Here is a 45933-nt window from a genome sequence, read left to right on the forward strand (position 1 = left end):
TGCGCTTTAACGAAGTAGAAGAAAACGATCGTTTAGAATGGTTAATCCGTAAAGACGGTTGTATGCACTGTCAAGAACCAGGCTGTTTAAAAGCTTGTCCGGCACCGGGTGCAATCATTCAATATAAAAACGGCATTGTGGATTTCCAATCCGACAAATGTATCGGTTGCGGTTACTGTATCGCTGGTTGTCCGTTCAACATTCCACGTATGAACCCTGAAGACAACCGTGTATACAAATGTACCCTTTGTGTGGATCGTGTTTCTGTTGGTCAAGAACCGGCTTGCGTAAAAACCTGTCCAACGGGTGCAATTCGTTTTGGCTCTAAAGAAGAAATGAAAATCTACGCAGAAAAACGCGTGGCTGACTTAAAATCACGTGGTTACAAGAATGCTGGTATCTATGACCCAGAAGGCGTAGGCGGTACACACGTAATGTATGTATTACACCATGCAGATAAACCAGAACTTTACAACGGACTTCCGAAAGACCCGCAAATTGATATTAGCGTGACATTATGGAAAGACGTTCTCAAACCGGTTGCTGCGGTTGCCATGGGCGGTTTGGCATTAGCCGAAATCGGCCATTACTTAACCGTCGGCCCGAACGTGGAAGAAGATGTGGAAGATCATCACCACGAATTTGAAGACGAAGATAAACATGCCAAAAAGGGAGAACAACATGAGTAAAATTGAAATTAGCAACGATACTCGCGTTATTCGTCACAGAACGCCTGCGCGTATCAGCCACTGGTTGTTGGTGATCTGCTTCTTTATGACAATGTTCACCGGCGTGGCGTTTTTCTTCCCTGATTTTGCGTGGTTGACGGAAATTCTAGGTACGCCGCAATTGGCTCGGGCAATTCACCCGTTCACCGGAATTTTAATGTTCTTCGCCTTTATTTACCTTGCGTTATTGTATTGGGATCATAACATTCCGGAAAAAAACGATATTCGTTGGGCAAAAGGCATGCTTGAAGTATTAAAAGGCAACGAGCACGCGGTCGCGGATAACGGCAAATATAACCTCGGTCAAAAAATGCTCTTTTGGACATTAAACTTGGCCATGCTGACATTACTTGTCACCGGTATCATTATGTGGCGTCAATACTTCTCGCACTACTTCTCCATTCCGGTGCTCAGAATCGCGATTCTGCTTCACTCAGCCAGTGCATTTATGCTATTCACCGGTATTTTGGTGCATATGTACATGGCGTTCTGGGTGAAAGGTTCCATTCGCGGCATTGTAGAAGGTTGGGTTACTGTTCGTTGGGCGAAAAAACACCACCCGAAATGGTACCGTGAAGAAGTGCTCGAAGAATTGGAACAAGACCTGATCAACGAACAGGAAGGGAAAAATCTCAAGACCAAAGTTCTATTTAAAGGTTTTGGAAAATAGCCCTTTATAATGCAATAAAAGTGCGGTTAATTGACCGCACTTTTTATTATGTAACCCGAAAACGGACTTACCGAACCGTGATTAAAGAGAACATTATGAGTATCAAAATCCTCTCCGAAGCGGAGATTAAAGAACAGAAAAAAAATTCTTACGAAACCCCGGCGGTACTATTCGCCAACCCGAAAAATCTGTATCAACGTCGCGCCAAACGCTTAAGAGAATTAGCGAAAGATCATCCTCTTGCCGACTATCTTTTATTTGTAGCGGATGTGGTTGAAAGCCAACTCACAACCCTTGAAAAAAATCCTCTGCCTAAACAAAATTTAGCACATTTAAGCGGCACCGAACCGCTCAATGCCAAAAACTTCAAACGCGATACCATTTGGCGCGAATATTTAACGGAAATTCTAAGTGAAGTAAAAACAAAGGCAAACGAACAAGTTGTCGCCACAATCGACTCGTTGGAAAAAGCTTCAAGCGGCGAATTGGAAGAAATGGCAAACCATTTGCTCACACAAGAACTCAATTTAGTTGGCAGCGACAAAGCCGTGTTTATTTGGGCAGCGTTATCGCTTTATTGGCTCCAACTGGCGCAGCAAATTCCTCACCATAGCCGTCTGGAAAACACCGATAACCTGCATTATTGCCCGGTTTGCGGCTGTGCACCGGTTGCCAGTATGATTCATATCGGCTCATCACAAGGCCTGCGCTATTTGCATTGCTCCCTTTGTGAAAGTGAATGGAATTTGGTACGCGCCCAGTGCACCAACTGCAACGGCCACGATAAGCTGGAATTATGGTCGTTGAACGAAGAACTGGCGCTGATTCGCGCGGAAACTTGCGGCAGCTGCGAAAGTTATTTAAAAATGCTGTTCCAAGAAAAAGATCCGAATGTCGAAGCCGTCGCCGATGACTTGGCGTCAATTTTCTTAGATGTGGAAATGGAAGAAAAAGGCTTCGCCCGCAGCGGCTTAAATCCATTTATTTTCCCTGCACAAGAAAGTTAAAACGAAGTATCAAAATAGCACCGCATTGAAACCTAGAGCGACAAGGGAAAGCTTGCGCTGCAAGGCTTCAATGCGGTGCTATTTTAGATCTTCAGCTAATGGAAACCGTCCGAATTAGGCATGCGCCGTTCTCTTCAACTCACAAATAACACGCCATGACAACCGCGTTCTCGCGCCCGCCATCGGGTTTCGGATAGTAATTTTTGCGTATATCCACTTCGTTGAAGCCTTGTTTTTCATACAGTCGGCGAGCAATGGTATTAGATTCGCGCACTTCCAGCCAAAGGGTTTGAATGCCCTTTTTGCGCAATTCTTCCATCAATTTATTGAGTAATATTTTGCCGAAGCCTTTACCTTGACTAGCCGGTTCGACAGCAAGATTAAATAAAGTCGCTTCGTCTAATACCGTTTGGCAAACGGCAAAACCGACAATGCGGCGTGCGTCCACCAATTTTAAATTCAAATAACGTTCGCCTTGATTATTTTTAAGCATAGCGAGCGACCAAGGCACAAGATGCGCTTGCCGTTCGATTTCGTAAAGGCAGTCGAAATCGTCCGCCTCGACAGGGAAAATTTGTGGCATATTATTGAGTTTGTTGAATTTGTCGCCAAAGTTCACGTTTGGCTGCGGGAGAAGATTGAAACTGCGCAAAATCCGGTGAACGATAAATCTGCTCGGCCTTTAAACAGTAGGCTTCAATGCGGTGCTGTTTGACCTCCTCGGCGAGCAGCCAATAACGCGCGGAATGATTTAATTCGAGATGCTGAACTTGCTCGTCATTCACGCAAAGACAATCTTCTTCTTGCAATGCAAGAGCGCGCAAAATATCGGCAAACAGCGCGCTTTGACTGAAGTCTTCCTCGGCAACTACGATTAATCGAATGTGTGGCGCGACGACAACAGTCACCACACCCCGAAGCACTTCCGGGCGATGCAATTGCCATTGGCTGATGCCCATTTCGTTTAAAAGGAGATGGCGTCGGTCCATATGATTAACGCGCGATAGCATCGAACGGATAGTCGATTAAGCCTTTTACAATGGCTTTTTCTTCCGACACCGTCGGTTTCTGTTGATAAGCTTTTAAGCTACGGAACGACAAAATATTTTTATCTTTATACACCACCGCGATAAAGCGTTGAAAGTCTTTACCATCACAGGCGTAATAAGGCGTAGCGCCGTCGTTTAAAGACTGCAAGAGGCAAGCGCTTTTATTTGAATTTAAGTATTTTTCAGTTAATGCTGCTTCATGGGACATATCCTGCAAATAAAAGGTTTCGCTTAACAATGACTTGCGATTAGTGCGATCCTGACTCACCGCCAAACTAATAAAACGCGGATCTTCACCTCTCACTGCTTGAGTTTGTTTGTAATATTTTTCGCCATTGAACAGAATTTCTCCGCCATTTTTTTTCACGCGTTCATATTGCGCGTCTAATTTTGCCTGTTCAGCTGTCACTTCGCCGGCGGACGGCGTTTGCCACTTACCTTGCAATTGTTCGATTAATTGGCAACCGGAAAGCAAGCTTGCCAGCGCCACAGCTAAGAAAATTTTTTGCATAAAAACGTCCTCTCAAGAAAAGTAGCAAAAGCCATGAAATCATTTTTTATCATCGCTATCTTTGCTAAAATAGCGATAATTTTAACCAATAAGCTACAGGAATTCAAAGCGTGATTTCTCTCGAAAGCGAAGTTTTACAACGCCACCTTCCCCTTTTTCGCGGTAAATCCGTTTTGTTTGCCGGCGGAATTAACGACCAATTTCCTTCTCAAATAGCACCGCATTGCACCGCCGTCAGTATTTGGAGCTGCTATTTCGACTATGCGCGCCACGCCGATGCCGTCGATTTCGGCGTCGAATTTGAAGGTGAGGCGGATCTCATCATTTATTACTGGACAAAAAACAAGCAAGAAGTACAGTTCCAACTGATGCAACTGCTGGCTCGGGCAAAAGAGGCGCAAGAAATGTTAATCGTCGGTGAAAATCGCAGCGGCGTGCGTTCGGTGGAAAAAATGCTCGCACCTTTCGGCAACACAGCAAAAATTGATTCGGCGCGCCGTTGTGGGCTTTATTATTTTTCCTTGCAAAAACGCCCGCAGTTTGCCCTCGCCGATTATTGGAAAAGCTATCGGCATCCGCAGTTGGATGGATTAATTGTACACAGTTTACCCGGCGTATTTAGCGCCCACGAATTGGACGTTGGCACTGCATTGTTGCTTTCAACTTTGCAGAATCGCATCAGCGGCAAAATATTGGATCTTGGATGCGGTGCCGGTGTAATCGGTGCAATGATTAAAAAACGCAATCCCGACGCGCAAATTACGATGACCGACATTCACGCCATGGCCTTGGCATCAGCGCGCAAAACCCTTGCGGAAAACCAATTGGAAGGCGATGTTTTAGCCAGCGATGTGTTCTCAAATGTTGAAGGTAAATTCGATCTGATCATTTCCAATCCGCCTTTCCATGATGGCATCAACACCGCCTATCGCACCGTACAGGAACTTATCGGTCAGGCCAAAAAGCATTTGAATCAAGGTGGTGAATTACGCATTGTGGCCAATGCATTCTTGCCTTATGCCGATTTATTGCAACACCATTTCGACGTATTCGACGTTCTGGCGCAAACGTCGAAATTTAAAGTTTATTCAGCCAAAAATTAGCAATGGCCTTTTTAATAAAGGCGTAATAAGATACGCCGTTTTTGTGACTTTTCCGTACTTCGCCAATTACTCTTAACAAACGAAATTATGCTTCCTGAACTCGGTTTTTTCTTTCTCTTACTGGCAACCTCCGGCGCTTTCTTCCTCGCTTTGCTACCGCAACTCGGCTTGTATAAAAAAAGCCCAACGCTCATCCATTCGGCCTGGTGGTTAAGTTATCTGATCGCCTTATCCGGCACCGCATCCGTTGCGCTACTCGCCTACGCTTTCGCAACGGACGATTTTACCCTTGAATACGTTGCAGCCCATTCAAATTCTCAACTTCCGCTGTTCTTCAAAGTGGCGGCGACTTGGGGTGGACATGAAGGTTCAATGTTATTTTGGTTGTTTTCCTTAGGCCTTTGGCTTGCTGCGTTTGCGTTCTTTAACCGTAAACATGACCGCACGTTTTCCGCGCAAACCTTATCTTTGCTGGGGCTAATCTGTTTCGGCTTCGCGCTATTTATCCTGTTTTACTCCAATCCGTTCGGGCGTATTTTTCCACCACCGCAAGAAGGACGTGATCTTAATCCAATGCTGCAAGACATCGGATTAATTTTCCACCCTCCGCTGCTTTACATCGGCTATGTCGGCTTTGCAGTAAATTTCGCTATGAGTTTAGCGGCATTAATTTACCCTCGTTCTGCCCGCCAAATCGCTCGTTCAATGCGGTGCTGGGTGCTGAGTGCGTGGTTATTTTTAACTCTCGGTATCGTGCTCGGCGCTTGGTGGGCTTACTACGAACTCGGTTGGGGCGGCTGGTGGTTTTGGGATCCGGTGGAAAACGCCTCGCTCATGCCGTGGTTGCTCGGATTGGCGTTATTACACAGCTTAACGGTGACGGAAAAACAAGGCGCCTTTAATTATTGGACAACCCTCTTTTCCTTGCTTGCTTTCGCCTTCAGCATACTCGGTACGTTTATCGTACGTTCGGGCGCGCTTAGTTCCGTGCATGCCTTTGCATTGGATAATACGCGCGGTTATGTGTTACTGCTAATTTTCTTCCTGCTCACCGTCAGCGCATTCGGCTTATTTGCTTTGCGGGCGGGAAGCGATAATGAAAATACCGTTGAATTTCGACTCATTTCCAAATCGGGTGGCATTTTATTGCTGAATATTTTGCTCACCGTCGCCACTGTTTCCACCTTCCTAGGCACCTTCTATCCGATGTTGTTTCAAGCCATGAATTGGGGCTCGATTTCGGTGGGAAGTCCGTACTTTAATAGTATTTTCCTGCCGATTATCGCGTTCATGTTAATCGCTATGACGGCGTCGCTTGCGTTGCATCGGGCAGGCTTTAATCGCGCAATATTTTTACGTCGTTTATGGTTACTTATTCCGGCGTTTATCATTTCAGCGCTAATGATTTGGCAACAGCTGCGCCATAACGAGGCCTTAACTTTCCGACCGTTTGCATTTGCCCTTTTAACCCTTGCCATTTGGCTTTTAGTGGCGACCTTATGGCAAAATTGGCAGCGCATTCGCTTGCCGCAGCTCGGCATGATTTTAGCCCACAGCGGCGTAACAATTGCCGCCATGGGTGCGGTAATGAGCGGATATTTCGGCAGCGAAATCGGTGTCCGTTTAGCACCGCATCAAAGCCAGACTTTAGGGCAATACGAATTTCATTATCGCGAATTTTCTAACGAGATCGGCCCAAACTTTACCGCCGAAGTCGCCTTTTTTGAGGTCACCGAAAACGGCCGGCCTTATGCTCGAATCATTCCCGAACGTCGTTATTACGATGTGCGCGCCATGACCATGAGCGAAGTCGGCATAGACGCCGGCTTTTGGGGCGACCTTTATATCGTGATGGGCGACAGCCTGGGCAACGGCAAATTCACCTTCCGCTTGCACTACAAACCGTTGATTCGATGGCTTTGGGCGGGCGGCATTTTAATGGCGTTAGGCGCGCTTTGCAGCGTTTTGGCATTACGTCGAAAACAGGAAAAATAATGCAGAAAAAACTCCTCTTTTTTATTCCACTTTTTTTATTGTTGAGCCTGTGTTTGCTTTTGATGGCGGGTTTGAATCAAGATCCGAAGAAAATTGCCTCCGCGCTCATCGATAAACCGGTACCGGAATTCTACCAAGCCAATTTATTGGCTCCATCACAAACTTTAAGTCCGAAAGATTTTCCTAAGCGTCCATTTTTGCTTAACGTTTGGGGCAGTTGGTGTGGCTATTGCAAAGAAGAACACCCGCTTTTAATGGAGATTGCCGAAACCATCCCGATTATCGGCATTGATTATCGCGACAATCCGAAAAACGGCATTGAAATGCTTAAACGGATGGGCAATCCGTTTATCCTCACGATTAACGATAGTCACGGTGAACTCGCATTAAAACTGGGCGTGGACGGAGCGCCGGAAACCTATTTGGTGGATGAACACGGCGTGATTCGTTACCGTCATTCGGGTTTGCTTGAGCGTGAAACCTGGCAAACGGTATTTTTGCCGAAAATTAAAGAATTAATGAAACAATGAAGCAGATTCTCACCCTACTTTTCTTTGTATTCGCCCTCTTCGCAAAAGCGGAAATGGTAGATACTTATCAATTTAAAAATCAAACCGATCGCATACGTGCGGTGGAATTGGCGAAATCCTTGCGCTGTCCGCAGTGTCAGAACCAAAACTTGGTGGAATCCAATTCGCCGATTGCTTACGACTTACGCATTGAAGTTTATAAGCTGGTGGACGAAGGCAAAACCGACCAACAAATCATTGATACGATGACCGCGCGATTCGGCGATTTTGTCAATTACAAACCGCCGTTTCAATGGAATACCGCACTGTTGTGGTTATTACCGGTAGGATTGCTAATATTGGCTTTCGGGCTAATTTATCAGTCTCGCAGAAAAAATACTTTTCCTCCCCGACTTCAGGGAGAAACAGTCTATCGGGCAGAAAGGGAAAACATCGCTTCCCTTGGAACTACGTCTGGTGCCACCCACAAGCAGAATAAACCAAGTCTTTCGTGGAAAAAAAATAGTCAGAAAGTGAGTCTTATCCTCTTCCTACTGGTACTTGCCATGCCTCTCGCCTATTACTTTTCGCTTGATCGTTTCGAGCGCATGCAACAGGGCGAGCAAACGATGCAGGAATGGCATAATCAGCAAATTGAAATGACGGATGCGCATAAAACGGAAGATATTATCGGCAAAATTCAAGATAAATTACGCACTAATCCGAACGACGAAGAAGCCTGGACTCAGTTAGGCGAAGCCTATGTACAAAATAATGAATTTGAGTATGCGCTCATTGCCTACAATAACGCGGAAAAATTGGCAGGCGACAAACCGAGCATTTTGGGTTTAAAAGCGACAGCGCTTTATTACCTTGCCGACAAACGTATGACGCCGGAAATTCAAAACTTAATAACGCGCGCATTGCAACAAGATAAAAAAGAAATCGCCAGTCTTTCTTTGCTCTCCGCCGTTGCTTTGGAAGCGGGGCGTTATGACGAGGCGAAAGATTATTTGCAGCAATTATTGGATTCGGCTAACAACGCGGTGGATCGCCGCATGGTGATTCAACGCATGAAAATGTTGGAATTTCTACAACGCGGAGAAACGCCTTGAATTACAGCGAAACAATCATTATCGGCGCCGGTGCGGCCGGTTTATTTTGTGCCGCGCAATTAGGCAAACTCGGGCGTCAAGTTACAGTGTTGGATAACGGCAAAAAGATCGGCCGCAAAATTTTAATGTCCGGCGGCGGCTTTTGTAATTTCACTAATTTGGATATCACGCCGGCTCATTACCTTTCGCAAAATCCGCATTTTGTAAAATCTGCCCTCGCCCGTTATACCAACCAGGATTTTATTTCCTTGGTGGAGGAATACGACATCGCTTACCACGAAAAAGAACTCGGACAATTATTTTGTGATGAAAGCGCAGAGAACATCGTCGATATGTTACAAGCGGAATGTCATCGATACGGCGTACAAATTTGCTTGCGTAGTGAAGTGTCAAAACTGCACCGCATTGAAGGCACTGAAATAGGCGCTTTCCACTTGCAGGCCGGCGGTGCACATTGGCAATGCAAAAACCTCGTCATCGCCACCGGCGGACTTTCCATGCCGCGACTGGGCGCCACTCCGTTTGGCTATCAAGTGGCGGAACAATTTGGTATTCCGATCGTACCGCCGCGCGCCGGCTTGGTGCCTTTTACTTATCGCGAAACTGATAAATTTTTAAGCGTGCTAGCAGGCATCAGCTTACCGATAAAGGTCACGGCGCAATGTGGCCAATCTTTTCATAATCAACTTTTATTTACTCATCGTAGCATTTCAGGTCCGGCGCCGTTGCAAATTTCTAATTATTGGCAACCGAATGAATCCGTAATCATTGATTTATTGCCGACACACCATTTAGAAGAAGAAATCAAACAAGCCAAGCAAAACTCTCCTAAGCAAATGCTGAAAAGCGTTCTAACGCGTTTACTGCCGAAAAAACTGGTCGAGCTGTGGCTGGAACAAGGCATGTTCAAAGATGAAGCGCTCGCCAACTTAAGCAAAGCGCAATTAAAAAATGCGCTCGATTTAGTCCATCATTGGCAATTTACCCCGAATGGAACCGAAGGTTATCGTACTGCGGAAGTAACGATGGGCGGCGTGAATACCAACCATATTTCCTCCAAAACCATGGAAAGCCAAACGGTGAAAGGCTTATATTTTATCGGTGAAGTCCTAGACGTTACGGGTTGGTTGGGCGGCTATAATTTTCAATGGGCGTGGAGTTCGGCTTATGCCTGCGCAACGGGCATTCACGCCGCAGATTTATGAATAAATTTCACCATTTTCAACAAAAAACCTCATTTTAATTCATTCTTTGTTTTCGTTAGAATAAGTCCTTAACTCAAACAAAGGAAAATACTATGACAACTGCTACCCTTCCTTTCCACGCCGATACCGTGGGATCTTATTTAAGAACGCAACCGTTAAAAGAGGCTCGTGCAAAATTCGCTGCCGCTGAAATTAGCCGTGAACAGCTTACCGAAATTGAAGATCAAGAAATTGCCAAATTGGTGCAAGCCCAATTAAACGCGGGCATCAAAGTGATTACCGACGGTGAATTTCGTCGTGCATTTTGGCATATTGATTTCTTAGAAAATTTAAACGGCATTGAAGGTTATCAACCGGAACACGGTTACAAATTCAACGGTGTGGAAACCAAACCTTATAACACCCGTTGTTGCGGTAAAGCCTCTTGGAATCCGAATCATCCGTTTATTGAGCATTTCAAAAAATTAAAAGACATCGTGGGCGAACGTGGCATAGTGAAATACACCATTCCAAGCCCGAACCAATTAATGTACCCAATTCAATGGGATACCGGCGTTTACGCCAGCCGCGCAGAATTTGCCAAAGACGTACAACAGGCTTACAAAGATGCAATTCAAGCCTTTTACGATGCGGGCTGCCGTTATTTGCAATTTGATGACGTGTACTGGGGTTCGCTCTGTAACAATCATTTAAAGCCAGAATTTGAAGCCGACAAAGCCCAAGCCTTAGAAAATATTCAAGCGGTGCTCGCCGATAAGCCGGCAGATATGTTGATTACTACCCATGTTTGTCGCGGGAACTTCCGTTCCACTTACTTATTAAGCGGCGCTTACGACCCAATTGCCGATGCACTGTTTGCGAAAACCAACTACGACGGCTATTTCTTAGAATACGATGACGAACGTTCCGGCGGTTTCGAACCATTAAAATACTTCGCCGAAAATCCGCATAAAGGCAAAGTAGTATTAGGCTTAATTAGTTCCAAATTTCCGCAATTAGAAAGTAAAGATTCGATCAAGGCCCGTATTGCCGAAGCAGCCAAATATGTGCCGTTAGAACAGCTCTGCCTAAGCCCGCAATGCGGTTTCGCTTCAACGGAAGAAGGCAACATTATGAGCGAAGCGCAACAATGGATGAAAGTGCGTTATGTGGAGGAAATCGCCAAGGAAGTTTGGGGAGAAAAATAATTCTTGGTTAAAACTTACGCTACGCTCGTTATTGTCTAAGGCGGTTCGTAAACCCATCTAAGCCATTTGCCGAACCCGCTGTCGGAAGCCAAAAATAGCACCGCATTGGAGAAGGTTCCAATGCGGTGCTGTTTTACTATGTCGGAATAAAGTATTCAAAACAAAAGCCAAGGCATCAAAACCTTGGCTTTGTTAAGAAAAATCAACGTGCTTTATTCGTCCATATAACCCAAACTTCGTAATGCACGTTCGTCGTCGGCCCAACCTGATTTTACTTTCACCCAAAGTTCTAAATGAACTTTATTATCGAATAAACGTTCCATATCGGCACGAGCTTCCATACCAACGGTTTTGATTTTCTGACCGCCGGCTCCGATAACCATTTTCTTTTGGCCTTCGCGTTCGACTAGAATCAAGCCGTTGATTTCGTAAGTCCCACGTTCGTTCACTTTAAACTGTTCGATTTCAACGGTAACGGAATAGGGTAATTCTTCGCCGGTGAAACGCATCAATTTCTCGCGGATTATTTCCGAAGCCATAAAACGTTGCGAACGGTCCGTCACATAATCTTCAGGGAAGTGATGCACGCCTTCGCGTAAAGATTGGCGCACGATTTTTTCCAACTCATGTACATTATTACCGCGCTGCGCCGAAATCGGCACAATGTGGGCAAAGTTAAATTTGCTACTGATTTCCGTAATAAATGGCAGTAAATCGTCTTTATTTTTGATGTTGTCCACTTTGTTGATGGCTAACACCACCGGCGCACGAGCGGAACGGAGTTTGTTTAATACCATTTCGTCATCGGCGTTCCAATGGGTGCCGTCCACTACAAAAATAATCAAATCTACATCACCAATGGCACTGCTGGCGGCACGGTTCATTAAACGGTTAATGGCACGTTTTTCTTCGATGTGAAGCCCCGGCGTGTCTACATAGATTTCTTGATAGACTCCTTCGGTTTTAATTCCCACAATACGATGACGGGTGGTTTGCGCTTTGCGCGAAGTGATGGAAATTTTTTGCCCTAAAATTTTATTTAAGAGCGTCGATTTGCCCACATTTGGGCGACCTACGATGGCGATAAAGCCGCAGTAGGTCTGAGTATGTTGTTCGGTCATTTGATGTCCAGTTCTTTTAAAATTTGTTCCGCTGCTGCTTGTTCGGCTCTACGCCGACTTGATCCTTTTGCCACAAAAATACGGTCGATTTTATCCGCATTTTTCACCTTACATTCCACAATAAAGGTTTGGCAATGGGCTTCTCCTTGAATATTCACCACTTCATAAGTTGGCAACGGTAAATGTCTGCTTTGTAAATATTCCTGCAAACGGGTTTTCGCATCTTTTTGATTGTCGCCGGGTTTGATTTCAGCCAATAACCTGCCATACCAATTCCGGACCACTTGCGTTGCCGTCTCCAGCCCCTGATCGAGCGACATTGCACCGATAATCGCTTCTACGCAATCGGCAAGAATCGACTCGCGACGAAAACCACCGCTTTTCAATTCCCCGGAACCCAACGACATATAGTCGCCCAATGCAAATCGACGGGCGAGAGTCGCCAAAGTCGGTTCACGCACCAACGTCGCGCGCATACGACTTAATTCGCCTTCATTACTGCGAGGAAATTGATGATAAAGCGCCTCGGCAATCGTGAAATTAAGAATGGAATCGCCTAAAAATTCCAGACGTTCGTTATGTTGAGCGGCCGCGCTACGGTGTGTCAGCGCTAATTTTAGAAGTGATCTATCGTTAAATTGGTAGCCGATTTTATGCTCTAATCTATCTAACTGATTCATATTATTTAATTGTCGTAAAGAAACGTTCAAAACGGAAGCCGGTTGGCCATTCGTTTGGCTCTTTGTTCAAACTCATCCAAATATAAACGGCTTTGCCGACAATATTTTTTTCCGGAACGAATCCCCAAAAACGACTGTCGTCACTGTGATCGCGATTATCACCCATCACGAAATATTGTCCTTCCGGCACGACCCATTCTGCTGTCGGATTACTGTCTTGCGGAAAAAATTCTGGGCCGGAATAACGACGATACGGGCTAATTAAAATATTGTGTGTAACATCACCTTGTTCGGTAAATTCCAATTCATTTGGGAATGCAGGATTCGTCGAATTTTGCGTATATTCGAATACACGGATTTCGCAATTTAAATCGCAAGGTTTACCGTCTTTAGCGTAAACGATTTGTAAAGTTTTCTTATCCATATCGAAAATCACACGATCACCACCCTGCCCGACAATGCGTTTAATGTAATCGACGCCGGACATATTGTCTTTTGAGGTCAATGCCAGATTTTCCGCATAAGCCGCCCGACTTGCGCCGAGACCGGTACGCATAAGCGCTTGATGCGGTGCTTTAAACACAATCACATCACCACGTTGCGGTTTATCGCCTGCGATAATAGTATTTTGGAAAATCGGATCTTTCACGCCGTAAGCATATTTATTAACCACAAGAAAATCGCCCACTCGCAAGGTGGATTCCATTGAACCGGACGGAATTTGAAAAGGTTCAAACAGAAAAGAACGCACCAAAAACACCACGGCAAGTACAGGGAACAACGATGATAAAAACTCGGAACCTTCAGAAATCGGTTCAATTTTGGCCTTTTCTTCATCACTTAGTGCTTGGCCTGTGCGTTGCTCGACACGCGCAATTTGACGGTTGCGCTTCGGCACCGCTACAAAGCGGTGATAGCACCATAACACGCCGGAAAGTACGGTCAAAATCAGTAACAAAATGCTGAAAGTGTTTGGCAATTGGAGGAAATCCAACCCTTTCCAAATGCCAAAACCGACCGCTAATAAAATCACAAAAAATAAATTCGACATAATTTCCTTCTGAGTTTTCTTTATTTATCTTTTCCGACATGAAGAATCGCTAAAAACGCTTCCTGCGGCACTTCCACGTTGCCGAGAGACTTCATACGTTTTTTACCTTCTTTTTGTTTTTGTAATAATTTTTTCTTACGGCTCACGTCGCCACCATAACATTTCGCCAATACGTTTTTACGCAATTGTTTGACGGTGGAACGAGCGATGATGTGGTTGCCGATTGCCGCCTGAATGGCGATGTCAAATTGTTGTCGCGGAATCAGTTCACGCATTTTTTCCACCAATTCACGACCACGATAAGGTGCGTTGTCTTTGTGTACGATTAACGCAAGAGCATCCACGCGTTCGCCATTGATCATAATATCTACGCGCACCATGTCCGCCGCTTGGAAGCGTTTAAAACCGTAATCCAAGGATGCATAACCGCGAGATGTAGATTTCAGGCGGTCAAAGAAGTCCAGCACAACTTCGCCCATCGGGATTTCATAAGTGAGCGCCACTTGATTGCCGTGATACACCATGTGGGTTTGTACGCCGCGTTTCTCTACGCACAACGTAATCACGTTACCCAAATAAGCTTGTGGCAACAGCATATTACATTCCGCAATCGGCTCACGAATTTCTGCGATATTGTTCAATGGCGGCAATTTTGACGGGCTATCTACATAAACAACCTCGCCGTTGGTCAGTTCGACTTCATAGACTACCGTCGGTGCGGTGGTGATGAGATCTAAATCATATTCACGCTCCAAACGTTCCTGAATAATTTCCATGTGCAACAACCCAAGGAAACCACAACGGAAACCGAAACCGAGTGCGGTGGAATTTTCCGGCTCATAGAACAGAGACGCATCATTCAGGCTTAATTTGCCGAGCGCGTCGCGGAAGGCTTCATAATCATCGGAGCTAATCGGGAATAAGCCGGCGTAAACCTGCGGTTTAACTTTCTTAAAGCCCGGTAAAACGGAACTCGCCGGATTATTGTGTAGTGTTAAGGTATCTCCCACCGGTGCGCCTAAAATATCTTTAATGGCACAAACGACCCAACCAACTTCACCGCAATTTAATACAGTGGTATCCACTTGTTTCGGTGTAAAAATCCCCAAACGATCGACGTTATATGATTGACCGGTGGACATGACTTTGATTTTGTCGCCTTTACGCAAGGTACCGTTTTTAATCCGCACCAAAGAGACTACGCCTAAATAATTGTCAAACCAAGAATCAATAATTAATGCCTGTAATGGCGCATTCGGATCCCCTTCCGGCGCCGGAATTTTCGCCACGATTTCTTCCAATACATCTTCAATGCCCACGCCGGTTTTGGCGGAACAACGCACCGCGTCAATGGCATCAATGCCTACGATGTCTTCGATTTCTTCTGCGACACGTTCCGGTTCAGCGGCAGGCAGGTCGATTTTGTTTAAAATCGGCACAACTTCCAAATTCATTTCAATGGCGGTGTAGCAGTTTGCCAAGGTTTGCGCTTCCACGCCTTGCCCGGCATCCACCACCAATAACGCCCCTTCACAAGCAGCAAGAGAACGGGACACTTCGTAAGAAAAGTCAACGTGTCCGGGGGTATCGATAAAATTCAGTTGATAGGTTTCGCCGTCTTTGGCTTTATAGTTCAACGTCACACTTTGCGCTTTAATAGTAATCCCGCGCTCGCGTTCCAGATCCATAGAATCCAACACCTGCTCCGCCATTTCGCGGTCGGACAAGCCGCCGCAAGTTTGGATTAGACGATCCGATAAAGTCGATTTACCGTGGTCAATATGGGCAATAATAGAAAAGTTGCGAATATTCTTCATAAATAGATAGGTTTTCTCAATTCAAAAGTCATCAAATTTAGCTGGCGGATTGTACTCGAAAAGCAAAGAGAGCGCTAGAAAAGAAAAGCGCTTGCGCATCAATGAACATTGATTTGAGCACCGCATTGAAAACGCACCACACAAGGATTAGGCGTTTTCGATAGAGAAAGAAATGACCTCTTTGATGGTCTCAACGCCCAGAGCAATCATTACGAGGCGATCCACGCCTAACGCGACGCCGGCAGTATTCGGCATTCCCGCTTGTAATGCACCAAGAAAACGTTCATCAATCGCACGCAACGGTAGGCCCGCTTTTTGGCGTTGACGGTTATCCTGCTCAAAACGACGCCGTTGTTCGTCCGCATCGGTAAGTTCATGAAAACCGTTGGCGAGTTCCACGCCTTTGTAATAGAACTCAAAACGCTCCGCCACACGTTGATCTTCCGGGCTTAATTGCGCTAAAGCAGCTTGCGAAGAAGGAAAATGATAAATCACCACCGGCGCATTTAAGCCGATTTTCGGTTCCACCATTTCACTGAATAGAAATTGCAATAACGTGTCACGATCTTCGTCCTCTTCTGCTATAAAATTCTGTTGACGCGCTGCCTCCATTAATTCTTTACGCGTTGCCGAAAGCGGATCTAACCCAACGTATTCTTGAAAAGCAAATTGATAGCTCATGCTTTCAGCCGGCAAGCAATCTAAAATTTGTTGCAGTAAATCGTCCACTTCGTTAATTAATCGATACATATCAAAATGCGGCCGATACCATTCAAGCATAGTAAATTCGGGATTATGACGATTACCGGCCTCTTCATTGCGAAAAACTTTGCTGATTTGGAAGATCGGCCCACTCCCGGCAGCAAGCAAACGTTTCATGTGATATTCTGGGCTGGTACCAAGCCATAAGGTTTTTGAAAGCGCATCAAAAGGCGCAATAAATTCCGTACTGAAGGTAGAAAGATGAAGATCGGTTACGCCGAATTCACTCAATACCGGCGTTTCTACTTCCAATAAACCGCGATCGGTAAAGAAACGGCGGATTTCGGCGATAATTTTGGCGCGTTTTAAAAGATTTTCAATGTTGGCAGAAGGCTGCCAAGCCTTTTTTTCGGACGTAAGCACGGTCACTTTCCCTCGACTTTTTTAGGTGAACGATGTGAAGTCGCCCATTGTAAATGACTGGATTCGGCAACTCAACTTATCCTCCGTTTCGCTTGTTTATTAGCCCAAATAACAATCCTTCTCATTTGATTTGCTTAGATAAATTAACTTTTTGAGGTAGATCACAAAATCGTCAATTTATCGAAATTTCGCCCTAAAAAAAGTTATTAATTTGTAAAAAAGATGGCACAATGCCGCCGTCCACCCTTTGGGTGTTTTATTTTTTACTTTCTACTGATTGGAGGATATCGTGCAAACAGTTAATGTCGATATTGCAATTGTTGGTGCTGGTGGCGGCGGTTTACGTGCGGCGATTGCTGCAGCGGAAGCGAATCCTAACTTAAAAATTGCATTAGTTTCAAAAGTTTACCCGATGCGTAGCCATACGGTTGCAGCTGAAGGCGGCGCGGCGGCGGTCATTAAAGAAGAAGACTCTTATGACAAGCACTTCCAAGACACCGTAGCCGGCGGCGACTGGTTATGTGAGCAAGACGTGGTGGAATACTTCGTTGAACATTCTCCGGTGGAAATGACCCAGCTGGAACGTTGGGGCTGTCCTTGGAGCCGTAAAGCTGATGGCGATGTAAACGTACGTCGTTTCGGCGGAATGAAAATTGAACGGACTTGGTTTGCCGCAGATAAAACCGGTTTCCACTTGTTACATACTCTTTTCCAAACATCAACCCAATTCCCTCAAATTCAACGTTTCGACGAACACTTTGTGTTAGACATTTTGGTCGATGACGGTCACGCCCGCGGTATGGTTGCAATGAACATGATGGAAGGCACATTGATACAAATTAATGCCAATGCGGTGGTCATCGCAACAGGCGGCGGTTGTCGTGCGTTCAAATTCAATACCAACGGAGGAATCGTGACAGGTGACGGTTTGTCTATGGCATATCGTCATGGTGTTCCTTTACGTGATATGGAATTCGTTCAATATCACCCGACCGGCTTACCGAATACCGGCATTTTGATGACCGAAGGTTGTCGCGGTGAAGGCGGTATCTTAGTCAACAAAAACGGCTACCGTTATTTACAAGATTACGGTCTTGGTCCGGAAACTCCAATCGGCAAACCGCAAAATAAATACATGGAACTCGGCCCGCGCGATAAAGTTTCTCAGGCATTCTGGCAAGAATGGAAAAAAGGTAATACCTTAAAAACTGCCAAAGGTGTGGATGTAGTTCACCTAGACTTACGTCACCTAGGCGAAAAATACTTACATGAACGCCTGCCGTTCATCTGCGAATTAGCAAGCGCTTATGAAGGCGTAAACCCTGTAAATCAACCAATTCCGGTTCGTCCTGTCGTTCACTATACCATGGGCGGTATTGAGGTGGACTTCAACAGCGAAACTCGTATTAAAGGCTTATTTGCCGTGGGAGAATGCGCGTCTTCCGGTTTACATGGCGCCAATCGTTTAGGCTCTAATTCATTAGCCGAATTAGTGGTATTAGGTCGCGTAGCAGGTGAATACGCGGCGCAGCGTGCCGTTGAAGCACAACCGGCTAATCAAACTGCCGTCGATGCACAAGCCAAAGACGTCGTTACTCGCTTAGAGGCGCTTTACAATCAAGAAGGCAATGAATCTTGGTCTGAAATCCGTGATGAAATGGGTACCATAATGGAAGAAGGTTGTGGTATTTATCGCGACCAAGAAAGCATGCAAAAAGCGGTAGACAAAATAGCTGAACTTAAAGAACGTTACAAACGTATTCGTGTTGCGGATCGTTCAAGTGTGTTCAATACCGACGTACTTTACACCGTAGAATTAGGCTACATCTTAGATGTGGCGCAATCTATCGCAAATTCTGCGATTGAACGTAAAGAATCTCGAGGCGCACACCAGCGCTTAGATTATACTGAACGTGATGATGTAAATTACTTAAAACACACTCTTGCTTTCTACAATGAGAACGGCGCACCGCGCATTGAATACAGTCCGGTGAAAATCACTAAATCTCAACCTGCAAAACGTGTTTACGGTGCGGAAGCAGAAGCTCAAGAAAATGGCTAATTCACCAGTAATGAATGTTGAAGTATTACGCTACAATCCCGAAAACGATCAAGAGCCACATTTAAGCACTTATCAAGTGCCTTATGATAACCAAACATCCCTACTTGATGCGTTAGGTTATATTAAAGATAAACTTGAACCTTCCCTTTCTTACCGTTGGTCTTGTCGCATGGCAATCTGCGGTTCTTGCGGAATGATGGTCAATAATAAACCGAAATTGGCTTGTAAAACGTTCTTGCGTGATTATAGTGGTCATATGCGTATCGAACCGCTGGCGAACTTCCCGATTGAACGCGACTTAGTAGTAGATTTAAGTCACTTTATCGAAAGTTTGGAAGCGATCAAACCGTATATTATCGGCAACGAAGCACCTGCTTTAGACGGTAAACCACATCCATCTGCGGAACTTGCAAAAAGTCGCACAAAACAAACGCCAGCACAACTTGAGAAATACAGAACGTTCTCCATGTGTATCAACTGTGGCTTATGCTATGCCGCTTGCCCACAGTTTGGTTTGAATCCTGAATTCTTAGGCCCTGCCGCGATTACTATGGCGCACCGTTATAATCTTGATAACCGGGACCACGGTAAAGCGCAGCGCATGCCATTGTTAAACGGTAAAAACGGCGTATGGAGCTGTACTTTTGTGGGTTATTGTTCCGAAGTTTGTCCTAAGCACGTGGATCCGGCTTCAGCCATTAACCAAGGCAAAGTAGAAAGTGCCAAAGATTATGTTATCTCTATGCTAAAACCAAAAGGCTAAAGGGGGAAGATATGTCAGTAACTGTTAGTAAACGCAAAAAATATGTTCGCCCAATGACGGCTACTTGGTGGCAAAAATTAGACTTCTACAAGGCTTATATGCTACGTGAAGCAACCTCAATTTTTGCTGTATGGTTCTGTATCGTGTTGCTCTATGGCGTGCTTTGCCTTGCCGGCAACCCAATACCGGGCCTAGGTATTTTGAATTTCATTGAGTTTTTAAGAAATCCAATCGTAGTGGTGTTAAATATCATTACGCTCGTGGCGACACTTTACCACACCGTGACTTATTTCTTAATGACGCCAAAAGTGATGAACATCATTGTAAAAAATGAACGTTTACCGCATCACGTTATCAGAAATGTGCTTTGGGCGGTAACCGGACTTGTAAGCCTGGTTGCACTAGTTTTAGTTTATATCTAAGGGAGAGAAAAAATGGTTGATAAAAATCCAAAACGCTCCGGCGAACCACCGGTATGGTTGCTTTTCGGTGCCGGCGGTACAGTTAGCGCAATTTTCTTCCCCGTGGTAATTTTAATCTTAGGCTTGTTGTTACCTTTCGGCTTAATCGATCCGGCTAACTTAATTACCTTCGCGTATTCCTGGATCGGAAAACTTATAATTCTTGTGCTCACTATTTTCCCAATGTGGTGCGGATTACACCGTATCCACCACGGTATGCACGATCTTAAAATCCATGTTCCTGCCGGTGGCTTTATCTTCTACGGTTTGGCTACCGTTTACACCGTTTGGGTATTATTTGCAGTAATTGCTTTATAAGAAAAATTAAAGAAAAAACGCGTTGAGTTTATCGTCAACGCGTTTTTTAATTTTCTCTTATTTCAATTGCGTACTTCAGCTTGCTCACGCTCTAGTTTTCGAATTTCTTCACGTTCTTTACGACGAATTTCATCCTGAATTTCCCAGGCTTCATATGCTTGTACAACTTTCGCGACTACCGGATGACGTACAATGTCTTGACTATCAAAATAATTGAAACTCAATTCCGGCACCGCATTCAACACTTCAATTGCATGACGAAGGCCCGATTTAGTACTACGCGGCAAATCGATTTGAGTAATATCCCCGGTAATGACTGCCTTGGAATTAAAACCGATACGGGTAAGAAACATTTTCATTTGCTCCACGGTAGTATTTTGGCTTTCATCTAAAATGATAAAACTATCGTTTAAAGTTCGACCGCGCATATACGCAAGCGGTGCAATTTCAATCACATTGCGTTCCATCAGTTTTTGCACGCGTTCAAAACCCAGCATTTCAAACAAAGCATCGTAAAGAGGGCGCAAATAAGGTTCGATTTTTTGCCCTAGATCGCCCGGTAAAAAGCCTAATTTTTCTCCGGCTTCTACTGCCGGACGGGTAAGTAACACGCGACGAATCTCTTGGCGTTCCAAAGCTTCTACGGCGGCTGCTACGGCTAAAAAAGTTTTCCCCGTTCCTGCCGGCCCGATACCAAAACTAATATCGTGCATCAGAATATTATGCAAATATTGCACTTGATTGACGCCGCGCGGCTTAATTACACCACGCTTAGTTTTAATCACACTACTATAAACATCGCTTTTCGCACGTTCCGGTTCCACTTGCTGCGATAACATTCGACTTTCCTGTAGCGCCATATGTACGTTTTGCAGCTCTAGCTCTTTTACTTTACCTTTAATCGGCGCGGTTTCCATGTACAAATCTTGAATTAATTTAATTGCGCATTGAATTAGCTTTTCATGATGCGATTTAGGATTTTCTTCGTTGGATTTGATAGTAAAAGTGAAATTGTTACGGGAAATATTGAGATTAAACTCTTTTTCGATGAGTTTAAGATGCTCATCAAACGCACCGCAAAGGGATTGAAGGCGGCCGTTGTCTTGAGGTTCGAGAGTAAATGTCGTCATTGAAATATTATTGTAATGGTAGATTAGTCTAAATTGAACGCACTTTCATCCAACTCGTCCGCCATCGCCGCTAAAATCTCTCGTGTAAGCGAAGCAAGCGAGCGGTAAAACGGCAGTGTAGCGTAGGTTTCCACTTGAGTGAGGAATTTTGCCGCGCAAGGCAGTAGAAAATCTTCAAACAGTACTCGCTGTGTAACAACGGAATCCTCATTATCTTCTAGCCAAGAGGCAGCGAGCAAAAGTAGCGCAAAATGATCCGCGCTTTCGATATCAGGCATACCGCATTTTTGTCGAAATGCGACAAATTCCGACAAATTCAAACCATAAGCGGAAATTGCTGTCGGTACTTTACCTTCGGCGCCGAATAGTTTTTGATATTCTTGATCGAGCAACTTCAAATCAATTTTCAGTTGAAGATTATCCAAAGCCGCTTGGCTTTCTTTATCCGTATCCAACGCCCAAACTTGGTTTAAACCTTTTTGTTGCAACCAATCGAACACTCCGGAGAGCACCGCATCGGAGGGAAGGCGATAGAATAAATTGCCGAATAAACGGCTGATTAAAGAGAAATTATTGACTTGATTTTGTTGGGTCATTAAGCGTTTTCCTGTGCATTTTGTTGCAAAAGTATGGTGAGTTTTTCGCGAGTTTTTTGCTCGGCAAGATCAAGCATCGCTCGACGGGCTGCGTCATCAATCAAATGAATATCACCGAATAATTCATAACTAACGTTGTCAATACCGCAATAATTAAACAAGCCGTTCACCAAACAATGGTCGAGAGACTTATCCATACCGCATTCTTTATATTTATTCACGTTGCTACCAATGGTAATGAATTGCTGCATTTGTTTACCTTTCAGCAAGCCGACAGATTCGCCGTTTTCTGTTTTATAGGCAAATCCATGGCTTAACACGCGATCTAAGTAGCCTTTTAAAATCGCCGGAAAACCCATCCACCACAACGGGTAAACTAAGCTGATTAAATCGGCCTGAAGAATAAGATTGTGTTCGTGTTTAACTTCTTCGGGAATAATGCCTTTATTCGCCGCTTGTAATTCTTCAAAAGAAATAATCGGATTAAAATTCATCGCATAAAGATCGCGAAACTGAGTTAGCACGCCTAACGCTTGACCAGTTTTCGCTACGCGATCGGCAATGGCGCGGCCAAAGCTGCCTTTCGCGTTCGGATGTGCAAAAATAATAAGGTGATTCATTCCGTCACCTTTTGAACAATTAATGTGATGCCGCTAACGGCTTTCACTTCAATCAGATCATTTGCACGAAGACATTCGCCTTGGATACGCCAAGTGGTATCACCGAATACACCGCGTCCGATGCCGTTTGATGCAATTTCTTGCACGCTGCCGCGTTTGCCGAGCATGGCGTGATCGCGCTGATTTAAGGCCGTTTTAACTTGATCACGATGATCTTTGCCGTGCTGATATTTCCACCAACCTACCGACAAAATGCAAGCCAATAACGCATAAAATATCGCCAGTTCGGTAAGAGAAAAAGCCGGAATAAGGAACTGCACCAATGCGGTGCCTAACGCCGCTAAGCCCCACCAAAGCAAAAATACACCCGGCACCATAATTTCCACAATCAGCAAAACGAAACCTAGTACCAACCAGTGCCACAATGTCCATGTCGTCAACCATTCCGCCATATTGCCTCCTTGGAAAAATAGATAGAAAAAATGCGGTTCACTTCAACCGCATTTTTAAACATAAAATACCGTTTACGCTTTTTTATCGCCTTTTAATAATTCCGCAATACCCGCAACGGATCCGATTAAATTACCTGCTTCAAGCGGCATCAGGACAACTTTACTGTTTTGTGCACCGCCGATTTCTTTTAAGGCTTCGGTATATTTTTGTGCAATAAAATAGTTAATTGCTTTGGTATCACCACTGGCAATGGCTTCAGAGACCATTTGAGTCGCTTTGGCTTCCGCTTCCGCCGCACGTTCACGCGCTTCTGCTTGTAAGAAGGCTTCTTGACGCTCCCCTTCCGCTTTCAAGATACGCGCTTGTTTTTCCCCTTCGGCACGTAAAATTTCCGCCTGACGAATTCCTTCCGCCTCTAATACTTCCGCACGTTTATTACGTTCCGCTTTCATTTGCGCATTCATCGAGTCAATCAATTCGCGCGGCGGACGTACGTCGCGAATTTCGATACGCGTCACCTTAATTCCCCAAGGATTGGTCGCCTCATCCACAATCGCCAATAAACGACCGTTGATGGAATCGCGTTGAGACAGCATTTCATCCAATTCCATCGACCCCAATACAGTACGAATATTGGTCATTGTCAAATTAATAATAGCTTGTTCAAGGTGATTCACTTCATAAGCCGCGCTACGTGCATCAATCACTTGCACAAAGCACACCGCATCAATGGACACATTGGCGTTATCTTTGGAAATCACTTCTTGCGACGGAATATCCAATACTTGCTCCATCATATTGATCTTACGACCAACGCGGTCCACAAAAGGCAACACCAAGTTTAAACCCGGCATTAAAGTGCGTGTATAACGCCCAAAGCGTTCGATCGTCCAATTATAACCTTGCGGTACAGTTTTGACGGTAGAAAATAAAACGACAACGACCAGTACAAGAAAGACGATTGTTGCAACAATTACCCCATCCATTTCAGTTCCCCTTTTTGATTAATGTAACTACAAAAAGTCTATCAAATTAGCACGCACTTTGTACATAACAATATCCGCCATTCCGCCTGACAAATACCAAAACACCATGCACTGCATAACCAACGACTGCGTAAAAAACAAAAGCGGACTTTCGCCCGCTTTATAGAATCATCTGACTATGCGTTATTTTTACGTTCTTCTTCCATGCATACCGCTGCGGTAAATAGCACGTCGGTAGAAGAATTCAATGCGGTCTCCGTAGAGTCTTGCAAAATACCGATAATAAAGCCAACGCCAATCATTTGCGCCGCTACATCGTCAGAAATACCAAACAAGCTACAAGCTAACGGAATAAGTAATAATGAACCGCCGGCCACACCCGATGCGCCGCATGCGCAAAGAGATGCGACGACGCTCAATAACACGGCGCTAATAAACGGCACTTCCATTCCCAAAGTATTTACCGCCGCAAGGGTTAATACAGTAATCGTAATTGCTGCTCCCGCCATATTAATGGTCGCCCCGAGCGGAATCGCAACCGAATAGGTTTCTTCATCAAGATTTAAACGTTTTGCCAAAGCAATGTTAACCGGAATATTCGCTGCGGAACTACGGGTAAAGAATGCCGTTACACCGCTTTCACGCACGCAAGTCCATACTAATGGATAAGGATTGCGACGAATTTTCCAATACACCAAGAGCGGGTTAATCACAAATGCGGTGAATAACATCGTACCGATTAATACAACCAATAATTGCGCATAACCGCCTAATGCCGATAAACCTTTGTCCGACAAAGTTTCCGCCACCAAACCGAATACTCCTAACGGCGCAAAAGAAATAATAAGGCGTACAATGGCGGAAATCGCCTCCGCAAAATCTGCCACAGTTTGCTTCGTGTTTTCAGAAGCGTGACGAAGCGCTAAACCTAAACCAATAGACCAAGCTAACACGCCGATGAAATTCGCTTTAAAAATTGCATTTAATGGATTATCCACTACATTTAAAACCAAAGCCAATAACACTTCTCCCACTGACTGTGGCGCCGCACTGGCGTCTTCTCTCACCGCCAATGCGACTTCCGATGGAAATAGCATACTTGCAATTACCGCAATAACCGCGGCTAAAAACGTACCAAGTAAATAAAGTATGATAATTTCCTTCATATTGCTTTTGGAGCCGACTTTTTTATTCGCTAAAGCTGCCATAACAAGGAAGAAAATCAAAATCGGTGCTACTGCACGTAATGCTTTTACGAAAACTTGTCCTAACACGCCAACATTTGATGCTAAATTAAAATCAAGCGTCTGTTGAATGCTCGGATTAACAAGCGCGACAAGGAGCCCTAGGATAAGACCAATAGCAATTCGTTTGACCAAATTACCTTGGAAAAGAAAATGAACTAAACGTGATGTATTCATAATAAGATTAAATAAAAACGAGATTGAACTTAAGATCATTGATGATCCGCCTAAAACACCGTAAAGATAGCTTAAATTTCATTTGAAAGAAAACGTTTTCTTTTTATTTTTCTCTCCAAATTATCGTTTTATAAATATTTTCTAATATTTTGCGACATAAAAAAATTTTTTCTATTCAATATTGACAGCCTGTACAAAACAACAGTATATTAATACCTGTACAAACAACCACTACTTTCAAAAGCTTAGAGGAACCTAAGATGATGAACTACGCAAATACAATCGCTCAAAATGATATGACGTTTTCTTATCATCCGATGCCGTTTTTTAACGATATCGAACAACATCCTACATTCAACAAAAAACTTGATTTGAACCTATATTGTATTAAACGCCCTCAACAAACCTGTTTCATTCGCGTGACCAACCCTAATATGTTGGCTTGGGGCATTGAACAAGGCGATATGCTCGTGGTGGAAAAAAATGACAACCTCGCTGTGGGCGATTTTGTGGTACTCGAAACGGGCAATGAATTTCACATTTATGAATTTATCTCGCACAACGATGAATTTATTTTCATGGCACTAGATTCTCAAATGCACAACATCAAAACTAAAGATTGGACTTCATTGCCGATTATCGGCACGGTGACCAATACGATTCACCAAATTCAGCCGCGTCGTAATGGCTTAAAATTTGCCGCTTAATTCGCGGATAAACGCCAATCTAGTTCTAAATACGCACTAATATGCATTAATGCCACTCTCTATGAGACCTGCGCAGTATATAATAACTAGCCATGTTAAATAGCCACGGCGCAGGGCTGAAATTACACTCACAAAATAGCACCGCATTGGAAGCAATTCCAATGCGGTGCTATTTGCAGATCAGGCTGATAGCGCTTCAAAAAAAATTGAAAGCTACTGCCCAACTTACTTTGCGACTATCAAGAATTAATCGTCATAAAGATCTTGCCCGTCTTTACGCGTTCTTAGTAATTGAAGAATCCACACATATTGCTCCGGCTGCGGCGTGACAAAACGCTCGATTTCTTCATTCATGGCGCGCGCAGATTGTTCCGGATCATCGGTTAATTGCATGGCTGGATGGATTTCTATTTCGTATTTTCCAGTTTCGGCGTTGTAACGCGGAAACATCGGAATCACCACTGCTTTGGCAAGTTTCGCCATTTTATTTAAACCGGGCAATGTGGCTTTATAGGTGCCGAAGAAATCCACATACAGGCTTTGTTCCGCACCGAAGTCTTCATCCGGCAAGTAATAGCCCATTTCGCCTTGTTTTACGTAATTTAAAAAAGGTTTTATGCCATTTTGGCGTGCATGCATTTTGCCACCAAAACGCTGGCGCATCATCGTCCATAGCCAGTCGACTAAAGGATTGCGATGCGGATTATACATCGATGTCATCGGCATACCGTGCGTATGCAAAATAATCCCCGACGCATCAATCGCCCAACCGTGCGGTACCATTAAAATAATGTTTTTGCCTTCCGCTTTGGCTTGTCGAATATGTTCAAGCCCGATAAACTCACCGCGTTTTTGTAAATGTCGTTTCGAGCGAACGGCGATTTCACCGATACCAAACATCACTTGTGCCACCACCGCAAACATTTTATCAATCACCTCTTCGCGCTGTTGTGTTGTCCAGTTTGGAAAACAATGCGTTAAATTAATTTGTGCACGTCGGCGTTGTTTTTTCGCCTTGTGGCCAATCCACATCCCGAGTTTAGCCGCCCATTTATCACGCAGACGAAAGGGAACAAAGGCCAATAACAACAAAAAGAAAATACCGAGCCAAATCCCCCAATATTGCGGCTTAAAATAGGACCAAGAAAAATGCGCCTCATAACCTGATCGGGCAGTTAAACGTAGTTGTTTTTGAGAATCTGTCATAATAAAAACTGCGAGGAAATCCACCGCCCTCTAAAAATTAAACCAACCTTGGTCATAGGCCATTTTAACGGTCATAATAAAAGACATCGCCACCACCATCGGACGAATTAGCCGTTTACCCTTGCTCATAACCATTTTCGCCCCCAAATTTGCGCCGATTAAGCTGCCCGCCATCATCACGAAACCAACCGTCCACGCGATATGTCCGCCAATTAAGAAAAAAATAACCGAAGCGATATTTGAGGTTAAATTCATCACTTTTGCATGGGCGGTGGCTTTGGTTAAGTTAAAACCAAGCAATAATACGCAAGCCAAATTCATTAATGAGCCCGTGCCCGGCCCAAAAAATCCATCATAAAAACCTAATGTGATTCCCAAAGAAAGGGCAAAAATGGGATAAGAAAGACGTTGTTTTTTATCGTTTTCGCCTAACTTAGGGGTAAAAAGGAAATAAAGCCCAATAGCAAGGATTAAAAACGGCAAACCTTTTTTAACCAGCGATGAATCAATGCTTTGAATTAATAATGTACCGATCACTGAACCGATAAAAATCATGAATAAAATAAAGCCAAATTCGCGCAAATTCACCGCCTTCTTACGCAAAAAATACAAACTTGCCGATAAAGAACCGCCAAACGCCTGCAATTTATTGGTACCTAATGCCATTGCAGGCGGCATACCGGCCATCAATAAGGCAGGAATAGTAATTAAACCGCCCCCCCCGGCGATAGCGTCAATAAAAGCCGCCACAAAAGCAACTGCAAATAACAGCCCTAAAATATCCATGCCAAATTCCATAGGTTTACCTCAAATCATTATTCTAGCCATTCACTACGGTTTGGTGAGTTCAATATTTGCTGACATAAAAACGGCTCGGGTGGAACGGTTTTTGGTTTACCGGAAGGCGCACCGGGTTTTGCCGGCTCAAACCAAGAATAAAGTTCGGCACCGCATCCATCACCCGCAGGCACCGGTGCTTGCTCTTCACAATAGGTGGCATCTACCGGACATTTTAAACGCACATGGAAATGAGAGTCATGCCCGAACCAAGGACGAATTTTGTGCAACCAAGCGCGATCGGCTCCTGCCGTTTCGCAAAGTTTCAATTTAATTGCAGGATTGACAAAAATACGAGTAACTTCCGAATCTTCTGCTGCCAATTTAATCAGCTTAGCATGGTTGGCGTTCCAAATACTGTCGTCCACGCGCCGAGTTTGGCGGTTCACCACCAACAAACCTTTGCCGTCAGAATTCAGTGCTTCACTATCGGACATACTGCCCATGCGCAACCAAATGTCTGCATCCAGCCCCATTTGATGGCTCGCATGCCCGGTTAAAAAACGTCCGCCGCCCGGCATAGCAATATCGCCCACCAACATGGTTGGCAAGCCCGCGGCTTTCGCGCGTTGCCCCAAACGTTGCAAATAGCTAATCATGTTGGGATGTCCGTAATAACGGTTTTTATTCAAGCGAATCACTTGATAGCCGTCCCCCTTATAAGGTAAAGGCTGCGCGCCGATAATGCAGCCGTTGGAATAGCTGCCAATCGGCTTCGCCTTACCGTCCTCGCTTGGAATCGGACGCTTTACCCTCTGCCAATCTTGTGGCGCAGCTTGCACGCAAAATACCCAAAATGCGCTTAATATAAACGACGTGGTTAGTAAAATTTTATTCATTTATTCTCACTAAAACAAAGTGTCAAATGAGCACCGCATTGAACCCGCATCCAATGCGGTGCTGTTTACGCAGTTCGTTGTTGAAGCTGCAAATCAGCACCGCATTGAATGCTTTTTGATGCCGAAAGTGAAACCGTTATTTACATTGCGCCTTAAAACGCAATAAATGATCCAATAACACAATTGCCGTCATCGCTTCCGCAATAGGAACCGCGCGAATGCCAACACAAGGATCGTGGCGACCTTTGGTAATGACATCCACCGCTTCATTATTGAGATTTACCGAACGCCCCGGCACAGTAATGCTGGAGGTCGGTTTTAACGCGATAGTGGTAATAATCGGTTGTCCGGAGCTGATGCCACCGAGAATACCGCCGGCATGATTGGAAAGAAAACCTTCGGGCGTCATTTCGTCACGATGTTCACTGCCGCGTTGTTCCGTCACAGCAAAACCATCGCCGATTTCCACGCCCTTAACGGCGTTAATGCTCATTAAAGCGTGGGCTAAATCCGCATCCAGACGATCAAACACCGGTTCGCCCAAACCTGCCGGCACATTTTCGGCCACTACGGTCAGTTTCGCACCGATGGAATCCCCTTGCTTTTTCAAATCGCGAATCAATTCATCGAATTTTTCCAACGCATTTTTATCCGGGCAGAAAAACGGATTGTTGTTCACTTCCGCCCAATCGATGTTTTCAATAACTTGCGGGGCGATTTTGACCTTGCCGATTTGGCTTAAAAAACCACGTACTTCAATGCCAAATCGCTCGCGTAAATATTTTTTCGCAATGGCGCCGGCAGCCACGCGCATAGCGGTTTCACGGGCCGAAGAACGACCGCCACCGCGATAATCGCGGATGCCGTATTTCTGCTGATAAGTAAAATCCGCATGTCCCGGGCGAAAACGGTCTTTAATGTCGCCGTAATCTTGCGAACGTTGATCACCGTTTTTAATAATCATACCAATGCTGGTACCGATGGTTTTCCCTTCAAACACGCCGGATAAAATCTGTACTTCGTCATCTTCGCAACGTGGTGTAGTGTAGCGGGAGGTACCCGGTTTGCGGCGATCCAAATCCGGTTGAATATCCGCTTCCGACAGCGCCATGTTCGGCGGTACGCCATCTACAATACAGCCCAATGCGGTGCCGTGGGACTCACCGAAAGTGGTGACGCGGAAAAGTTGCCCTATTGTGTTTCCTGCCATAATTTCTCTCTTATTTTATTTGTTGTGCTTGCGTGTTTGCTAATTTAACTGCGTTCATATTCACAAAAGGAATTTCTTCGCCGCTATCGTTATTTTTAATAAAGACATCAAGTTGATTAAAGGCGATATCGATATTATTCTCGGCAAATAATTCGTTGATACGGCGATTTAAGGCGTCGGTGACACTAGTCCGTTCAGAAAGCTGACCAACATACACACGCAATTCGTGATCTAAAGTGCTGGCACCAAAACTCAAAAATAAAGCATGTGGTTCCGGATCTTTCAAGATGCCCGGTTGCTCGTTCGCTGCTTGTAACAACAAACGTTTCACCAAGGCTAAATCCGAGCCGTAAGCCACACCAATATTCACAATTAATCGCGTCACGGTATTAGAGAGCGCCCAGTTTGTCACTTGTCCCGTTACAAAGGATTTATTCGGCACGATAACTTCTTTTCGGTCAGGATCAATAATCGTGATGGCACGAATGCGGATTTTGGCCACGGTTCCGGTCACGTCATTAATTGTCACGGTATCACCAACCCGAATCGGGCGTTCGAATAAGAGAATAATGCCTGAGACAAAGTTAGCAAAAATTTCTTGCATACCAAAACCAAGACCAACAGAAAGTGCGGCGAATAGCCATTGTAATTTCGACCACGACATCCCCAGTGTGGCAAAGGCCCAAGCGCCGCCAATCGCGACGATAACATAAGTCAGTAAAGTGGTAATCGTGTAAGGCGTGCCTTGCGATAATTTCACCCGCGAGAAAACCAACACTTCTAAAATACCGGAAATATTGCGCACCAAAACATAGGTAATGGCGATAATGACCAACGCAACCAATAAATTGAACAACGTGATGCTTTCCGTCACGGATACGCCGTCCACCTGCGAACTCTGCTGCCATAAGGTAATATCGCGCAGATAGCTGGCGACTGTGATTAAATCCGACCAAACAAAATAGAAAATGGCGAATAATGCAGTCCAGATAAAAAGATCCGCAAAGCGTAATAACTGGCTTCTCACCTCATTAAGCGCCAACCCTTCTTCTTGCGCAGTAACCAATACCACATCATCGGAAGGCGGAGTGTCATTAAGATCCTCGGCTTTTTGACGACGTTTTTCCTGTAAACGACGATGCGCCAAACGGCGGGAAGATACGGTAATGCCGCGATAAACGGTTTGACGAAGGATAAACCAAACGCACCACGCAATGTAGGAATTAATCATATGTTGAATCAGATTCAATGCGGTGTAGTAATAGCCTAATACTACCAACACAATCAAACCGACCGGAATCAACTGCAACAACACTTGAATCGTTTTTACAACCACATTATTGCGTTTTGATTGACTTTTTTCAAAGGAACGTAATGCACTATTAAAGCGCGGAGCAATCATCACTACACAGAAAATCAACGCAGCAATGGTATTAAGCTCGCCTAGTACATCATTTGCCAAGCCGTTATCCATTACGTTACTAAATACCGAAGTATTCAATAACAATATCACGGCGACAATAATGTGTTTCACCACACTACGGAATTTTTCCGCATCATTTTGGGCAAAACCGAAGTGGCGCACGAAGATGCCGTTCGGACGATAAATCGCGTACCATACGTTAAAGAACCACCAATAACCCGCCATACGGAACGACCAATCCCAGAATTCTTGCGGATCACGGAAAAAGAAAAAACCGATCATCTGACAGACGGCGAGGAACCAAAGCGTACCGGATAAATTCAGCAATCCGGTCAATACTAATGCTATCGGCGTGTGCCATTGGCTGTCTGAGCGTAATGTATTGATTTCGCTGTTAATTAATGCCAAACGTTGTTTAATGGTTGGCTTAAATTTAAAAATTGCCCCGCCAATAATTATTAAAATCAACACATAACTCAGCAAGTAGGGCAAATTATCAAAATTCGTCGGAAAACCGAGGTGTTTCAACATCCCGCTAAATTGTATATCCAACGATGTCGGCAACGCTTTCAACCAGTCTAAATTGATCGGATTATTGCTTCTTACCCAGAAACTTTGCTGATCAAGTTGCGCCTGAATTTGGTCGCTGATTTGGGTAATTCGTTGCTGTGTCAATTCTAAGGAAATCGCGAGATTAAGTTGATTATTCAAAGACTTAATCACATCCGAAGCCATTTTGCGGCGCTCAAGCAACAAATTCTCCAGTTGTGTTTTTTCCTCTGCCGTAAAAACTTGATTTTCTTCCGCTTCCACTTTGCTGATGTAGCTATCTAAATCGTAAAGTTCATTACGACGCTGAGTAATATCGAAAATTTGCACCCGCAAATCGGCAATTTGTTTGGATAATCCTTGAATGTTTAAATTAGTCGGCAGCTTTTGTTTTTGTTGCTGAATAATCCGCGACAATACCAATGTGCCTTGCAACGCGCTAATTTGCTCATCTATCGTACGCTGGGTTTGCGTTAAGTTATCCAACACATTGCGCATACGCAATTCGTCTTGGGTTAAGGTATTGGTTTTTTCCGTTTGTTGTAACAAGAACTGACTTAATTGTGCATTGCGCTCCAATTCTTTTTGAATGTAATCGTTATTAACGGATTTTTGTTGCTGCTGTTGTGCCTGCTGCACTTGGTTTTGACTTTGCGCTAGATTTTTTTGGTTAATCGCATCTTGAATCGCTGCAATTTGCTGCTGCTGAACTTGTTGTTTTGCATTTAATAAATCGTAACGACTTTGATAAAGAACCGTTAATTGATCACTGTTTTTCAACAAAATCTGGTTGTAGTTATTTTTTAAATCAATCAGTTCCAATTCCAATTGATTTTGCTGCTTTTTGGCGGAACTCACCGTACCGTCCGACAATTCCTGATTTAAGATTTGGCTACGTTTGGCGTTATCCGTCAAGGCACTTTGCGCTCGTTCGGACACGGCACTTTGCCCCGCCAGCACCGCATTGGCGGCGCTCAATGCAGCTTGCGTATCTTGTTGTTGATTGTTGAGCTTTTCTAAAGACGCTTGTAAATCCGCCAACGCGGTTAATTTATAATTATCGGCATCGGCCTGATTAAAACGCTTTTTCAGATTCTGCAAATCCGCATTATTTTTCTGAATTTCGTTATCAGAATTGTTTAAGGTCGCCAGCAAATCGTCATTACTTTTTCGCTGGGTTTGAATTTGTTGCAACAAATCCAGTGCGCTTTGCAGTTCCTCAATGCGGTGCTGTTTGGCTTCTCCGTCATCGATTTTTTGTGCGGCAGCAAGTTCTGCTTTCAGACTTTGTTCCGTCGGCAAGGCTACGGTTTTCGGTTGATCTGCCGTCGCATCTTGCGACAATGTCGCCCCTACCACGGAGGCGGCAAGTAATACGGTGAAAAAACGAGAAATTTTCATAACTTATGACTCAATATGTTGAAGTAGCCAATCGGCTAATGTTTTCCGAGAAATTTTTATGCCGCCCTGATGCAAATCAGGGAGCGGATAGTAGGCCACCGGCTGTTTAAAACGCGCCAAATGGGTTTGTAAAAAAATGCGTAGCTTTTCCACTGCGCGTTCACTAAATTGTTCGTGAAACGCTGTCAATGCTACCGGACGTGCGCCAAATTCGGCATCGGCTTTTGGCAACACAAAAACCTGTTTTACCAAGCCCGATTGCAAAATCGTTTTTTCGATTTCTTCAGGCTGAATATTTTCCCCGCCAGAAATAAACATATTATCCAAGCGTCCGACAACCACCAGTTCGTCGTTTTGCCACAGGCCTTTATCTTTAGTTTGCAGCCATCCCGATTCGTTAATCAAAGGAAGGATTTCACCGTTTTTCCAATACCCCATGGCAAGCCCTGCGCCTTTTAGCCAAATTTCATCGTTTACTAATTGAAACTCGCGCCCTAACAATGCTTGCCCGACGCCGGGTTTGTCATCAGAAACTTTGGCGAAAATGGTGGAAGCCATTTCTGTCATGCCGTAGCCGCTGTACGGCGTAATGCCGTATGTGCGAATGGCTTGAGTCAACGCCACCGGAATATGTGCGCCGCCCAATAAAATATGACGCGTCTTCACTTCGCTTTGCGGGTACCGAGCCAAATAATCCAATAAACGTTGAAGCTGAGTCGGCACTAGCGAAACATGCGTAGCCTGCAATAGCGAGGCGTAAAAATCCGTTTGCGGAAAATGCAATTGTGCGCCACAAACTAACCAACGCCACACAATCCCCTGCCCCGATACGTGGTACAACGGCAATGACAATAACCAAGATTGCGTCGCGTGGAATTGCATCAATTGGCATACACCGCGCGCATTATCCAAGTGGGCTTGCACATTATGCAGTACCGCTTTCGGCTGGCCGCCGGAGCCGGAAGTGAGCGTCATTGTCGCCGGACGTAGAAAATCAGCTTCTTCGAGTTTTGCTAATGGGCATTCGGAAATATTCGCCAAATCTTCATGACGCAAACATAAATCAACACCGTATTCACGACAGAATTGGTCGATTCTCTGTTGCGGGAACGCCGGATTTAGCCCTATGATTTTAGCACCGCATTGAAGGCTTGCCAGATAAAGAAAAAGTATGGCTTCTGAATTTTTCGCGCAAAAAGCGACCATACTTTGCGGTGTGATGCCCCGTTGTTGCAAAAAAGCTGCAGTTTGATTAATTTTTTGCGCGACGTCAGCCCAAGTAAAAAGATCACCTTGCGAGGAACGCAAGGCGATTGTTTGGGAAGATTGAGGATTATCGGCAAAAACTTGCCAAGGAAAAAGGTTAATTGCTGACAAAATACGCCCGCACTTCGTCAATCAAACTTTCCGGCAAATTCATGGATTGCATGGCGCCTTCCAGCATCAACATTTTTCTACCGCTATTGGTATTGGTAATCACCCAATACGGCGTATCAGGAATTTGTTTCGGCTTAGTGTGGTTACCCGCCATTAGTAAAGTCGCTTCGTCTCGCGCAAAGTATACTCGGGTACGACCTTGCAAGGATTCCGTCGCCTGGGCGAAGCTTTCCGGATCAGTGCGATAAAGTACACGCAAAATCGCCAAGAAACGTACGACTGCTTTGCTTTCTTCTTTAAATTCGTCAGAATTTAGTAATAGGCGCACTTTGTCGCTAATTTGGTTAATGGCTTCATTTGATTGTTTTTTAGCCATTTTAGGCGCAGCAGTTTTCGATTCCAAAAACGTCTCTTGTTGCGACGGTGCATTCGTCAATTTAACCTCGCTTTCGAGCACCGCATCGGATTTAACTGCGTCTTCGGTAATGGAACCATCAAAAGAAACGAAATCTAACGTAGCGCTCGGGTTCGCGGGCAAATGAAGCAAGCGGCGGAGAATATCTGAAGCGCTTTCGCCGATTGATTGCGTTTGTTTTGCAATGTATCGGTATAATTCTTCATCCACTTCAATTATCTTCATTTTTACCTCTCCGTTTGCTAGAATTTTCGCCCATTATAGCGGTTTCTTAACAAATTCTCACGCGAAAAAATATGCCTATTCCTCAATTACTCAATTTCCAATTTGATCAAGCAAAACAAGCACTTCATTCATCCACTTTAATTTTTATTCACGGTTTATTCGGTGATATGAATAATCTCGGCGTGATCGCCCGGGCTTTTAGTGACGACTACAATATTCTGCGTGTAGATTTACGCAACCACGGGCAAAGTTTTCATTCCGAATTGATGAATTATGACTTAATGGCGGAAGATATATTTACGCTGATTCGACATCTTAAATTGGAAAAAACCATTTTAATCGGACATTCTATGGGCGGGAAAACGGCGATGAAATTAGCCGCACGGCATCCCGAAATCGTGGAGAAATTGATCGTTATTGATATCGCGCCACTGCCTTACGGCAATCGCGGCCATCAAGATGTGTTTCAAGGTTTATTTGCGGTGAATGCAGCAAAGCCGCAATCGCGCCAACAAGCCAAACCGATTTTGGCGCAACAAATCGCCGATCCGAGCGTAGTTCAATTTATGCTGAAATCATTCGAACCGACTTCGCCGGAATTTTTTCGTTTTAATTTAACCGCTCTTTTCAACAATTACGAAAATTTGATGGCTTGGCAAGATGTATCGGTTTCGGTACCGACCTTATTTATCAAAGGCGGCGATTCCCCTTACATCAAACTGCAAGATTCCGAGCGGATTTTACAACAATTCCCAAATGCCTCATCATTTACGATAAACGGTTGCGGACACTGGGTTCATGCACAAAAGCCGGCGTTCGTCATTCGTGCGATTAATCGATTTCTAAATAAGAATTAATCGGTTTAAATGAGAATTGAACTATGATATAGTGCGCGCAAATCACGGGCTCTGAGCCCTTTTGATTTTTAATATTTTCAAACATTTAATTTTAAAGGAAAGAAAGATGGCAGTTGTGGGTCTATTTTACGGTAGCGATACGGGCAATACCGAAAACATCGCGAAAATGATTCAAAAACAATTAGGCGCTGATTTAGTCGATATTCGTGATATTGCAAAAACCTCAAAAGAAGACATCGAAGCTTATGATTTTTTACTTTTTGGCATTCCGACTTGGTACTACGGCGAAGCTCAAGCAGACTGGGACGATTTCTTCCCAACCTTAGAAGAAATTGATTTTACCGATAAATTAGTCGCGATTTTCGGCTGCGGCGATCAAGAGGATTACGCCGATTATTTTTGTGACGCCATCGGTACCGTGCGCGATATCATTGAACCGCATGGCGCTATTGTCGTAGGGAATTGGCCGACCGAAGGTTACACTTTTGAAGCCTCCAAAGCCTTATTAGAAGATGGTACTTTTATCGGTTTATGTATTGATGAAGATCGCCAACCCGAACTCACCGCAGAACGCGTTGAAAAATGGTGTAAACAAATTTACGACGAAATGTGTTTGGCGGAACTCGCTTAACATCATAAAACAAGGAAACTTTATGTCTGAAGAAAATATTAAATTGCTCAAAAAAGCGGGCTTAAAAATTACTGAACCGCGTTTGACCGTCCTTGCCTTAATGCAAGATCACAAAAACGAACATTTTTCTGCAGAAGACGTCTATAAAATTTTGCTTGAACAAGGCAGTGACATCGGTTTAGCTACCGTCTATCGCGTGTTAAACCAATTTGATGAAGCGCACATTTTGATTCGTCACAACTTTGAAGGCAATAAATCGGTATTTGAATTGGCGCCAACCGAACATCACGATCACATCATTTGTGAAGATTGCGGCAAAGTTTTTGAATTCTCCGACAATCTGATCGAACAACGCCAAAAAGAAATCAGTGAACAATACGGCATTAAACTCAAAGCGCACAGTTTATATCTTTACGGCAAATGCAGCGATATTGAGAAATGTGAAGAGATCATTAAAAAAGACGAAGACGAAGACGAAAACAAATAATATTCAAGCCACAAGAATAAATTCACTGAAATTAGCCTCACAAAATAGCACCGCATTGGAAGTCGTTTCAATGCGGTGCTGTTTTTAATGAAGAATCAATTAAGGTTGAAATTACGATCTCGTCGACAAGGATATTAAACGCCCACGTTTACTCAGCGATATATTTTAGCCTATGGTGTAGCGCTTTCCACTTTGCGCCATAAATGTTTGCTGTAAATCGCCCCGATCGAATTAGGCTGCGCACCCATCACGGAAGGTGAAATATAAACCGGCGTAGTATATTGAAACAGCGGCAGCAACAGATTTTCCCGTTGAATGATATCACTTAATTTTAAATAAATGTCCAAACGCACTTTTTCATCCGTACTTTTCAGTGCCTGCTCAAAAAGTGCATCATAGCTTTCGTTCGCATAACCGCTTTTATTATCGGGACTTTTGGAATAAAACAAGCCTAAAAATGCCATCGGGTGATTAAAATCGCCACACCAACCGGAACGAATCAACTGAAACTCACCTTTCGTTCGTTTTTCTTGTAGTTGTTGCCAACTCATCGGCTGTGTTTCTACCCGCAATAAATCCGATTCCGATAATTGTCGCGCCAAACGATGGGCAATATTGCGATGCAGCGCGAAATCGTCATAACTCAACTGTAAAGTCAGGAGGTGCTTTTCGGTAATTTTACTTTGCGCCAATAACTGCTCCGCTACCACCGGTTCCCAATGCGAATCCTGCCCTTGCAACATCGCTTTCGGTAAGAAGTAAGAACTTGGCACCGCATTCGGCATTTCATGATTGGTAATAGATGTCACCGAAACTAAAGAGGCAACAGCTTTTCGTACTAAAGGATCGGCTAACTTCGGATCGCGCAAATTAAATTCGTAAAAATAACCGCATAATTGCGGAAAATATTGCACGTTTTCCGGCCTATTTTCGTGAGTTTGCTTCGGTGACCAAAGCACATCAAAGCGCTGTCCCCCATCGTTCTCGGTAAACAAATAATCCACCGCATTAAACGACACCGCCTCTTTTTGCCAATAATAGGGATTTTTTACTAAATGTACGCCATTTTCATCACGCGACGAAAACAGATAAGCCCCATTTGATACCATCAAGTTTAAATCATGATATTGCGGTAGTAACGCGACATGCGCCAACATTTCCGGCAAATAAGGCGTCGGTTTATCAAGCCGAATCAATAAAGTACGGTCAGTTTCCGCAAAGATTCCAAGACGGCTTAAAGGCTGTTGTTTCTCTAATACCGCTTGCGCATTTTGCACGTTTAAATACAACAAATAAGATTTTAACGGGCTTTCCGATTGCGCAAGCGCTTGCCAAGAAAGCACAAAATCCTGCGCGGTTAAAGGCGTGCCGTTTGACCATTTCAGCCCGTCACGCAAAATAAACGTCCAATTTCGGTTATCTTCAGTTTGCCAACTTTCCGCTGCAGCGGGAACCAAATTACCTTGCGCGTCATAAGCCGTTAAGCCCTCGAATAAATCTCGAATCAACGACGTTTGCCCCGCTTCCGTAACGAACCATGGAGATAGCACCGCATTGGGCTCAATGCCGCGTGTTAATTTCTCGCGATCATAATTAAGCGAAGACGATTGTTCAGTAACAGAAGGATTTGAATGCGGTGCTGTTGGCGTAGTTCGATTAAATTTATCACAACCGTTCGACGCCAAAATAATAGAAAAAATAAGTGCGCTTTTCAGCCAGTAAGGGAGGCATTTAGTCATTTTCAATCAGGTCTTCGCTTTCCCCTTCGGTTTTAATCCAGAATAAGAAAAACCAGTATTTCACTGCAATCAAGGCGGCAATAGTGCAGCGTCCAATCAGGCTCGGTGTGAAATAAAAACCAATTAATAACATCGTGGTAGATAGCGCTAAAATGGAAATCTTGGTTTTCTTCGTCATGGCGCGGCGCTCATTAAAGGATTTTAAATGATTTTGATAAACGGACGTGCGCATAAACCAAGCTTCTAGCCGTTTCGACCCTTTGGTAAAGAAAAATAAGGTAAGCAACAAAAACGGTGTAGTCGGCAAAAAAGGAATAAAAATACCAATAATGCCTAGTAAGAGCGAAACGAAACCCAATAAAACGTAAACGTATTTCATAAAATATCTGATAAGAGAAAATGCGAACCATTATTGCTGATTTTTTAGATTTTTCAACCTTGATATTATAAAATTTGCCGCGACTTAAAAAAGCGTATTTAAAAGGAATAATTATGCAAAACCCATTACTCAATATGCAAGGTTTACCGCCTTTTTCACAAATCAAACCCGAACACATTCAACCCGCCATTGAAAAACTTATTCAAGACTGCCGTGACACCGTCGAACAAGTGCTCGCACAGCCGCACTTTACTTGGGAAAACTTTATTTTGCCGCTAACTGAAGTCAACGATCGCTTAAGCCGCGCTTGGTCACCGGTTTCACATTTGAATGCGGTAAAAAACAGCCCGACATTACGCGAAGCCTATCAAGCCTGCTTGCCGTTACTTTCCGAATACGGCACTTGGGTGGGCCAACATAAAGGGCTTTACAACGCTTATTTAGCATTGCAAAACACCCCAGAATTTGCCACTTATTCTGTGGCGCAAAAGAAAGCCATTGAAAACAGCTTACGCGACTTCACACTTTCCGGCATCGGACTTTCGGAAGAAAAACAAAAACGCTACGGTGAAATTGCTGCTCGCTTATCCGAATTGAATTCTCAATTCAGTAATAATGTGCTAGACGCCACTATGGGCTGGGAAAAAATAATTGAAGACGAAGCCGAACTTACCGGTCTGCCTGAATCCGCCTTGCAAGCGGCAAAACAATCCGCTGAAAACAAAGGGTTGCAAGGCTATCGCTTCACCCTTGAAATTCCGAGCTATTTGCCGGTGATGACTTACTGCGAAAATCGCGCATTGCGTGAAGAAATCTACCGCGCTTACGCGACTCGCGCTTCCGAGCAAGGCCCGAATGCGGGGAAATGGGACAACAGCAAAGTGATGGAAGAAATTCTTACTTTGCGCATAGAGTTGGCGAAATTGCTCGGTTTTAATACCTATACCGAACTTTCCCTCGCGACAAAAATGGCGCAAAACCCTCAACAAGTGCTGGATTTCTTAGATAATTTGGCGGAACGCGCCAAACCGCAAGGTGAAAAAGAGTTGCAAGATCTGAAAGATTATTGCGAAAAAGAGTTCGGCATTACTGAACTTGCTCCTTGGGATATCAGTTTTTATAGCGAAAAACAAAAACAACACTTATATGCCATCAACGACGAAGAACTTCGCCCGTATTTTCCGGAAGAACGCGTTATTTCCGGCTTATTTGAATTGATTAAACGCATTTTTAATATTCGTGCGGTAGAACGTTTCGGTGTGGACACATGGCATAAAGACGTGCGTTTCTTTGATTTAATTGATGAAAAAGATCAAATTCGCGGCAGTTTTTATCTTGATCTTTACGCGCGCGAAAATAAACGCGGCGGCGCCTGGATGGATGATTGTATCGGCCGTAAACGTAAGCTTGACGGTTCAATTCAAACGCCGGTGGCATATTTAACCTGCAATTTCAACGCGCCTATCGGCGATAAGCCGGCACTCTTTACTCATGACGAAGTCACTACGTTGTTTCACGAATTCGGGCACGGCATTCATCATATGCTCACCCAAATCGATGTTTCTGATGTGGCGGGCATTAACGGGGTGCCTTGGGATGCGGTGGAATTACCAAGTCAATTTATGGAAAACTGGTGTTGGGAAGAAGATGCACTGGCATTTATTTCCGGTCATTATGAAACGGGCGAGCCGTTGCCAAAAGAAAAACTTACACAATTATTGAAAGCGAAAAACTTCCAAGCGGCAATGTTTATTTTACGTCAACTTGAATTCGGTATCTTCGATTTTCGCTTGCATCATACATTCGAACCTGAAAAAGTGAATCAAATTTTGGATACCTTGAAAGCCGTAAAATCACAAGTGGCGGTAATTAAAGGCGTCGATTGGGCAAGAACACCACATAGCTTCAGCCACATTTTTGCCGGCGGTTACGCGGCGGGCTATTACAGCTATTTGTGGGCGGAGGTGTTATCGGCCGATGCGTTCTCGCGTTTTGAAGAAGAAGGCATTTTTAACCCGATCACCGGTAAATCCTTCTTAGATGAAATCTTAACCCGCGGTGGCTCCGAAGAACCGATGCTACTCTTTAAACGCTTCCGCGGCCGCGAACCTCAACTTGATGCCTTGTTAAGACATAAAGGCATCGCCCCAACTAATCTGCAATAAGCAAACAGCACCGCATTGAAACTGCTTTCAATGCGGTGCTATTTGGCGATCCCAAACAAAAACAGTCGATTCTAATAAAGAATCGACTGTTTTTTTAAAGTATTAATTAACCGTTGTAGCGTCTGAATACTAAAGTTGCATTCGTGCCGCCGAAACCGAAACTGTTTGACATGACAGTTTGCAAGCCTGCGTGTTCCTTGGTTTCGGTCACGATGTTACAACCTTCCGCCGCTTCGTCTAGGGTTTCAATGTTAATACTCGGTGCGATGAAATCGTTGTGAAGCATTAATAAAGTATAAATCGCTTCGTGCGCACCGGCTGCACCTAAGGAGTGACCCGTCATAGATTTGGTAGAAGAAATCGCCGGGGTATGATTACCAAAGACACTTTTAATCGCCCCTAATTCTTTTACGTCACCCACCGGAGTCGATGTGCCATGTACATTGATGTAGTCAATCGGCGTATCGACCGTCGCCATTGCTTGTTTCATACAACGCTCGGCACCTTCGCCGCTCGGTGCGACCATATCGTAACCATCGGACGTTGCACCATAACCCACGATTTCTGCATAAATCTTCGCACCACGAGCAAGCGCATGTTCCAATTCTTCCACCACAACTACAGCACCGCCACCTGCAATCACGAAACCGTCGCGGTTTGCATCGTAAGCACGAGAAGCTTTTTCCGGTGTGTCATTGTATTTAGTAGAAACTGCGCCCATTGCATCAAATTCAGTTGCACATTCCCAAGAAAGCTCTTCAGCACCGCCGGCGAAAACAATATCTTGTTTGCCTAATTGAATTAATTCCAGCGCATGGCCGATACAGTGCGCAGACGTCGCGCAAGCGGAACTGATAGAATAGTTCACGCCACGAATTTTGTAAGGCGTGGCCAAACAAGCCGAAACGCTTGATGCCATAGTTTTCGTTACCGCATAAGGGCCGATCGCTTTTACACCACGTGGGCCGCGTACCGCATCGCACGCCACTAATTGGTTATGCGCCGAACCGGTACCCGCACCGATAACAAGACCGGTACGATCATTAGAAACTTGCTCTTCGCTTAAACCGGCATCTTCAATCGCTTCACGCATAGAAAGATAAGCATAAGCCGCCGCATCGCCCATAAAACGATACACTTTACGATCAATGTGTTCGCTCGGATCCAGTTTAATGGTGCCGGCAACATGGCTACGCATTTTCATTTCCACAAATTCAGGCACCACTTCGATACCTGATTTGCCCGCTTTTAATGATGCAAGCACTTCTTCTTTGTTGTTACCGATACTTGAAATAATACCAAAGCCTGTAATCACAGCTCTCTTCATTGCTTCTTCCTTATTGATTTATATGTAAAATGACGGGGCAAAATTACTACGAAATAAAAATATTTCAAGCAATAATTCATTTGTTTGACCAGTTATCACGGCTGACAAATTTAATAAGCCCGAAAATTCGGTTATTATAAGTTAATTCCATAATGCAAGAAAGGAATAAAAATGCTCTCTGTTTCCTATGCGAAAATTCATTTTAATGAAGAAAACACTCCTGTTTCCGAACAATTCGATGACGTTTATTTTTCCAACCAAGACGGGCTTGCCGAAACGGATTATGTGTTTTTACAAGGAAACCAATTATGGCAACGCTGGTTGTCGCATAAAAATACGCATTTTGTCGTTGCGGAAACGGGCTTTGGCACGGGATTAAACTTTTTCGCGGTTACCGCGCTCTTTCGTCAATTCCGCGCACAACATTCCAATGCGGTGCTAAAACGACTGTTCATGCTCTCCTTTGAAAAATATCCGCTAAAACCAACCTCGCTTGCGCAAGCGCATCAGGCTTATCCGCAATTTTCCGAGCTTAGCGAACGGTTACAGTATTATTGGCCGTTGCCGATTAAAGGCTGCCAACGCATTCATTTTGCCGAAACTACGCTGGATTTATGGTTCGGTGACGTGGCGGAAAACTTACCGCAACTTGGCGATTACATGCACGAAAAAGTAGATGCTTGGTTTTTAGACGGCTTCGCGCCGAGTAAAAATCCTGATATGTGGAATGAAAATCTGTATCGTCAAATCTATCGTTTTACCAAGCCTAACGGCACGTTCGCTACTTTCAGCGCCGCCAGTGCGGTGCGCAAAGGCTTGGAGTCCGCCGGTTTTGCCGTAACCAAACGCAAAGGCTTTGGTAAAAAACGCGAATGTTTAAACGGACAAAAAATTAACTCAACCCTCAACGAACTTTTTTTACCTTGGTATTTGCCGCAACCGGCTCGAATGGAAAAACAAGATGTGGCGATTATCGGTGGCGGTATAGCCTCACTTTGCACCGCCATTGCCTTACTCAAACGCGGCGCCAACGTCACACTTTATTGCGAAGACGAACAACTTGCACTGAATGCCTCGGGAAACAAACAAGGTGCTTTTTATCCGCAATTAAGCGACGATAATGAACTCACCATGCGTTTTTACATTCACGCCTTTGCTTACGGACGTCAATTATTAAATTGGGCAACGGAACAAGGTGTTGAATTTGAACACGAATTTTGCGGCGTAGCGCTATGCGGGTACGACGAAAAAAACGCAAACAAATTAGCCAAAATTGCGCAATTAGACTTACCAACAGAACTCTTTGAAATGTTAAATGCCGACCAACTCAGCAAAAAAGTCGGTTTACCATTGCCTTGTGGTGGTGGGTTTATTGCCCAGGGCGCTTGGCTCGCACCACGTCAATTTGTACAAAATACATTTGCTTTGTTAGAAAAATACGGTGTGAAGATCAAAACTTCGCAAAGCATTACCGAACTTTTGCAAACCCCAAACGGCTGGCAACTAAGAAATGCACAAAATGAACAGATAAATCACGAAGTCGTAGTGCTCGCCAACGGCTACAAAATCACCGATTTCACTCAAACCGAAAAACTGCCACTCTATCCAATTCGCGGACAAGTCAGCCAAATTCCGACATCGGAAAACTTGCTCAAACTCAAATCCGTGCTTTGTTACGACGGATACCTTACACCGGTTGATCAGGTAAAAGCCAGCCATTGCATCGGTGCAAGCCATGTACGCGACAATACAGATCGCCATTTCAGCGCGCAAGAGCAACGAGACAATCAACAAAAATTGCAGCGAAATATCGCAGAACCTTGGACTGAAGACGTGAACACGTCAGACAATCTCGCCCGAATCGGCGTGCGCTGCTCCGTACGCGATCTCGCCCCAATGGTTGGAAACGTGCCGAATTTTATCCAACAACAGGAAGATTATCATAATCTCTTCAATCTTCGTCGCCGCAGACAACCAATCAAAAATGCGGACAATTTTCCGAATCTTTTTTTAATTGCAGCTTTAGGTTCACGTGGATTGACTTCGGCTCCCTTGTTAGGGGAAATGTTGGGCTCATTGATTTATGGCGAACCAATGCCGTTAGGCGAAGCGCTTATACATAATTTAGCGGCGAATCGAGCTTGGATAAGAAAATGGTTAAAAGGCTCTGAAGTCAAATAAGAAAAATCGTTTACATTGTTTCGATGATCACCATATTAAGCTACAAAATTGAACATCGGTTTGAGCACCGCATTGGAGTGGCTTGGTGATTCGTTTATGCGATGAATACGAAGAATGCCGCGTTTCCGTTTCCTCACCGCGCTTCACGACCACTTGTCTTCGGTCGCTTCTCTTGGCCGTTTATCTTCGGCTGTTTGTCTTTCTCCCGTTTTGCGATTTTTTGCCAATAAAAAAACCCCAGCCTTCTGACCGGGGTTCCTTTCATATCTACCTGGCGGTGCCCTACTCTCACATG

The 45933-nt window shown here is 44.4% G+C and carries 44 protein-coding genes and 1 pseudogene; 20 read left to right on the forward strand and 25 right to left on the reverse strand.

Translation table 11 applies throughout. The features are described from left to right. The 3 genes from fdxH to fdhE form a co-directional block, all read left to right on the forward strand. On the forward strand, window positions 1–689 hold a 689-nt coding region (fdxH, locus tag ACO59Y_RS07660; protein ID WP_486132088.1), incomplete at its 5' end, for a formate dehydrogenase subunit beta. Next, the gene (locus ACO59Y_RS07665; RefSeq protein ID WP_373604052.1) at window positions 682–1398 is read left to right on the forward strand and encodes a formate dehydrogenase subunit gamma; all 717 of its coding nucleotides are present in this window, start codon (window positions 682–684) and stop codon (window positions 1396–1398) included. The genes fdxH and ACO59Y_RS07665, both read left to right, overlap by 8 nt. A 95-nt stretch (window positions 1399–1493) precedes the next feature. Further along, window positions 1494–2405 (forward strand): formate dehydrogenase accessory protein FdhE, encoded by a 912-nt coding sequence (fdhE, locus tag ACO59Y_RS07670; protein ID WP_486132090.1) that lies wholly within the window; start codon window positions 1494–1496, stop codon window positions 2403–2405. Between the two features lie 139 nt (window positions 2406–2544). On the opposite strand, the gene rimI is transcribed toward fdhE, so the two are convergent. The 3 genes from rimI to ACO59Y_RS07685 are packed head-to-tail and all read right to left on the reverse strand — an operon-like array spanning window position 2545 to window position 3965. Beyond that, window positions 2545–2988: a ribosomal protein S18-alanine N-acetyltransferase gene (gene rimI / locus ACO59Y_RS07675; protein WP_486132161.1), complete on the reverse strand. Its 444-nt coding sequence runs from the start codon at window positions 2986–2988 to the stop codon at window positions 2545–2547. Window position 2989: 1 nt separating this feature from the next. Continuing rightward, a complete protein-coding gene (gene holD, locus ACO59Y_RS07680) occupies window positions 2990–3394 on the reverse strand; it encodes a DNA polymerase III subunit psi (RefSeq protein ID WP_486132092.1) in 405 nt (134 codons plus the stop codon). Window positions 3395–3398: 4 nt separating this feature from the next. Beyond that, entirely contained in the window at window positions 3399–3965 is a 567-nt protein-coding gene (locus tag ACO59Y_RS07685) for a hypothetical protein (protein ID WP_486132094.1), read from the reverse strand. 110 nt (window positions 3966–4075) lie between these two features. Between ACO59Y_RS07685 and rsmC the strand changes: the two genes are divergently transcribed. The 6 genes from rsmC to ACO59Y_RS07715 all read left to right on the forward strand — a co-directional run bounded on the left by rsmC (window position 4076) and on the right by ACO59Y_RS07715 (window position 11079). Further along, window positions 4076–5068, forward strand: coding sequence for a 16S rRNA (guanine(1207)-N(2))-methyltransferase RsmC (gene rsmC, locus ACO59Y_RS07690; protein WP_486132096.1), 993 nt, complete (start codon window positions 4076–4078; stop codon window positions 5066–5068). Window positions 5069–5155: 87 nt separating this feature from the next. Further along, complete coding sequence (gene nrfE / locus ACO59Y_RS07695; RefSeq protein ID WP_486132098.1) at window positions 5156–7063, forward strand: heme lyase NrfEFG subunit NrfE; 1908 nt, start codon at window positions 5156–5158, stop codon at window positions 7061–7063. Next, window positions 7063–7593 (forward strand): DsbE family thiol:disulfide interchange protein, encoded by a 531-nt coding sequence (locus ACO59Y_RS07700; protein ID WP_486132100.1) that lies wholly within the window; start codon window positions 7063–7065, stop codon window positions 7591–7593. Before nrfE ends, ACO59Y_RS07700 begins: the two co-directional genes overlap by 1 nt. Then, window positions 7590–8687 (forward strand): heme lyase NrfEFG subunit NrfF, encoded by a 1098-nt coding sequence (gene nrfF, locus ACO59Y_RS07705; protein WP_486132102.1) that lies wholly within the window; start codon window positions 7590–7592, stop codon window positions 8685–8687. The genes ACO59Y_RS07700 and nrfF overlap by 4 nt, the downstream gene beginning before the upstream one ends. Then, complete coding sequence (locus ACO59Y_RS07710) at window positions 8684–9892, forward strand: BaiN/RdsA family NAD(P)/FAD-dependent oxidoreductase (RefSeq protein WP_486132104.1); 1209 nt, start codon at window positions 8684–8686, stop codon at window positions 9890–9892. The genes nrfF and ACO59Y_RS07710 overlap by 4 nt, the downstream gene beginning before the upstream one ends. A gap of 92 nt (window positions 9893–9984) precedes the next feature. Continuing rightward, window positions 9985–11079, forward strand: coding sequence for a 5-methyltetrahydropteroyltriglutamate--homocysteine S-methyltransferase (locus ACO59Y_RS07715; RefSeq protein WP_486132106.1), 1095 nt, complete (start codon window positions 9985–9987; stop codon window positions 11077–11079). Window positions 11080–11291: 212 nt separating this feature from the next. Here the strand turns inward: ACO59Y_RS07715 and era are convergent, their stop codons facing one another. From era to epmA, 5 genes are all read right to left on the reverse strand, one after another. Next, a complete protein-coding gene (gene era / locus ACO59Y_RS07720) occupies window positions 11292–12200 on the reverse strand; it encodes a GTPase Era (protein ID WP_373604041.1) in 909 nt (302 codons plus the stop codon). Continuing rightward, the gene (gene rnc / locus ACO59Y_RS07725; RefSeq protein WP_486132109.1) at window positions 12197–12880 is read right to left on the reverse strand and encodes a ribonuclease III; all 684 of its coding nucleotides are present in this window, start codon (window positions 12878–12880) and stop codon (window positions 12197–12199) included. Before rnc ends, era begins: the two co-directional genes overlap by 4 nt. Before the next feature lies 1 nt (window position 12881). Further along, window positions 12882–13931: a signal peptidase I gene (gene lepB, locus ACO59Y_RS07730; RefSeq protein WP_486132111.1), complete on the reverse strand. Its 1050-nt coding sequence runs from the start codon at window positions 13929–13931 to the stop codon at window positions 12882–12884. 20 nt (window positions 13932–13951) lie between these two features. Continuing rightward, window positions 13952–15748 carry a translation elongation factor 4 gene (lepA, locus tag ACO59Y_RS07735; RefSeq protein WP_486132113.1) on the reverse strand — a complete coding sequence of 599 codons (1797 nt, stop codon included), beginning with the start codon at window positions 15746–15748 and terminating at the stop codon, window positions 13952–13954. Between the two features lie 147 nt (window positions 15749–15895). Beyond that, a complete protein-coding gene (epmA, locus tag ACO59Y_RS07740) occupies window positions 15896–16873 on the reverse strand; it encodes an elongation factor P--(R)-beta-lysine ligase (protein WP_373604037.1) in 978 nt (325 codons plus the stop codon). Window positions 16874–17162: 289 nt separating this feature from the next. Here epmA and frdA point away from each other — a divergent pair, with 289 nt between their 5' ends. Genes frdA through frdD form a run of 4 tightly spaced genes read left to right on the forward strand, consistent with a single transcriptional unit; the run spans window position 17163 to window position 20477 of the window. Next, the gene (gene frdA, locus ACO59Y_RS07745; RefSeq protein ID WP_486132115.1) at window positions 17163–18935 is read left to right on the forward strand and encodes a fumarate reductase (quinol) flavoprotein subunit; all 1773 of its coding nucleotides are present in this window, start codon (window positions 17163–17165) and stop codon (window positions 18933–18935) included. Next, on the forward strand, window positions 18928–19698 hold the full coding sequence (locus ACO59Y_RS07750) for a succinate dehydrogenase/fumarate reductase iron-sulfur subunit (RefSeq protein WP_486132117.1): 771 nt from the start codon (window positions 18928–18930) through the stop codon (window positions 19696–19698). The genes frdA and ACO59Y_RS07750 overlap by 8 nt, the downstream gene beginning before the upstream one ends. Window positions 19699–19709: 11 nt before the next feature. Continuing rightward, entirely contained in the window at window positions 19710–20120 is a 411-nt protein-coding gene (gene frdC, locus ACO59Y_RS07755) for a fumarate reductase subunit FrdC (protein ID WP_486132119.1), read from the forward strand. A gap of 12 nt (window positions 20121–20132) precedes the next feature. Next, window positions 20133–20477 carry a fumarate reductase subunit FrdD gene (frdD, locus tag ACO59Y_RS07760; protein WP_486132121.1) on the forward strand — a complete coding sequence of 115 codons (345 nt, stop codon included), beginning with the start codon at window positions 20133–20135 and terminating at the stop codon, window positions 20475–20477. A 62-nt stretch (window positions 20478–20539) separates the two neighbouring features. On the opposite strand, the gene ACO59Y_RS07765 is transcribed toward frdD, so the two are convergent. From ACO59Y_RS07765 to sstT, 6 genes are all read right to left on the reverse strand, one after another. After that, window positions 20540–21607 carry a PhoH family protein gene (locus tag ACO59Y_RS07765; protein ID WP_486132123.1) on the reverse strand — a complete coding sequence of 356 codons (1068 nt, stop codon included), beginning with the start codon at window positions 21605–21607 and terminating at the stop codon, window positions 20540–20542. A 23-nt stretch (window positions 21608–21630) separates the two neighbouring features. After that, the gene (locus ACO59Y_RS07770) at window positions 21631–22203 is read right to left on the reverse strand and encodes a TorD/DmsD family molecular chaperone (RefSeq protein WP_486132125.1); all 573 of its coding nucleotides are present in this window, start codon (window positions 22201–22203) and stop codon (window positions 21631–21633) included. After that, the gene (locus tag ACO59Y_RS07775) at window positions 22203–22823 is read right to left on the reverse strand and encodes an NAD(P)H-dependent oxidoreductase (RefSeq protein WP_486132127.1); all 621 of its coding nucleotides are present in this window, start codon (window positions 22821–22823) and stop codon (window positions 22203–22205) included. The genes ACO59Y_RS07770 and ACO59Y_RS07775 overlap by 1 nt, the downstream gene beginning before the upstream one ends. Then, a complete protein-coding gene (locus ACO59Y_RS07780) occupies window positions 22820–23275 on the reverse strand; it encodes an NfeD family protein (protein WP_373604029.1) in 456 nt (151 codons plus the stop codon). Before ACO59Y_RS07780 ends, ACO59Y_RS07775 begins: the two co-directional genes overlap by 4 nt. Before the next feature lie 72 nt (window positions 23276–23347). Then, window positions 23348–24262 carry an SPFH domain-containing protein gene (locus ACO59Y_RS07785; protein WP_373604028.1) on the reverse strand — a complete coding sequence of 305 codons (915 nt, stop codon included), beginning with the start codon at window positions 24260–24262 and terminating at the stop codon, window positions 23348–23350. A gap of 176 nt (window positions 24263–24438) precedes the next feature. After that, window positions 24439–25683 carry a serine/threonine transporter SstT gene (gene sstT / locus ACO59Y_RS07790; RefSeq protein ID WP_486132130.1) on the reverse strand — a complete coding sequence of 415 codons (1245 nt, stop codon included), beginning with the start codon at window positions 25681–25683 and terminating at the stop codon, window positions 24439–24441. Between the two features lie 260 nt (window positions 25684–25943). Between sstT and ACO59Y_RS07795 the strand changes: the two genes are divergently transcribed. After that, a complete protein-coding gene (locus ACO59Y_RS07795; protein ID WP_376923048.1) occupies window positions 25944–26390 on the forward strand; it encodes a LexA family protein in 447 nt (148 codons plus the stop codon). 246 nt (window positions 26391–26636) lie between these two features. Here the strand turns inward: ACO59Y_RS07795 and lpxM are convergent, their stop codons facing one another. The 3 genes from lpxM to mepA are packed head-to-tail and all read right to left on the reverse strand — an operon-like array spanning window position 26637 to window position 29272. After that, complete coding sequence (lpxM, locus tag ACO59Y_RS07800; RefSeq protein WP_486132132.1) at window positions 26637–27596, reverse strand: lauroyl-Kdo(2)-lipid IV(A) myristoyltransferase; 960 nt, start codon at window positions 27594–27596, stop codon at window positions 26637–26639. Window positions 27597–27626: 30 nt separating this feature from the next. Then, the gene (locus ACO59Y_RS07805; protein ID WP_486132134.1) at window positions 27627–28394 is read right to left on the reverse strand and encodes a TSUP family transporter; all 768 of its coding nucleotides are present in this window, start codon (window positions 28392–28394) and stop codon (window positions 27627–27629) included. A gap of 17 nt (window positions 28395–28411) precedes the next feature. Then, on the reverse strand, window positions 28412–29272 hold the full coding sequence (gene mepA, locus ACO59Y_RS07810) for a penicillin-insensitive murein endopeptidase (RefSeq protein WP_486132136.1): 861 nt from the start codon (window positions 29270–29272) through the stop codon (window positions 28412–28414). 19 nt (window positions 29273–29291) lie between these two features. Here mepA and ACO59Y_RS07815 point away from each other — a divergent pair, with 19 nt between their 5' ends. Beyond that, window positions 29292–29438: a hypothetical protein gene (locus tag ACO59Y_RS07815; protein ID WP_486132138.1), complete on the forward strand. Its 147-nt coding sequence runs from the start codon at window positions 29292–29294 to the stop codon at window positions 29436–29438. On the opposite strand, the gene aroC is transcribed toward ACO59Y_RS07815, so the two are convergent. The 5 genes and pseudogenes from aroC to ACO59Y_RS07840 all read right to left on the reverse strand — a co-directional run. Beyond that, complete coding sequence (gene aroC, locus ACO59Y_RS07820; RefSeq protein WP_486132140.1) at window positions 29409–30482, reverse strand: chorismate synthase; 1074 nt, start codon at window positions 30480–30482, stop codon at window positions 29409–29411. The genes ACO59Y_RS07815 and aroC overlap by 30 nt on opposite strands. Window positions 30483–30492: 10 nt before the next feature. After that, window positions 30493–33855, reverse strand: a complete 3363-nt coding sequence (mscK, locus tag ACO59Y_RS07825; RefSeq protein ID WP_486132142.1) for a mechanosensitive channel MscK — start codon at window positions 33853–33855, stop codon at window positions 30493–30495. A gap of 3 nt (window positions 33856–33858) precedes the next feature. Beyond that, window positions 33859–35223: an o-succinylbenzoate--CoA ligase gene (gene menE / locus ACO59Y_RS07830; protein ID WP_486132163.1), complete on the reverse strand. Its 1365-nt coding sequence runs from the start codon at window positions 35221–35223 to the stop codon at window positions 33859–33861. Further along, window positions 35219–35812: a replication initiation negative regulator SeqA gene (gene seqA / locus ACO59Y_RS07835; RefSeq protein ID WP_486132165.1), complete on the reverse strand. Its 594-nt coding sequence runs from the start codon at window positions 35810–35812 to the stop codon at window positions 35219–35221. The genes menE and seqA overlap by 5 nt, the downstream gene beginning before the upstream one ends. A 3-nt stretch (window positions 35813–35815) precedes the next feature. Next, a pseudogene (locus ACO59Y_RS07840) lies at window positions 35816–35872 on the reverse strand (hypothetical protein); the annotation flags it as partial. A gap of 71 nt (window positions 35873–35943) precedes the next feature. Here ACO59Y_RS07840 and ACO59Y_RS07845 point away from each other — a divergent pair. The 3 genes from ACO59Y_RS07845 to fur all read left to right on the forward strand — a co-directional run bounded on the left by ACO59Y_RS07845 (window position 35944) and on the right by fur (window position 37847). Then, window positions 35944–36729 carry an alpha/beta fold hydrolase gene (locus tag ACO59Y_RS07845; protein ID WP_486132144.1) on the forward strand — a complete coding sequence of 262 codons (786 nt, stop codon included), beginning with the start codon at window positions 35944–35946 and terminating at the stop codon, window positions 36727–36729. 106 nt (window positions 36730–36835) lie between these two features. Beyond that, window positions 36836–37360: a flavodoxin FldA gene (fldA, locus tag ACO59Y_RS07850; RefSeq protein WP_486132146.1), complete on the forward strand. Its 525-nt coding sequence runs from the start codon at window positions 36836–36838 to the stop codon at window positions 37358–37360. A gap of 22 nt (window positions 37361–37382) precedes the next feature. Next, window positions 37383–37847, forward strand: a complete 465-nt coding sequence (fur, locus tag ACO59Y_RS07855; RefSeq protein WP_486132148.1) for a ferric iron uptake transcriptional regulator — start codon at window positions 37383–37385, stop codon at window positions 37845–37847. A gap of 170 nt (window positions 37848–38017) precedes the next feature. Here the strand turns inward: fur and ACO59Y_RS07860 are convergent, their stop codons facing one another. Both ACO59Y_RS07860 and ACO59Y_RS07865 read right to left on the reverse strand, forming a co-directional pair. Then, a complete protein-coding gene (locus tag ACO59Y_RS07860; RefSeq protein WP_486132150.1) occupies window positions 38018–39586 on the reverse strand; it encodes a peptide ABC transporter substrate-binding protein in 1569 nt (522 codons plus the stop codon). Continuing rightward, window positions 39579–39965 carry a YbaN family protein gene (locus tag ACO59Y_RS07865; RefSeq protein ID WP_486132153.1) on the reverse strand — a complete coding sequence of 129 codons (387 nt, stop codon included), beginning with the start codon at window positions 39963–39965 and terminating at the stop codon, window positions 39579–39581. Before ACO59Y_RS07865 ends, ACO59Y_RS07860 begins: the two co-directional genes overlap by 8 nt. Window positions 39966–40078: 113 nt before the next feature. Between ACO59Y_RS07865 and prlC the strand changes: the two genes are divergently transcribed. Beyond that, window positions 40079–42130 (forward strand): oligopeptidase A, encoded by a 2052-nt coding sequence (prlC, locus tag ACO59Y_RS07870; protein ID WP_486132155.1) that lies wholly within the window; start codon window positions 40079–40081, stop codon window positions 42128–42130. Between the two features lie 106 nt (window positions 42131–42236). On the opposite strand, the gene fabB is transcribed toward prlC, so the two are convergent. After that, a complete protein-coding gene (gene fabB / locus ACO59Y_RS07875; protein ID WP_486132157.1) occupies window positions 42237–43457 on the reverse strand; it encodes a beta-ketoacyl-ACP synthase I in 1221 nt (406 codons plus the stop codon). Between the two features lie 171 nt (window positions 43458–43628). On the opposite strand from fabB, the gene mnmC reads away from it, so the two are divergent. After that, the gene (mnmC, locus tag ACO59Y_RS07880; RefSeq protein ID WP_486132159.1) at window positions 43629–45638 is read left to right on the forward strand and encodes a bifunctional tRNA (5-methylaminomethyl-2-thiouridine)(34)-methyltransferase MnmC2/FAD-dependent 5-carboxymethylaminomethyl-2-thiouridine(34) oxidoreductase MnmC1; all 2010 of its coding nucleotides are present in this window, start codon (window positions 43629–43631) and stop codon (window positions 45636–45638) included. Window positions 45639–45933: the final 295 nt, after the last annotated feature.

It is taken from the genome of Rodentibacter sp., assembly GCF_057314195.1.

Coding starts and splice junctions, on each gene's coding strand:
- ACO59Y_RS07685 (WP_486132094.1), bottom strand. CDS start 3,965: ATGCAAAAAATTTTCTTAGCTGTGGCGCTGGCAAGCTTGCTTTCCGGT.
- ACO59Y_RS07865 (WP_486132153.1), bottom strand. CDS start 39,965: ATGAAATACGTTTACGTTTTATTGGGTTTCGTTTCGCTCTTACTAGGC.
- lpxM (WP_486132132.1), bottom strand. CDS start 27,596: ATGACAGATTCTCAAAAACAACTACGTTTAACTGCCCGATCAGGTTAT.
- ACO59Y_RS07860 (WP_486132150.1), bottom strand. CDS start 39,586: ATGACTAAATGCCTCCCTTACTGGCTGAAAAGCGCACTTATTTTTTCT.
- ACO59Y_RS07785 (WP_373604028.1), bottom strand. CDS start 24,262: ATGGATGGGGTAATTGTTGCAACAATCGTCTTTCTTGTACTGGTCGTT.
- rimI (WP_486132161.1), bottom strand. CDS start 2,988: ATGCCACAAATTTTCCCTGTCGAGGCGGACGATTTCGACTGCCTTTAC.
- ACO59Y_RS07765 (WP_486132123.1), bottom strand. CDS start 21,607: ATGACGACATTTACTCTCGAACCTCAAGACAACGGCCGCCTTCAATCC.
- nrfE (WP_486132098.1), top strand. CDS start 5,156: ATGCTTCCTGAACTCGGTTTTTTCTTTCTCTTACTGGCAACCTCCGGC.
- ACO59Y_RS07750 (WP_486132117.1), top strand. CDS start 18,928: ATGGCTAATTCACCAGTAATGAATGTTGAAGTATTACGCTACAATCCC.
- fabB (WP_486132157.1), bottom strand. CDS start 43,457: ATGAAGAGAGCTGTGATTACAGGCTTTGGTATTATTTCAAGTATCGGT.
- ACO59Y_RS07665 (WP_373604052.1), top strand. CDS start 682: ATGAGTAAAATTGAAATTAGCAACGATACTCGCGTTATTCGTCACAGA.
- ACO59Y_RS07770 (WP_486132125.1), bottom strand. CDS start 22,203: ATGACCCAACAAAATCAAGTCAATAATTTCTCTTTAATCAGCCGTTTA.
- ACO59Y_RS07805 (WP_486132134.1), bottom strand. CDS start 28,394: ATGGAATTTGGCATGGATATTTTAGGGCTGTTATTTGCAGTTGCTTTT.
- era (WP_373604041.1), bottom strand. CDS start 12,200: ATGACCGAACAACATACTCAGACCTACTGCGGCTTTATCGCCATCGTA.
- ACO59Y_RS07775 (WP_486132127.1), bottom strand. CDS start 22,823: ATGAATCACCTTATTATTTTTGCACATCCGAACGCGAAAGGCAGCTTT.
- ACO59Y_RS07845 (WP_486132144.1), top strand. CDS start 35,944: ATGCCTATTCCTCAATTACTCAATTTCCAATTTGATCAAGCAAAACAA.
- mscK (WP_486132142.1), bottom strand. CDS start 33,855: ATGAAAATTTCTCGTTTTTTCACCGTATTACTTGCCGCCTCCGTGGTA.
- fur (WP_486132148.1), top strand. CDS start 37,383: ATGTCTGAAGAAAATATTAAATTGCTCAAAAAAGCGGGCTTAAAAATT.
- fdhE (WP_486132090.1), top strand. CDS start 1,494: ATGAGTATCAAAATCCTCTCCGAAGCGGAGATTAAAGAACAGAAAAAA.
- ACO59Y_RS07715 (WP_486132106.1), top strand. CDS start 9,985: ATGACAACTGCTACCCTTCCTTTCCACGCCGATACCGTGGGATCTTAT.
- sstT (WP_486132130.1), bottom strand. CDS start 25,683: ATGAATACATCACGTTTAGTTCATTTTCTTTTCCAAGGTAATTTGGTC.
- lepB (WP_486132111.1), bottom strand. CDS start 13,931: ATGTCGAATTTATTTTTTGTGATTTTATTAGCGGTCGGTTTTGGCATT.
- lepA (WP_486132113.1), bottom strand. CDS start 15,748: ATGAAGAATATTCGCAACTTTTCTATTATTGCCCATATTGACCACGGT.
- ACO59Y_RS07780 (WP_373604029.1), bottom strand. CDS start 23,275: ATGGCGGAATGGTTGACGACATGGACATTGTGGCACTGGTTGGTACTA.
- mepA (WP_486132136.1), bottom strand. CDS start 29,272: ATGAATAAAATTTTACTAACCACGTCGTTTATATTAAGCGCATTTTGG.
- aroC (WP_486132140.1), bottom strand. CDS start 30,482: ATGGCAGGAAACACAATAGGGCAACTTTTCCGCGTCACCACTTTCGGT.
- holD (WP_486132092.1), bottom strand. CDS start 3,394: ATGGACCGACGCCATCTCCTTTTAAACGAAATGGGCATCAGCCAATGG.
- mnmC (WP_486132159.1), top strand. CDS start 43,629: ATGCTCTCTGTTTCCTATGCGAAAATTCATTTTAATGAAGAAAACACT.
- fldA (WP_486132146.1), top strand. CDS start 36,836: ATGGCAGTTGTGGGTCTATTTTACGGTAGCGATACGGGCAATACCGAA.
- rnc (WP_486132109.1), bottom strand. CDS start 12,880: ATGAATCAGTTAGATAGATTAGAGCATAAAATCGGCTACCAATTTAAC.
- prlC (WP_486132155.1), top strand. CDS start 40,079: ATGCAAAACCCATTACTCAATATGCAAGGTTTACCGCCTTTTTCACAA.
- ACO59Y_RS07795 (WP_376923048.1), top strand. CDS start 25,944: ATGATGAACTACGCAAATACAATCGCTCAAAATGATATGACGTTTTCT.
- ACO59Y_RS07700 (WP_486132100.1), top strand. CDS start 7,063: ATGCAGAAAAAACTCCTCTTTTTTATTCCACTTTTTTTATTGTTGAGC.
- nrfF (WP_486132102.1), top strand. CDS start 7,590: ATGAAGCAGATTCTCACCCTACTTTTCTTTGTATTCGCCCTCTTCGCA.
- frdC (WP_486132119.1), top strand. CDS start 19,710: ATGTCAGTAACTGTTAGTAAACGCAAAAAATATGTTCGCCCAATGACG.
- frdD (WP_486132121.1), top strand. CDS start 20,133: ATGGTTGATAAAAATCCAAAACGCTCCGGCGAACCACCGGTATGGTTG.